At 45.4% G+C, this 44,819-nt stretch carries 46 protein-coding genes (1 of these 46 cut by a window edge); 40 read left to right on the top strand and 6 right to left on the bottom strand.

The features are described from left to right. The first annotated feature begins 374 nt into the window (after nucleotides 1–374). The 3 genes from AM231_RS14075 (at nucleotide 375) to AM231_RS14065 (ending at nucleotide 4,073) form a co-directional block, all read left to right on the top strand. Nucleotides 375–929 carry a MarR family winged helix-turn-helix transcriptional regulator gene (locus AM231_RS14075; protein ID WP_054403100.1) on the top strand — a complete coding sequence of 185 codons (555 nt, stop codon included), beginning with the start codon at nucleotides 375–377 and terminating at the stop codon, nucleotides 927–929. A gap of 108 nt (nucleotides 930–1,037) precedes the next feature. Continuing rightward, nucleotides 1,038–2,846, top strand: a complete 1,809-nt coding sequence (locus tag AM231_RS14070; protein WP_054403099.1) for an ABC transporter ATP-binding protein — start codon at nucleotides 1,038–1,040, stop codon at nucleotides 2,844–2,846. Between the two features lie 12 nt (nucleotides 2,847–2,858). Then, nucleotides 2,859–4,073 (top strand): MFS transporter, encoded by a 1,215-nt coding sequence (locus AM231_RS14065; RefSeq protein ID WP_242615150.1) that lies wholly within the window; start codon nucleotides 2,859–2,861, stop codon nucleotides 4,071–4,073. Between the two features lie 199 nt (nucleotides 4,074–4,272). On the opposite strand, the gene AM231_RS14060 is transcribed toward AM231_RS14065, so the two are convergent. Continuing rightward, nucleotides 4,273–5,022, bottom strand: coding sequence for an MBL fold metallo-hydrolase (locus tag AM231_RS14060; RefSeq protein WP_054403098.1), 750 nt, complete (start codon nucleotides 5,020–5,022; stop codon nucleotides 4,273–4,275). A gap of 322 nt (nucleotides 5,023–5,344) precedes the next feature. Between AM231_RS14060 and AM231_RS14055 the strand changes: the two genes are divergently transcribed. The 10 genes from AM231_RS14055 to AM231_RS14010 all read left to right on the top strand — a co-directional run bounded on the left by AM231_RS14055 (nucleotide 5,345) and on the right by AM231_RS14010 (nucleotide 12,279). Then, a complete protein-coding gene (locus AM231_RS14055) occupies nucleotides 5,345–6,133 on the top strand; it encodes an ABC transporter ATP-binding protein (protein WP_054403097.1) in 789 nt (262 codons plus the stop codon). 48 nt (nucleotides 6,134–6,181) lie between these two features. Continuing rightward, nucleotides 6,182–7,258, top strand: coding sequence for a winged helix DNA-binding domain-containing protein (locus AM231_RS14050; RefSeq protein WP_054403096.1), 1,077 nt, complete (start codon nucleotides 6,182–6,184; stop codon nucleotides 7,256–7,258). 22 nt (nucleotides 7,259–7,280) lie between these two features. After that, entirely contained in the window at nucleotides 7,281–7,724 is a 444-nt protein-coding gene (locus tag AM231_RS14045; RefSeq protein ID WP_054403095.1) for a DinB family protein, read from the top strand. A 195-nt stretch (nucleotides 7,725–7,919) separates the two neighbouring features. Then, on the top strand, nucleotides 7,920–8,828 hold the full coding sequence (locus AM231_RS14040; RefSeq protein ID WP_054403094.1) for a Gfo/Idh/MocA family protein: 909 nt from the start codon (nucleotides 7,920–7,922) through the stop codon (nucleotides 8,826–8,828). Between the two features lie 72 nt (nucleotides 8,829–8,900). Continuing rightward, the gene (locus AM231_RS14035) at nucleotides 8,901–9,533 is read left to right on the top strand and encodes an SMI1/KNR4 family protein (protein ID WP_054403093.1); all 633 of its coding nucleotides are present in this window, start codon (nucleotides 8,901–8,903) and stop codon (nucleotides 9,531–9,533) included. Nucleotides 9,534–9,544: 11 nt separating this feature from the next. Then, nucleotides 9,545–9,967, top strand: coding sequence for a VanZ family protein (locus AM231_RS14030; protein WP_054403092.1), 423 nt, complete (start codon nucleotides 9,545–9,547; stop codon nucleotides 9,965–9,967). A gap of 298 nt (nucleotides 9,968–10,265) precedes the next feature. Next, the gene (locus tag AM231_RS14025; RefSeq protein WP_242615149.1) at nucleotides 10,266–10,565 is read left to right on the top strand and encodes a hypothetical protein; all 300 of its coding nucleotides are present in this window, start codon (nucleotides 10,266–10,268) and stop codon (nucleotides 10,563–10,565) included. 57 nt (nucleotides 10,566–10,622) lie between these two features. Next, nucleotides 10,623–11,027, top strand: coding sequence for an RDD family protein (locus tag AM231_RS14020; RefSeq protein ID WP_053492494.1), 405 nt, complete (start codon nucleotides 10,623–10,625; stop codon nucleotides 11,025–11,027). 59 nt (nucleotides 11,028–11,086) lie between these two features. After that, nucleotides 11,087–11,611: a hypothetical protein gene (locus AM231_RS14015; RefSeq protein ID WP_242615148.1), complete on the top strand. Its 525-nt coding sequence runs from the start codon at nucleotides 11,087–11,089 to the stop codon at nucleotides 11,609–11,611. A 2-nt stretch (nucleotides 11,612–11,613) separates the two neighbouring features. After that, nucleotides 11,614–12,279, top strand: a complete 666-nt coding sequence (locus tag AM231_RS14010; RefSeq protein ID WP_341271620.1) for an HAD family hydrolase — start codon at nucleotides 11,614–11,616, stop codon at nucleotides 12,277–12,279. 227 nt (nucleotides 12,280–12,506) lie between these two features. Here the strand turns inward: AM231_RS14010 and AM231_RS14005 are convergent, their stop codons facing one another. Continuing rightward, nucleotides 12,507–13,814: a GNAT family N-acetyltransferase gene (locus tag AM231_RS14005; RefSeq protein ID WP_054403089.1), complete on the bottom strand. Its 1,308-nt coding sequence runs from the start codon at nucleotides 13,812–13,814 to the stop codon at nucleotides 12,507–12,509. 116 nt (nucleotides 13,815–13,930) lie between these two features. On the opposite strand from AM231_RS14005, the gene AM231_RS14000 reads away from it, so the two are divergent. The 13 genes from AM231_RS14000 (at nucleotide 13,931) to AM231_RS13940 (ending at nucleotide 26,608) form a co-directional block, all read left to right on the top strand. After that, nucleotides 13,931–14,944: a LacI family DNA-binding transcriptional regulator gene (locus AM231_RS14000; protein WP_054403088.1), complete on the top strand. Its 1,014-nt coding sequence runs from the start codon at nucleotides 13,931–13,933 to the stop codon at nucleotides 14,942–14,944. Between the two features lie 231 nt (nucleotides 14,945–15,175). Then, nucleotides 15,176–16,519 (top strand): FAD-dependent oxidoreductase, encoded by a 1,344-nt coding sequence (locus AM231_RS13995; RefSeq protein ID WP_054403653.1) that lies wholly within the window; start codon nucleotides 15,176–15,178, stop codon nucleotides 16,517–16,519. 19 nt (nucleotides 16,520–16,538) lie between these two features. Beyond that, complete coding sequence (locus AM231_RS13990; protein WP_054403087.1) at nucleotides 16,539–18,197, top strand: beta-N-acetylhexosaminidase family protein; 1,659 nt, start codon at nucleotides 16,539–16,541, stop codon at nucleotides 18,195–18,197. A 135-nt stretch (nucleotides 18,198–18,332) separates the two neighbouring features. Then, nucleotides 18,333–19,208: an HAD-IIB family hydrolase gene (locus AM231_RS13985; protein ID WP_054403652.1), complete on the top strand. Its 876-nt coding sequence runs from the start codon at nucleotides 18,333–18,335 to the stop codon at nucleotides 19,206–19,208. 106 nt (nucleotides 19,209–19,314) lie between these two features. Beyond that, complete coding sequence (locus AM231_RS13980; protein WP_054403086.1) at nucleotides 19,315–21,009, top strand: M3 family oligoendopeptidase; 1,695 nt, start codon at nucleotides 19,315–19,317, stop codon at nucleotides 21,007–21,009. Between the two features lie 135 nt (nucleotides 21,010–21,144). Beyond that, on the top strand, nucleotides 21,145–22,026 hold the full coding sequence (locus AM231_RS13975) for a GNAT family N-acetyltransferase (protein WP_054403085.1): 882 nt from the start codon (nucleotides 21,145–21,147) through the stop codon (nucleotides 22,024–22,026). Nucleotides 22,027–22,065: 39 nt separating this feature from the next. Continuing rightward, nucleotides 22,066–22,617, top strand: coding sequence for an NUDIX hydrolase (locus AM231_RS13970; protein ID WP_054403084.1), 552 nt, complete (start codon nucleotides 22,066–22,068; stop codon nucleotides 22,615–22,617). A gap of 44 nt (nucleotides 22,618–22,661) precedes the next feature. Continuing rightward, on the top strand, nucleotides 22,662–23,294 hold the full coding sequence (locus tag AM231_RS13965) for a histidine phosphatase family protein (RefSeq protein ID WP_054403083.1): 633 nt from the start codon (nucleotides 22,662–22,664) through the stop codon (nucleotides 23,292–23,294). Nucleotides 23,295–23,474: 180 nt separating this feature from the next. Further along, a complete protein-coding gene (locus AM231_RS13960) occupies nucleotides 23,475–24,434 on the top strand; it encodes a phosphotransferase enzyme family protein (protein ID WP_242615147.1) in 960 nt (319 codons plus the stop codon). Nucleotides 24,435–24,584: 150 nt separating this feature from the next. Beyond that, nucleotides 24,585–24,797 (top strand): hypothetical protein, encoded by a 213-nt coding sequence (locus tag AM231_RS13955; protein WP_054403081.1) that lies wholly within the window; start codon nucleotides 24,585–24,587, stop codon nucleotides 24,795–24,797. 17 nt (nucleotides 24,798–24,814) lie between these two features. After that, nucleotides 24,815–25,507 carry a Type 1 glutamine amidotransferase-like domain-containing protein gene (locus AM231_RS13950; protein ID WP_054403080.1) on the top strand — a complete coding sequence of 231 codons (693 nt, stop codon included), beginning with the start codon at nucleotides 24,815–24,817 and terminating at the stop codon, nucleotides 25,505–25,507. A 161-nt stretch (nucleotides 25,508–25,668) separates the two neighbouring features. Further along, nucleotides 25,669–25,956: an antibiotic biosynthesis monooxygenase family protein gene (locus AM231_RS13945; protein ID WP_054403079.1), complete on the top strand. Its 288-nt coding sequence runs from the start codon at nucleotides 25,669–25,671 to the stop codon at nucleotides 25,954–25,956. A 118-nt stretch (nucleotides 25,957–26,074) separates the two neighbouring features. Then, on the top strand, nucleotides 26,075–26,608 hold the full coding sequence (locus AM231_RS13940) for a DinB family protein (protein ID WP_054403078.1): 534 nt from the start codon (nucleotides 26,075–26,077) through the stop codon (nucleotides 26,606–26,608). 80 nt (nucleotides 26,609–26,688) lie between these two features. Here the strand turns inward: AM231_RS13940 and AM231_RS13935 are convergent, their stop codons facing one another. Together AM231_RS13935 and clpP are read right to left on the bottom strand one after the other, a co-directional pair. After that, nucleotides 26,689–26,901: a hypothetical protein gene (locus AM231_RS13935; protein WP_053492507.1), complete on the bottom strand. Its 213-nt coding sequence runs from the start codon at nucleotides 26,899–26,901 to the stop codon at nucleotides 26,689–26,691. Nucleotides 26,902–26,966: 65 nt separating this feature from the next. Next, a complete protein-coding gene (gene clpP, locus AM231_RS13930) occupies nucleotides 26,967–27,566 on the bottom strand; it encodes an ATP-dependent Clp endopeptidase proteolytic subunit ClpP (RefSeq protein ID WP_082341635.1) in 600 nt (199 codons plus the stop codon). Nucleotides 27,567–27,731: 165 nt separating this feature from the next. Between clpP and AM231_RS13925 the strand changes: the two genes are divergently transcribed. The 6 genes from AM231_RS13925 (at nucleotide 27,732) to AM231_RS13900 (ending at nucleotide 33,275) form a co-directional block, all read left to right on the top strand. Continuing rightward, on the top strand, nucleotides 27,732–28,466 hold the full coding sequence (locus AM231_RS13925) for a sigma-70 family RNA polymerase sigma factor (protein ID WP_054403076.1): 735 nt from the start codon (nucleotides 27,732–27,734) through the stop codon (nucleotides 28,464–28,466). A gap of 190 nt (nucleotides 28,467–28,656) precedes the next feature. Next, entirely contained in the window at nucleotides 28,657–29,136 is a 480-nt protein-coding gene (locus tag AM231_RS13920) for an 8-oxo-dGTP diphosphatase (RefSeq protein ID WP_054403651.1), read from the top strand. 17 nt (nucleotides 29,137–29,153) lie between these two features. After that, the gene (locus AM231_RS13915) at nucleotides 29,154–29,864 is read left to right on the top strand and encodes an HAD family hydrolase (protein ID WP_054403075.1); all 711 of its coding nucleotides are present in this window, start codon (nucleotides 29,154–29,156) and stop codon (nucleotides 29,862–29,864) included. Further along, on the top strand, nucleotides 29,845–30,270 hold the full coding sequence (gene fosB, locus AM231_RS13910; RefSeq protein WP_054403074.1) for a metallothiol transferase FosB: 426 nt from the start codon (nucleotides 29,845–29,847) through the stop codon (nucleotides 30,268–30,270). The genes AM231_RS13915 and fosB overlap by 20 nt, the downstream gene beginning before the upstream one ends. Before the next feature lie 51 nt (nucleotides 30,271–30,321). Continuing rightward, entirely contained in the window at nucleotides 30,322–30,906 is a 585-nt protein-coding gene (gene pgsA / locus AM231_RS13905; protein WP_054403073.1) for a CDP-diacylglycerol--glycerol-3-phosphate 3-phosphatidyltransferase, read from the top strand. 212 nt (nucleotides 30,907–31,118) lie between these two features. Beyond that, nucleotides 31,119–33,275 (top strand): Ig-like domain-containing protein, encoded by a 2,157-nt coding sequence (locus AM231_RS13900; RefSeq protein WP_054403072.1) that lies wholly within the window; start codon nucleotides 31,119–31,121, stop codon nucleotides 33,273–33,275. Between the two features lie 145 nt (nucleotides 33,276–33,420). On the opposite strand, the gene AM231_RS13895 is transcribed toward AM231_RS13900, so the two are convergent. Both AM231_RS13895 and AM231_RS13890 read right to left on the bottom strand, forming a co-directional pair. Further along, entirely contained in the window at nucleotides 33,421–35,028 is a 1,608-nt protein-coding gene (locus AM231_RS13895) for a glycosyltransferase family 2 protein (protein ID WP_054403071.1), read from the bottom strand. Then, nucleotides 35,028–36,122, bottom strand: coding sequence for a glycosyltransferase (locus AM231_RS13890; protein WP_054403070.1), 1,095 nt, complete (start codon nucleotides 36,120–36,122; stop codon nucleotides 35,028–35,030). Before AM231_RS13890 ends, AM231_RS13895 begins: the two co-directional genes overlap by 1 nt. A gap of 221 nt (nucleotides 36,123–36,343) precedes the next feature. Here AM231_RS13890 and AM231_RS13885 point away from each other — a divergent pair, with 221 nt between their 5' ends. The 8 genes from AM231_RS13885 to AM231_RS13855 all read left to right on the top strand — a co-directional run. After that, nucleotides 36,344–37,237, top strand: coding sequence for a PhzF family phenazine biosynthesis isomerase (locus AM231_RS13885; protein WP_054403069.1), 894 nt, complete (start codon nucleotides 36,344–36,346; stop codon nucleotides 37,235–37,237). Between the two features lie 80 nt (nucleotides 37,238–37,317). Next, a complete protein-coding gene (locus tag AM231_RS13880) occupies nucleotides 37,318–37,863 on the top strand; it encodes an STM3941 family protein (RefSeq protein WP_054403068.1) in 546 nt (181 codons plus the stop codon). Between the two features lie 301 nt (nucleotides 37,864–38,164). After that, nucleotides 38,165–38,323 (top strand): hypothetical protein, encoded by a 159-nt coding sequence (locus AM231_RS29085; protein WP_165593401.1) that lies wholly within the window; start codon nucleotides 38,165–38,167, stop codon nucleotides 38,321–38,323. A gap of 272 nt (nucleotides 38,324–38,595) precedes the next feature. Further along, nucleotides 38,596–39,165 (top strand): methyltransferase domain-containing protein, encoded by a 570-nt coding sequence (locus AM231_RS13875; RefSeq protein ID WP_054403067.1) that lies wholly within the window; start codon nucleotides 38,596–38,598, stop codon nucleotides 39,163–39,165. A 23-nt stretch (nucleotides 39,166–39,188) separates the two neighbouring features. Further along, nucleotides 39,189–40,307: a class I SAM-dependent methyltransferase gene (locus AM231_RS13870; protein ID WP_054403066.1), complete on the top strand. Its 1,119-nt coding sequence runs from the start codon at nucleotides 39,189–39,191 to the stop codon at nucleotides 40,305–40,307. Between the two features lie 143 nt (nucleotides 40,308–40,450). Continuing rightward, nucleotides 40,451–41,338, top strand: coding sequence for a TIGR01777 family oxidoreductase (locus AM231_RS13865; RefSeq protein ID WP_054403065.1), 888 nt, complete (start codon nucleotides 40,451–40,453; stop codon nucleotides 41,336–41,338). A gap of 77 nt (nucleotides 41,339–41,415) precedes the next feature. After that, entirely contained in the window at nucleotides 41,416–41,721 is a 306-nt protein-coding gene (locus AM231_RS13860) for a hypothetical protein (protein ID WP_054403064.1), read from the top strand. Between the two features lie 118 nt (nucleotides 41,722–41,839). Further along, nucleotides 41,840–44,819 carry the 5' portion of a DEAD/DEAH box helicase gene (locus AM231_RS13855; protein WP_054403063.1) on the top strand. Its footprint extends 344 nt past the window's final position, so the window shows 2,980 of its 3,324 coding nt (coding positions 1–2,980); it begins with the start codon at nucleotides 41,840–41,842; its stop codon lies off the right edge, out of view.

The raw sequence follows: 44,819 nt of genomic DNA, 5'->3' as shown, positions 1-44,819 counted from the left end.
TACAGTACCGAACTCATTTTGAGAAAGCTGCCTAATGAAATAACCGTGTCTAACTTTTGGGGGTCACTTCAGGATTGGTCATGTGCTCCGGCTTGTTTTTTTTGTTAAGTTTTCTGCTTGTCTTGCGTAGAATGATGCACTTGGGGAGAGGTGTGTCTATCTCGGCCTAGTCTTGGACAGATTGGCTCAATATCTCGACCACATGCTCATGAAATTGCCGCAACGTTGGGAGAATTGGGCAGTATGATCTGATGTTAGGTAACTCTGCCTCTAGAGTTACCTTTGTTTCTTAATCGGGTTTGCAAAAATAAAAGAAATCAGTTATATTCAATGTAATTAGATAATCTAACTATAGGAGTAAGGAGGTATACAAATTGAAAAGAAAGCCTGCCAAGGAATATACGACCGAGCAACAATTACCGAGACTTGGAACATCACCCTATTTGAAGTTGATGGAGCGTACAGCCTCATCCGATACCAATCTAAATTCAGCGCATCTGGGACTAATTATGCTTTGGCTGGGAGATAACATTTTAGACATGGTGGATATTGATTTAGCTGCTTTTGACATCACGGAGAGCAAGCTGGATCTATTACTGCTATTATCCCTTCACGCAGATCAGGAGTTGGTTACACCTTCATCCATAGCAGACCGATTGGGGATTCGTCGATCGTCCGTAACGTCCTTGTTAATATGGCTGGAGAAAAGAAATTTGATTGTTCGTGAACCGTATGCCAAGGATGGTCGCATGACTCACGTTCGTATTAGCGCTGAAGGCAGTACGCTTGTGAATCAAATATTGCCTACGTTCTGGTCTACTTGCGCATCCCTTGTTGATGAATTAGATAAAGAGGAGCAAGCGGTGTTCCAAAAAGTGTTGGTTAAACTAAATGCAAGCTTAGAAAAACGACTTGGATCGGGTAGATAATTTTTTTGGTCATATAGTTAGATAATCTAATTACATGAGATCAGAGATGGATATGATCTGATTTGATAACCGTGATGAATATTACAACATGAAGGTATGTGATTCAAAATGAAACAAACTCGGCATTCCGGGGACCAGCAGTTGAGTCGTGAACAGCATTTTATATCGCTGCGCATCATGTTTAAGGAGATGTTCTTGCACACAAGGACGCAATGGGTCTTGCTTATGCTTGGTGTCGTCACAGTGATAGCCATTTCCATTCTTGAATTTATGATCCCTCAGTTAACTAAAGAGATCATAGACCAGATCATCCCTGAAAAAAGGTATTACGCGCTACTAGAAACGGGAGGTCTTATCCTGCTAGCTGCATTGCTGCTGGGGATATTTAACTTCAGTAGCAGTTATGTAATGACAATTGTTAGTCAGAAGGCAATTCTCCAGTTGCGAAACAAATTGCACAAACACACATTAAGTTTGGATTTGAAATTTTTTGATCGTAATCGGACCGGGGATCTTATGGCAAGGTTAACGAGTGATGTAAATCAACTACAGGAACTGGTTTCTGCCGATAGCCTGTCCATTATAGCGGATGTCATAACCTTCGCTGCGATCGTGGGGTACTTATTATATACGGATTGGCAACTAGCATTAATTACACTTATTACCTTGCCTTTCTTATTTGTAACATCACGATATTTCAGTCTACGCATGAAGAATGCCTATCGAGCGGTTCGTCACATATCAGCTCAGTTAAACAACTCACTTCAAGATACGTTGTCAGGCATACGGATGATCAAGTCTTTTGCAAGTGAAGATGCGGAAGCTAAGCAGTTCGAGGCATTGAGTGAACAGCATCGGATCGCCACAGTCTCTGCTTCACGGTTGTCGGCGACTTTCTCGCCAATTATCGATTGGCTGAATTATGTAGGTATGACGTCGGTGCTCTTGTTCGGAGCATGGCAGGTTATGCATGGAAACATGACCGTTGGTGATATCGTAGCTTACTTAGCTTACTTGCGCTTGTTGCAAGCGCCCATCCGCTCCTTTAGCAGAATGATTACCAAAGTGCAGCAATCGGCAGCAGCATTCGAGCGCATTCAAGAAATCTTAGCAACCGTTCCAGAGGTTTACGATAAGGAAGGAGCGATTGTTCTACCGCCAGTAAAAGGACAAATTGTGTTTGATGATGTTGAGTTTGCATATGAAGAAGGACATCCCATTCTACAAAACTTTCAATTGCGGCTTCCATGTAACCAAACTACGGCTTTGGTTGGTTCGTCAGGATCAGGAAAGTCAACGATTGCTTATTTGATTGCCCGTTTGTACGACGTTCAGCGAGGGGACATCTATATTGACAGTTATCCATTAACGGAAGTGACGGTGAAGTCGCTTCGTCAGCAGATGGGGATCGTATCTCAGGACGTAATCCTCCTCAATGGCACGATACGTGAAAATATTGCGTACGGTAAACCTCAGGCCACAGATGATGAGATTAAAGCGGCCACCCATGGCGTAAACGCTCATGAGTTTATTTCAGCTTTTCCAATGGGCTATGATACGCCCATCGGTGAAAGAGGGGTCAAGCTTTCCGGAGGACAAAAGCAAAGATTGTCTATCGCCAGAGCTTTCTTAACCAATCCTCGTATTCTTATTTTGGATGAAGCTACGGCTGCCCTGGATACGGAATCTGAACAACATATTCAGCATGCGTTATCTGTGCTTCTTCCAGGCCGTACTTGTCTGGTTATCGCCCATCGTCTTTCCACGATTCAGAATGCCGATCAAATTGTTGTGTTGGAGCATGGGCAGATTGTGGAGCTGGGAAATCATGAAAATCTACTCCGCCGGAATGGGCGATACAAGGAACTATACGAAATGCAATTTCCAACGAAATCTAACTTCGAACAAATTTTATAATTGAGGTGTAATATGAACAATTCAATCAATACTATGGGTGCAACTAGAAATTATCCACTTATGACAATCATTCTTTGCTGGACCGGCCTTGTTGTCATGTCCAGTTTATACGTAACGATTCCGCTAACAACATTGTTTGCACAGCTTTTTGAAATTTCCACGACGAATGCTGCCGCTGCGGGAAGTACTTTTTCGATAGGTTTTGCCATTGGTTGCTTAATCTATGGCGCGCTGTCCGATAAATACGGACGTAAGACTGTTATATTTGTAGGGCTCCTTTTCCTGACATTGATCTCATTAACTCTGGGAACCGTTCACAGCTTTGCATGGATCTTGGTTTTAAGAGGACTACAGGGAGCAGCAGCAGCAACCTTCTCTCCAGTAGCGCTTGCCTATGCGGTGGAGATGTATCCAGCGGAAAAACGGGTAACTACCATTGGTTTTATCAGTACAGGATTTCTGATTGCAGGTATTGTTGGTCAAGTGATTAGTAGTATGCTCAGTGAGCATTATGGCTGGAACGCTGTTTTTTATATTCTTGCCGTTGTTTATGCGGTGACCGCCACATTAGTGTTCTTCTTCCTTCCCAAAGGAGGTATCCAGCAGGCACACGCCAATATCTGGGAGCCTATTAAGCAAATTGGCAAAGTGTTTGTTCAAAAACAATTGGTGTTATGTTATCTAGTGGCATTCGTTCTGCTTATGTCTTTTGTAAGCATGTATACAGTGCTGGGTAACTATCTAAGTACAGCTCCATATGAGCTAAGCAAGCAAGAAATTCTTTCTGTCCGTTTTATCGGCATATTAGGCATGCTCGTTTCTCCATTCGCGGGAAGAATATCCAAGCATGTCGGCGTAGGTATAACGCTTCGCGGTGGATTGTTGCTAGCGATCATTGGGTTGGCGTCTATGGGGATGATTTCCAATCTGCCACTTCTTATTGTGATGAGCATCCTTTTTGTGGGGGGGATCGCACTAGCCGTTCCTTCACTTGTTTCACTTGTTTCGCTTGTTGGGCAAGTGGGCGGCAAGATGCGCGGGATAGCTGTATCCGTATATACTTTTATATTGTTTACAGGCACAAGCTTCGGTCCGATTATCTCGCTTCAATTGATGAATAATGCAAGTTATTTAATTACGTTTCTTCTATTGGCATGTATTCTGAGCATTGGGTTACTAGCAGCATGTCTTATTCGTCATGAGGCAGGGGAGTTAAACAACCAGTAAAATTGTGAACAATAGACAAACGATGAAATGACATCATAACGATTGTTTACATTTACTTCTCCTTCTTCTTTGTGTTCAAGTTTTTTCGTAGATAGTAACCAAACCCGCATTTCACTTTTGGGTGAAACGGCATAAAAGAATGAGAAAAGAAAAGTGTAGTATTGATGACAGACCCTATACTACACTTGCAAGTTAAAGCTTATCCATAAGCCAATTCCCGAATTCGCTGATTAGGGTTATCCGTAAATAAACCACCATGATAACAGATCACGTTCTGGATGTCATATTGAGTGAGCTTTTGCAGGGAGCTCTGGGCTAATGCTAAATCATAAGTGGTTGCCGGATTCGGACCAACCAATCGTCCCTCTTCAACGTTCAGTGCATCTCCGGCAATCAAGGTTTTGCTTGGAATATGATATAAGCTAGTATGACCGGGGGTGTGGCCTGGTGTGTGAATGACAATGATGCCGCCGCCAAATGGCAGTTCTTCGCCATCACTTAATATGCTGTTCACCCGGGCTGTAGGAAGGTGCTCAAGAATATGCTTAAAAGCACTCTTCCACTGTGGTGGAACGGAATCTGGCAGCGAGGCCAGCGCCAGCGTTATAGATTCGGGCGAAAGTTTGACATTTCTTTGCTCTCCCTCTATGCAAGGCTTCTCCTTTTCGCTAGCGAACACTTCGGGCGTATGCCTGCTGTTCTGAATCACATCCGGTAAACTGCCGATATGATCCAAATCGTGGTGTGTTATAATGATTTTGGTTATATCTGAGGCGGAAAAACCACAGCTCAAGAGATGTTCCTCAATAAGCTTCAATTGGCCAGGATAGCCAGCATCCAGAAGCACCCTCTCCTGATGATCCCATATGCTTGTCAGGTGGATCGTTTCCATTTTGCCCATCATGGCAGCGGAAATTTCGAGCATTGCAATACCTTTACCGATTATCATGTTACATACCTCCACTCTTAAGAATTTCCCTCAATCGCATTCGAAATAGCTTTTAGGTAGAAGTAGATTATCAAATCAATAAATAATTGTAAATAGTCAAATATTTTATCATAACATAAAAATAATTATTTGTCAATAAAAATATCGCAGTCTGAGTTCCTCGTTAAGACCATATCTATTTTTTAAATATACAGATTGGGCTGCAAACTATAGCTTTGATTCGTAGTTAGTATTTTTCTGCTTTTGATGAATATGTAATTGCTGGTATAATCTTTAACAAGGTAAATGGCAACGAAGTTGATAAAGAAGGAGAAGAACGGTAATGAACACGACCATTGAACTGCATGACGTAACCTGGAGACGAGATCAGAAGACCGTTCTTACAGGGGTAGATTGGACTGTACAGCAAGGAGAGCATTGGGCGGTTCTTGGGCTGAATGGTTCCGGGAAAACGACCATATTGAACATGATTAACGGTTATATCTGGCCGACCAGCGGCACGGTTTCGGTGCTCGGACACCAATTTGGAAGCGTAGATCTAAGAGAATTGCGCAAATCGATAGGCTGGGTCAGCTCCTCATTACAGGAAAGAATTCGGCCGAGTGAGTCTACGCTGGATGTCGTAATTAGTGGTAAACACGCTTCGATTGGTCTGTATCAGAAGGTGGAGGAAGCGGACCGGGAACAGGCCGAGCAACTGATGAAGGATTTTAATTGTATACATCTGCTGGGTCGTTCCTATGAAACCTGTTCGCAGGGAGAGAAGCAGAAGCTTTTGATTGCCCGGGCACTTATGGCTGCTCCCAAATTATTGATTCTGGATGAGGCATGCAACGGCCTTGATTTTCTGTCGAGGGAAGCGCTCCTATCCAGTATAACGGCACTGGCATCTAAACCTAATGCACCGACCTTGGTGTTCGTAACGCACCATATTGAAGAAATACTGCCGATCTTCTCACATTCCTTGCTCGTCCGCCGCGGGACTGTATTTGGGAAAGGGAGATCAAAGGAAATGCTGACTAGCAGCAACTTAACGTCGTTCTTCGAGACCCCGGTCGAGGTAAGCTGGCAGAACGAACGGGCCTGGATGTCCATTCCAGATATAAAATAACCGCATTTGCGATCGCGATGACATTCATGGCTAGGAGGACGGATAGTCGTGCTAAGTCAAACCATAGCAAATCAAAGGCTCTTAAATCAGCGAATCACAGGCATGAAAAGCGAGAGTCCGGAGCAAGCAATTAAAGAGATGGGGGCTATCCAGGCCCAGGATTATCATCAAGCGGTATGGGGAATTGGTCTCCGCACGCAATCTGCTAAGCTTGGAGATGTAGAGCAAGCCGTGATTGATCGTAAAATCGTGCTAACTTGGCCGATGCGGGGAACGATTTTCTTCGTACCTGCCGCAGATGCCAAGTGGATGCTGAAGCTGACAGAATCGCGTCTTCAAACGAATGACAAGAAGAAGCAGATGGAGTTTGAGCTGGACGAAGATCTTCTCAATCGATGCAGGTGGATAATAGGCGCTGCGCTGCGTGACTGTACACCCGTCTCTCGTCCTAGATTGATGGAACTGCTGGAGGAGGCGGGGATCAGCACCAAGCATGGCCGTGGTTATTATATTTTGGGGTATTTGGGACGGACAGGCATGATTTGTTTTGGCCCGCATGAAGGCAAACAGCAGACCTTTGTGCTCCTCGATGAGTGGGTCCCGAATTCAACAAAGCTCACATTTGAAGAATCGCTAGCGGAGCTTGCATGTCGCTACTTTACAGGTCATGGACCTGCAACAATTCAAGATTTTGCTTGGTGGACGGGATTAAAGGTGACAGACGCAAAACGTGGCTTCGAGGCTGTTAAATCTGATCTTCGTTCCGATCTCGTCCATGGTACGGAATATTGGAGTTCTGTTTCTGTATCGTCTGCGCCCGGTGAATCGGGTTCGGCGGTTCTGCTTCCGGGTTTTGACGAATATTACTTGGGTTACAAAGATCGCAGCACAATCATACAGGCAGAGCACGATGCCCATATCGCTCCTTATCGTAACGGGGTTTATCAACCCATCATGGTTGCAGATGGAGAAGTGGTCGGTGTCTGGAAACGGGAAATCAAACGCAGCGGTCTTGAAATTACGTTAAATCCTTTTTCACCGATGAACGATTGGAAAGAGAGATTTATGGTTGCTGCTAGGCAGTACAGTGATTTTCTGGGGATGCCTTTAGAACGAATAAATTAGGATTTTAAGGAGGAGATGGGATATGGAGTCGATCATGAAGCTGGAATCATTGATATCCGAAATGACGGAGATCGTAAATGCAACAGATGAGGTAGAGTTCAATCTGAAGCTCGCGCCTAATAAGTGGTCAAAGAAGGAAATTCTCGGACATCTATGTGATTCAGCTTTGAATAACCATGCGCGTTTTGTGAAAATTATCATATCCAGTTATCCCATTGCTATTCAAGGTTATACTCAGGATGACTGGGTACGAGTGAATGATTACCAGAATCAATATGATAAGTCTGACGTTTTATCTTTGTGGCAGAATATAAACCGAACGATTTTGCGTGTTTTGCGAAAAGCTGAGACCTCAGATTTTCAAAAGAAATGCGTCCTTCCCGATCAAACGGAAGTTACGCTGGAGTGGTTGTTAAATGACTATGTGGCTCATCTGATTCATCATTTGGAACAAATCGAGGCATAATCTGAATAACCTTGCTTTATGCAACGTTAGCCATGTATTCCAGATATACTAACTCAAAAAGCTGCCACCCTCTGTTGATCAGAGAGGGGCAGCTTTTTTATTGTATAAACCTCTTTAAAAGACGATTTAAAGTCACGTCCTTAAGTCTTCTGGAATGATATGATGTGAAAAATGGCTGTAAAGGAGAATCATCTTATGACGATGAAGATCGGTATGATTGGTTTGGATACATCGCATGTCTCTATTTTCGCAAAAATGCTGCATGACAAAACTCATCCCTATCACGTTCCGGGGGGACGGGTGACAGCTGCATTTCCTGGGGGATCACCGGACTTTGAGCTTAGTAGTGGCCGGGTTGAGGGATATACGAAGGAAATCGCTGAATGGGGAACTGCCATATTAGAGACGCCGGAAGAGGTTGCAAAGCAGGTCGATGCTGTGATGCTGGAAGCGGTCGATGGAAGGTCTCATCTGTCCTTGTTCCGCGCAATTGCTCCCTATAGTAAGCTTGTATTTATTGATAAGCCGTTTGCGGTCACGAGCAGGGATGCAAGGGAGATCGTCGAGCTGGCTGAGCAGTATCAGGTTACCGTTATGAGCAGCTCATCTCTTCGATATGCACAAGGGCTTCAGGATGAGTTGGCAAGCGGCGGAGAGGAAGATATCATTGGCGTAGATTGTGCGGGACCGCTTCCTTTACAACCCACACAGCCGGGATTTTTCTGGTATGGTATACATACGGCAGAGATGCTTTACCGCGTCTTTGGACCAGGATGTGTAAGCGTACATGTCGCCGCTACGGAGGAGCATGAGGTATTGACAGCGGTTTGGAATGATGGGAGAATCGGGACGATTCGGGGGAATCGTTCAGGAAACGAGCGTTTCGGGGTCACAATTCATCGCAAGGAATCCAGCCGTTTTGTGGACATTATGGAGCATCCCAAACCCTATTACGCCAGTTTGCTGGATCAGATCATGCAAATGTTTACGACAGGTGTATCAGACGTTCCTTTAGAAGAAACGCTGGAGCTTATTCGTTTCCTGGAAGCAGCGAATGTCTCCAGAGAAACTGGAGAAACGCTGAGACTAAATGAAATAAAATAAGCGATGAGTATTTAAAGTACTTATAAAAAGCCTGACGTTCAAAGACATTGGGGAAAGGAATAGGAGAAGCCAATGGAGATTTTCAATATTGTTGAACTTTCCCTTACCGGATTACGTAAGCGTTTGGATAAGAATGATTCCCTGTTAATACAGGGTCAGCATGGATATTGTGAACCTGCTCGCTTCACGTTTGCCGCAGGTGCTGAGTCTGGTGATATTGACGATTTTTTTCACAGCTTGAAGCTTGCTGTACCGTGGGATTACAAACAATTTCTATTGCGGCACGATGGCGCCAGATTATTCGAACATCCATTTTACGGGGGCGGTATGGAATTGTTCGGATTGGATGAAATTCGCCGCCATTACATTGATTATGATTATATCCACATGATTCCCGACGGATGGTATCCAATTGGTTCGGATAACGGAGATATGTTGTTTATCGACTCCAACCAGTGTCATGGCAGAGCCTCGAATTATCTCTATTGGACCGAAATGCTTTTTGTTGATAGTGCTATTGAAATTGAAATGAACTTTGAGCGATGGTTAGAAAGACTGATCATATGCAACGGGGCTCATTTCTGGGAATGGAAACGAGAAACATCCGAAAGTTATTATCAATATACACAAGGCAGTATCGATAATTTAAACACATACGAAGGAAAAAACGTCACACTTGAAATTCCAACAAAGCTTGGAGATTAACAGGAGAGCTTATGAAATCACGTGTTGCAATTTTTGCCTTAATCCTCCTCATAGGGTATTCCTTGCTGTTAGGTTACTGGATGCTCTGGGGATTCGGGAGGACAACTCAGCCGGATTATAGTTATAATCTGGTTCCATTCTTAACGATCACAAGTTATTTTCCCATTCGCACTATGAGTTCATGGATCAATATTGTAGGCAATATTGCGGTTTTTATGCCATTTGGAATGCTGCTCCCGCTTGCATTTCGAATTCGTTTTCTAAAGTCGCTGGGTTTCTTCTTAGCCGGGTTATGCTTGCTCGAAGTGACACAGTTATTATCGCGGCAGGGCAGTCTGGATGTAGATGACTTAATCTTGAACTCGGTCGGCTTTACGTTGGGCTATGGGTTGCTTTGCTTCATTAAGAAATGGAAGAGCGCTAGGACTTATTGATTCGCTGTAAATTTGCAGTGATAACTTCAGCAGGTTGGCTTACTACAATGTAGAGAAGTCATCCTGTTTTTTGTATTTGTAACAAAAATTGTTGGGGATGGTGCGTCGTTTACTCCAGCTTAGCAAGCGAGTGGGGAAATGTGGAAAATGCGTTGTATGATCAGGAAGCGAAGCTTACAATAATAACAGGTACTGGGAATTGATGTGAGAGAGGTTCGATCATGGGTTATATGGGGTAAGCAGCTTTGAAATGAGCTGGCCGTAGAGGTAAGCGGAGTAGCCGGATGGTGGATTTTCGATGAAAGGAATGATCATACTCCCGATGAACAATAAAATGATGGGCATGATTTTTATCTGCATTGCAGCTTTTTTGTACGGTATTCGTTATCTGACAGCCGCCATTATAGGAATATACAATCCAAGGTCGTTTGAGGATCTGTTATCCGAGTGGGGGAAAGGGCCGTGGATATTCAGTATCATCAGCCTCATTCTCGGTATTTTATGCTTCATCATACCCTTCCTTCGTAAGTGGCATCAAAATGATCTAAACAAGATCAAGAAGAACTGGCAGGAATTCGACGCGTCGGATAACAAATGAAGAGTGCAACCCAACATTTTGAGACGTCGCGTGTTTATTAAGTAAGGGGGTAATATTATGAATGATAACGAAGCGGCCGGCTTTTGGATCAGGCTTGGTGCTAATCTTCTGGATGGAATTATCGTGGGGTTACCTCTTTCGTTCATAGCGGGAATTCTTACGGGAGATTATGAAAATGAGCCTATTAATAATACGGTTTTTGCTCTGTATTCGCTTCTGGTGCCTGTATACTGGAATGGTTATACCATCGGTAAGCGCATATGCGGTATTCGAATCCGAAAATTCGATTTTCTTGAGCCGCCGGGCATTGGGACGATGCTGCTCCGCAACGTCGTAGCAGCGATCGTCTATGCGTTAACATTAGGAATCGGTATCATAGTGAGTGCCTTTATGGTTGCGCTGCGTGAGGATAAGCGTTCTTTACATGATTTTATCGCGGGTACAGAAGTTGTGCATGATTAGCGAATGAAGGTGTATATGAGTAGATGTGTATAGGTTCCGGCAGCAGAAGGTTGATGTTTATGATGATCGTAATGATGATATTGATTTCTGGCTGCTATGGTCAAGGATCAGACGAATCGGATTACGCTGGAAGTGTGACGGAAGAAGTGCGAGAAGTTCAGAAAATAGACTATGTTCAAGTCCCGTATACGCAGCTTCTTTACACCAAAACATCTCCGGAATTTACCTGGGAATTCCGTTCGATCGAGCGACTGGATCCGGACATTCAACAGCTATATGATGACAGTGTAAATATGGCACCCGGCGGTTGGGTACTTAAGGAAACAGATCAGGAAATTTATATATTGGTTAGCGGTGGGCAGCTTCCATCTGCCCAAGGTTTCCGGATCGCGTCCGTGAAGATGGCTAGAGAGCAGACCGGGAATGAAAAGGATCATCTATATATCACTTTGGCTTCACAAGAGGATGACGGGACGGAGGGTTACCCTGGCCAGGCAAGTGTCACATCACTGGTCAATATACCTAAATCAGGATTGCCTGACGGGGCTGTCATTCATGGGGTATCCATGACGGGAGTTGATTAGATATCGGGTATGAGGTTAAGGGAATCATCTTTGATATGGATAATACGCTGCTGCAATCCAGGATTGACTTTGGCGCTATGAAGAGGGAGATCTACTCCTATCTGTGCAGTTATAGAATACTGCCAGAGGGTATGTCCATGAACGATCATACCACTTCTACTATCATCGCAGAGGCAATGAAGACAGGTTTGTTAACAGATGAGTTGGGTTTCAAAATGTGGGATATTGCCAAGAAACATGAGGTGCAGGGGATGATCGGTGCCAAACTGGAGGAAGGGGCTTTGGAGCTCATCCAGCAATTGCATGGACAGCTGCATCTGGCTATAGTGACCAATAATGCCGAGGAAGCAGCAATGACTGCTCTGCAGGAGAACCGGATTGCACATTATTTTGATCTCATTGTTGGCAGAGAAGCCATGGGTTTCTTAAAGCCGGCACCAGATGGATACCTGGAGGTGTTGAAGTATTTTCATGCTACATCACCGCAAGAATGGCTGTCTGTCGGAGATGCCTGGGTGGACGGCAAGGCCTCCCAAGACGCGGGAGTTCCCTTTATCGCTTACCGGGGAGACATCGCCAGAATGCACAGTATGGGTGTGTTTCCATTAGCGGAGATTCAGAATATACATGGAGTTCTTGATTATCTTCAGCCGCCAATCATGAAGTAATTGAATGTTTGGAATATAAAGGATGATGAAGACAGGCATGATCAATGTTCGTATCTTGTTCTGCGGTTATTATGAAGCATCCCCTTATGGATTAGCTCTATCGCTATAAATGCACAGGAGCCACCAACCACTGCAAACGTGGATTGGGGGCTCTTTTTCATGAGATGACGTTTGAGGCGCTTACTTCACGCAGGGAGGCCCTCCCTCATAGGCCTGTTGGCAGTAAGTCAGAAACGGTCTAAATTATAATAAGTACTTGCTTGTTTCGGAAACAGAGCTTGCAGGATGGTGCGAGCCTCGTCTGTTAGCGGGGCGAAAAAATCGCCGACTTGCTGCATATTGCCGCTTTGTTCATCTATGATTCTACTGTGCTCTAGGGAAACGATCTGATCGAAGCCTTGCAGCAAAGAGCCGACAAATAAGGTTTGGCTTAACGCAATGTCGATATAATGCTGCCCTTGCTTTTCTATGTCTGTAATCTCAAGCTCACCGTTTGCGTATTGAAGATAAGCGTGCTGTCCGGCGCAAGACAGATGAATGCAAAGGGTTTGCTGTTTGTAAGTGCTGTTATTCAATCTGGTTTGCAAAATCTCGCGTATTTTCACGAGTAGCGGCACGAAACGCAGCACCTTCCACATGGCATCATGGTTAAGCGTATAACTGCCCCCGGCTGCCAGAATGATATCGGCTAAGGCATGATCATCCGGTAAGTATGCAACGAAGCGTTCCAGTCCTTGGCGTGTATTCACTAGCGCTTGCAGAAGTGGAAGCACCGCAGCCTCATGTCCGGGTAAGTAGCAGAGCTCATCGATATGGGAAGATTGCTCATTGTTCACGGGGGAGATCAGTCCATAGGCAACCACGTTGCCGTCATGGCGGACTAGCAGTTTTTCAGCGTCTTTCCATCGAGGCCAGTGAATCCGGTCTGTCCAAGAGTTGCCCGATCTCTTAGACGTAAATGTGCGATTGGCATTAAACTGCTCGTAAATATTTGCTAGATCAGCGAGATAATGATCTTCATATGGGATAAATGTGTATTGCGGCTGAAGGTCAAATGCCTGGGCTGCTGAATGCTTTATTTTCTCCTGTGCAGCAGTCAATTGCGCAGTAGTTAATTCATATAAAGGCTGAGGGACGACATTCCATCCGAATTTTTCGTAAAATGGCGTTATCACCGCATACAGCAGCGAAAGATCATAATGCTCATCTACCATCCACGAGGAGGCCTGCTTTAGTATTTGCTGGCAGTGGCCTTGCCCGCGATAGGCTTCATCTGTAGCAACGCTTCCTATCCCGCCAATTTTTATTAGTGCATTCTCTAACCTGCAGTAGACAGGGAACATCTGAATCGTTGACGTCACGGCGTCTTCTTGCTTTGCTATCCAAGTTGTGGAGGTGTCATAAGTCGAGTCATTGGACAACCTGTCCATAAAAAACGATTTGCCGACAGGAAAGGCTCTGTCCAGGATTCTCATCACCTGGTCAAATTCTTGGTCATTATGTATACTTCGAACTTCAAATGGCTGAGTTTTCATGTAAACTTCCTCCTGCCTAGTGTGATCAATGTGAATTGACAGTACATGGAACATCCTTCATAATACGAATATAGCATGGATTGGAGCGCTCCCACAACCACAATAGGTGATATAAGATGAAGCATACTTTGGAAACGATAGCCCGACTTGCAGGCGTTTCACGCGGCACTGTATCGCGTGTAGTGAATGATATGCCGGGTGTAAAGCCGCATGTACGGCAAAAGGTTCAAGATATCATTGAACAGACAGGTTATGTTCCCCACCCTCAGGCACGCAGCTTGGCAGGCGGGACGACAGGCAATATCGGAGTAGTTGCTTTCAGCGACAATCCGGATTATTTGACGCACCATATTTTTTATGAAGTGCTGCAAGCTATTCAAGCAGATTCAGCGGCTAATGATTACGATCTGCTGCTGTTTGCCAATCGCAGCTCTGCGGATCAGCAATATTGGAAGCGGATCGGGACAAGACGCAAAGTGGATGGCCTTGTTATTATGGGGGAGCATATTCGCGAAGAGCACTTGCTATTTTACAGGCAACTAGAGATTCCTTTTGTGCTCATTGGTAAACGCGATTTTCAGAAGCTGCCGATTGCCTGCGTAACTTCCGATTACCACAGCGGTGCCTTCATGGCGACCAAGCATTTAATTGAGCAGGGCAAACGCCGCATCGTCTACATTCACGGACTCCGAAATATGCACCATGAGAATGCCAGATTTTCTGGCTATTGCGAAGCGCTGGAGGAAGCAGGAATTGATGTGCATCCAGAGCTGGTTCTCGCGGGCAATGCCAGTCGTGAAGATGCCAGCGCGGAGCTACGAAGATTGATCCAGGAAGGTCATTCGTTTGATGCAGTGTTCGCGGCTAATGATCTAATGGCATTTGGCGCGCTGGAAGTTCTATCGCAGCTGCAGATCGATGTTCCGCAAGAGGTTGCGGTCGTCGGTTATGACGATGTGCAGGCAGCGGCTTATTATTCCCCTCCTTTGACTACGGTCAGACAGGATAAGCGGCGGCTAGGCGAGGAAGCCATGCGTATGCTGCTTGATATGTTAAAGGGAAGAATGGCTGCGGATGAAGCAAGAACTGTTGTTATTGAAAGTGATTTGATTGTGCGAGACAGCGGCTGATGCCGTGAAAATGTAAAGCTTGGCACTGACACAGACGCTGCGGGAGCCTTTGCGCAGCGTCTGAAACAAATGCGAGTTCATGGGTAGGTGGCAACTTGGGATGGTGTGCGGCATGCAATCAAAGTAACAACTGATCTGCTGCCGATACCGCATCATGGCTTTATTTTTGTGTTGATTTGGGAGCGCTCCAAAAATCGGAGAGGTGGATATGAATTGACAAATAAACAGCGTATGGAAGAGAAGGTTTATGACGTAGCGGTGCTTGGCGGGGGACCGGCAGGCATTGCTGCGGCACTCAGCAGTGCCCGAAGCGGGGCGAGAACGATCCTGGTGGAACGTTACGGATTTCTTGGCGGTATGTCTACGGCAGCCATGGTGTATCCCTGGATGACATTTCACTCCGCTGTTGGCGAGCATGTCATAAAAGGCATCGCGCAAGAAATTGTCGATCGGCTGATGGCGCTTGGCGCGTCGCCTGGCCATTTGCGGGATACGATCGGTTTTACGCATACGCTTACGCCATACCACCCAGAGGTCTATAAGGTGCTCGCTTTCGAAATGCTTGAGGAAGCCGGTGTTGAGTTGCTACTGCACACTTCGATCATTGATGTTCAAACAGATCAAGCGGGCGAGCGAATTGATCGCGTGCAAGTCTATAACAAGAGCGGAACTTCCTATTTACAGGCTAAAGCTTATGTGGATGCCACGGGTGATGGAGACGTCGCTTATATGGCAGGCGCACCTTGGGAGCAAGGCAATGACACTCATAACGTGCAGCCGATGACGATGAAGTTCCGCATGAAAGGCGTCGATTTACAAAAGGTTAAGCAATATATGCAGGAGAATCCATCGCAATTTTATCATAAATCTTTGATTGCCAAGCTGGATCATTTGCCGCTTACCGGAGTAATGGGTTTTTACGATAAATGGAATGCAGCCGATCTGCCGATTCAGCGTGAAGGCGTGTTATTTTTCAGCGGCCCCCATGAAGATGAGGTGCTTATCAATGTATCACGCGTTTCCGGACTAGACCCAACCCATATTGAAGATTTGACGAAGGCGGAAATTGAAGGACGTAAGCAGGTGCTGCAGCTTGAAAGCTTCTTCCAACAGCATATTCCAGGTTTTGAAAAAGCGGTGGTCGCTGCTGTCGGATCGCAAATCGGCGTCAGGGAGACGAGACGAATCATAGGTCATTATGTGTTAAATGGACTTGATGTCCTGGATGCCCGCCGGTTTGAAGATGTCATTGCGCGCAGCGGTTACCCGATTGATATTCATAATCCGGAAGGAAAAGGCGTGACGGCGAACTTTATACGCGAAGGCGGCGCTTACGATATTCCTTACCGCAGCATTGTGCCGCTTAAGATAAGTAACTTGCTGCTGGCAGGCAGATGCATATCAACCACTCATGAAGCCCAGGCAACTACAAGACTGACACCAAGCTGTATGGCGATTGGGCAAGCTGCCGGGATCGCAGCGGCACTGACTGTAAAACACCACTGCAACGCAATTGATGTGCCTATAACTGAATTGCAGCAGCGGTTGATTGAAGGCAAAGCCGTTCTTTACTGATTACGAGGGGGAATCTTCAATGGAGTTAAATGGACAAGAATATTCGCATCCTGTTCAAGAATTTGCTTATGCGGAGTGGAACCGACTGCAGCAGCTCGCCGCAAGCCAACATATAAATTCAGATTGCAAGCCGATTTGGCTGGGGACATGGGAACAGCTGCAAAATGTTGATACAACGCTTCTTGAGCGGATGAGAAATAAGCGAGCTTCCATTTACAGCGATTCATTCTTCATAACAGAGTACGACAATCATATTGTCATCGCAGGAAAAGGCCAACGGGCAGTTCTGTTCGGAGTATATCAGTACGCGCAGGAGGTATGGGGTCTTCATGCCGTGTATCCGCAGTTGGATGAAGCATCCTGCGAATTTACAATTCAGGACTCAGACAAACTTTCTCCATTCAGACCAGGTGAAATACGCTATTACAGCCCCCGTATGGAAAGGCGCGGATTCGTGTTTGAGACGATCCATGATATTCCTTATTTGACTGCCATGCTTCACTGGTTTGGACAAAATAAAATCAATGAAATCTTCTTCACCTTCTCATTATGGGACAAAGTGAAAGAAGAACTCTCTCCTGAAATAATAAAAAGAGGAATTGACGTTACGCTAGGCGGGCATAGCATGAAGTTTATTCAAGGCCTTCATTCCTCCAATGTTTCGATGAACCAGCAGGAGAAGGTTACGGCAGATCATCCTTATACGGCTAAGGAGCAATTTGATTTTGAACAGCTGGATTGGCAGGAGTCAATGTTTGAACAGATTGCACATTATTGCCGCTCCGTACCGGGGCTAACAAGGTTATCGCTTTGGCCTGAAGATATTGCAGCAGGCAATACCTCCGAGTTCTTGCAGCAATATATTGCTTTTACGGAACGCTTGCAGACCTATTTGTTTCATGCAGGCATATCAATCGAGGTTGAGCATATTGCTTATAACGCTGGTCTTGCCTGGAACATGCTCGAATTGGAGGGTGAAAGCTCGCAGCATATTGATACCTTGTTTGCATATTGGGGAAGAGATTACCGTTATAGCTATGAAAAAAGTGACCATGAGACGGATCATAGAGCGGAGCGCGCATTGCGTCAATGGAGCGAACAGACCACTAAACACGGCCGCAAGCTGACCGTGTTTGAATACTATAGCGATCATTTTATGCTGACGAATTTATTCTCTGTTTTGACAAGGCGAATCACAGAAGATGTTGCTTTTTATGAACAGCTTGGTCTTGAGGGTATGCTGAATCTGGTCGTGCCTTATCGGGGCGATGAGGACTACCCGTGGAAATGGGCAGGCGGGCTCAACAGCTATATATTCGCCAGAGCCATGTGGTCTGATCATCTTGAGCAGATAATAGAGGAGTATTATTTGCATTATCCGCAGCATGAGCGGAAGGCGGTAAAAGAAATCATCGACCTGCTTGAAAATAAGCTGTCTGAAGTCACATCCTGGAATGTGCCTCTATTTCCCGCGCGTGCAGTAGATCCCGGTAAAGTGGCCCATGCGGCACCGTACAATCAAGAAATTGCTGCCATGCTGGATGACATTGCCGAGCAAGTAGGGCAGGCCGTTTTGCACTCCTGTCTGGAAGAGCATCATCAGGTAAGCAAACTGGCGATATACGTTAGTGGTTATGCGAAGCGACTGTCCGAGCAATGGCTATCGGCAGCTAAATAAAATACGCTTACCATTTCTGATCCGACTTATGTATAATTATGGTATGTGACCCAATAATATTGATGGCCCAGCCTTAGACCTTAGATCTTAGGCTGGGTTTTATACATGATGGGCGACGAAGGAGGCATGGTTACTCTGAAGAAAAAAGCGTATATTACTGACCTTGACGGAACACTCCTGCGACCAGATCAGACACTTTCAGTCTTTTCTTCGAATGTCATTAGGGATGCGCTGGAACAAGACATGATTGTCACGTTTGCAACGGCTCGCGGCTTTATTAGTGCTCATAGCGTGGTCTCGGACATTCCGTGGAAATACCCCGTCATTCTATATAATGGTGCTTTGATATATGACGTGCTGAATCAAACCGTTATGGATGGATATTGGCTGGAGCGAGATATTTCGAATGAGATTATTAACATTGGAAGAAAAAATGGGATCACTCCCTTTTATTTTTCATTAGATGTGGATCATCAGGAGCGCGTTCTGCATGAGACACTGCGCAGAGAGGGAGAAATATCCTTCTATCATAGTCGTTCCGGCGACCCGAGATTCCTGGAAGTTAAGGACCTGAATTGTCCACCGGATTACCGGACGTTAACCCTTACATACATCGGACTGTTTGAGGAATTGGAGCCTATTCGCCTTGAAGTCACGGAACGGTTCGGCGATGTAATTCACGCACATATCATGCCGGATTATTATATCCCCAATCATTATTTTCTGGAATTCAGTCATGCCAAAGGGAACAAAAGAGAGGGACTCCGATTGTGGGCTTCTCATATGGGTGTGGATTTGGAGCATACCGTAGTGTTTGGCGATCATATTAATGACGTGGGGCTGTTCGAAGCTGGAGGTACACGAGTCGCGGTGCGCAATGCTCATGAGAGTATACAGAAGCTGGCTGACCATATTATCGATTCGAATGAGCTTGACGGCGTGGCCCAATATATCCAGCAACAGATGGGTCTGCAAAAAGAGAGTGCGATCGCGAATCTTCACAGACTGTGAAGGATATTCCGCCGGGAATATAGAATTTACTTATAGTTTGGTGTGCAATGAGTCCACGCGATCAAGATACCAAAATGTTTTTATATTGAAAGGATAGGTGCATCTTATGAATTTCAGCGATTATCACTATGAACGACCCGATGTAAAAGAGTTTGAACAAAAATTTAAAGAGCAGCTTGAAGTCTTCACCTCAGCCAGCACATATGAGGAGCAGGACCAGGCGATGACCCGCATTAATAAACTCCGCAGTGAGATGGATACACTCAGTCAACTGGTGTATATTCGTCACTCGGTTGATACGAATGATGAGTTCTATAAGGCGGAACAGGACTTTTTTGATGAGAATGGACCCATCATTCAGGAATATGTCACGGACTATTACCGTGCTCTCGTGGATTCCAAATTTAGAGATCAGCTGGAGGCCAAATGGGGGCGGCAGCTGTTTCAGTTAGCTGAGCTTTCACTCAAAACCTTCAGCCCTGAGATTATTGAGGATTTGCAGCAGGAGAATAAGCTGACAACGGAATATTCGAAGCTGATTGCATCTGCCAAAATTCTATTTGAAGGTGAAGAGCGCACCCTGCCTCAATTGGCTCCATTCCAGCAATCGACGGACCGCAATATGCGTAAACGCGCGACGGAGGCATCGAGCGGTTTCATGGCTGAGAACGAGGCAAACTTCGACAGAATTTATGACGATCTGGTTAAAGTGAGAACCAAGATGGCCAAGAAGCTCGGCTTTAACAATTATGTAGAGATGGGTTATGCTCGTATGGCCCGTACGGATTACAACGCCGAGATGGTGGCTAATTTCCGCAACCAGGTGCTAGAGCATATCGTACCGGTTGCAACCAAGCTGAGAGAACGCCAGCAGAAACGTATTGATGTGGATCAACTGCTGTACTACGACGAGAACTTTGCATTTAAATCGGGGAACGCCACACCAAAGGGTGACCCGGATTGGATCGTAAACAACGGTGCAGCCATGTATGAAGAATTGTCGCCGGAAACACATGAGTTCTTTACCTTCATGCAGGAGAATGGCCTGATGGATCTGGTTGCCAAAAAAGGCAAGCAGGGCGGTGGCTACTGTACTTATATTAGCGAGTACGGTGCTCCCTTTATTTTCTCCAACTTTAACGGTACATCGGGTGATATCGATGTGCTTACTCACGAAGCGGGCCATGCGTTCCAAGTGTATGAGAGCAGAAGCTTCGAGGTACCAGAGTATGCATTTCCAACGTATGAGGCATGCGAAATTCATTCCATGAGTATGGAATTTTTCACTTGGCCGTGGATGGATCGCTTCTTCGAAGATGAGGCGGATAAATACCGTTTCGAACATCTTGCAAGCTCGTTGATCTTCATTCCTTACGGAGTAACGGTTGATGAATTCCAGCATTTTGTGTATGAGAATCCTGATGCAACGCCTGCTGAACGGAAACAGGCTTGGCGTGAGATTGAGCGGAAATATCTGCCGCACCGGAATTACGATGACAACACGTACCTGGAGCATGGCGGATTCTGGCATAAACAAGGTCATATCTTTAGTTCGCCTTTCTATTATATCGATTACACATTGGCACAAATTTGTGCATTCCAGTTCTGGAAGAAGATGCACGAAGACCGCACGGCTGCTTGGAATGACTATTTGCATCTATGCCGTCAAGGCGGAAGCAAGTCCTTCACCGAATTAGTGAAGGTAGCTGGCTTGTTGTCTCCCTTTGAGGATGGTTGCGTAACCTCCGTCATTGGCAGTATTGAAGCATGGCTTGATAGTGTGAACGATGCAGCTCTATAAAGCTAAATAAGCAGCGATGAGACATGCAGGAGAACACGAATGAGTCTTTAACTCAGGTGTTTTCCTGCATGTTTTACAAATGAGAGATACCTCTCGATAAGGCGTATATTAAATAATAAATAGGAGAATTAGTTTATGGTGACTTACCAACCGTTATCTGAGCTTCCGATTCGGCAAGTGTCGGAGCTCTGGAATCATGCTTTTGAAGGATATATCGTTAACGCCTCGATGCCGCTGGACCGCTTCATAGCCCGGATCGTAAACGATGGGTTATGCCTGGAGCGATCACTTGCATGTTACGTGGATGGCGTACCTGCTGGCATTGTGGTGAACAGCTATCGCGAAGAAGATGGCATGCTGATTGCACGGAATGGCGGGACAGCGATAGCCCCCGAATTCCGGGGACAAGGAATTGGCAAAAAGATGATGGAGAAGAACGCCGAGCTCTACATAGAACAAGGCGTCCGTCGAGCTTATTTGGAGGCTATTAGTACGAATGAACCAGCGATCTCTCTCTACGAGAGTGTTGGTTATGAAATCATCGACCGGCTTCTCATCATGACGAATGAGCAGGCCATAGATTTACAGCCTACACAAGAGACTCTTTCAAGGTATACGCGAGTCAGAGGCATGGCTGCCGAGGCTGCCTCCGTAGCTTTCTATCGTTCCGGTGAAGTCTGGCAGACAGACGTGACCGGTATCAAGGACGGCGAATGCGTTATTGTATTGGAAGGGGAAGAGCAGGTGGGCTATGGTTTGTTTAAGCGGGTGTTCGATGCCAAAGGCCGGTTGACAGCCATCACGCTGTTACGCTGTGAGGCTGCTCCCGGACATCCGGATGCAGTGGCTGTGCTAAAGGCTGCGATACAGGAAATCATACAATCTGGTTATACCTGCAAACGATCCGCCTTCAATATTCGGGCTTCGCATAAGGAACTGGTGGACGTGCTGAAAGAGTATGGTTTCACGAGCTCGATGGAGCAGGTGCTTATGGTCCACGAGTATAGTGCTACATAGTTTAAAATGAAATTGTAAACATCGAAAGGATTTACACGCATGAGACAAAACACGGATTTGAGTCTGTGTCCGACACTCTCGAATGATATCCATTGGGGCGTCGTGCGAGCCAGATTTGCCTTTGGCGAAAAAATCGAGGAAGAATCGAAGGTCAGCAATGTTACCATTCTTCCATTTGAAGGGGACCGGTGCATTATCTTTCAGGTAGTCGATGGGAGCTGGGAGCTTCCGGGAGGAACCCTTGAACCTGGGGAGTCCTACATGGAAGGACTTAGACGGGAAGTTAGAGAGGAGTTAGGCGCAGAACTTGAGACGTATCGAATCTTTGGCCAGTTTCGCTGCGAATCCAGCAGTGAGACTCCCTATCGTCCGCATATTCCCCACCCTCATTTTGTTCGGTTGGTGGGTTACGGGGATGTGCGCATCGTTGGTGAGCCGCTAAATCCAGTAGATGGCGAGCATGTCATCGCGGTAGAGGCCGTTGATTTGCAGGAAGCCGTTCAGCGCTTCGAACAGACGGGAAGGCCAGATATCGCAGAACTGTATAAGCTGGCTTATGCCATACGTCAAGAAGACCGTTCGATAAGTTAAACGTTGCCGGTTGAGTAGCATTAAGGTTAGGGAGGGAACGATCGATGACACAAACAACCACCATCTACCTGGTGAGACACGGACAGACCGAGTGGAATGTGCAGCACCGTTTTCAAGGACATAAGGATTCACCGCTCACCGAGCTTGGTATTCAGCAAGCGGAATGGCTCGGGGACGCTTTGAAGGAAGACAATTTCGACCTTATTTACTCGAGTACAAGCAACAGAGCATATCATACTGCCGACATAATTAGAGGGGGACGGAATGTTCCGATTACGGCTTGCGAGGAATTTAGAGAGATTAATTTAGGGGTATGGGAAGGACAAACACAGGAACGAATCGCTGAATTATATCCTCAGCAGCTGGATCACTTCTGGAATCATCCGGAGCTGTTCAGTGTCCAGGACAGTGAAACTTTCAATGAAGTCAGAGAGCGCACGGTTAATAAGCTTGTCGATATTGTCGGTTCTAATCCAGGCGCCAGTATTTTGCTGGTTACGCACACCGTGGTGGTCAAGCTATTGATGGCGTATTTTGAAGGAAGAAGCATGGATCGCCTGTGGGACCTGCCATATATTCACCCGACCTGCCTTAGCAAAATCGAACTGACCGATGAGGTGCCCTCCATCATCCTCCATGGAGATGTTAGTCATTACAGGGAGGAGCAGGGAGTCTAAAGATCGTTTGAGAGATGTGCATGAAGGGCTCTTTCAAATGGGATAGGTTCTTAATGAGTAAGACCATGAATCAGTATTGCGTTTATATAATTGATCATAGGGGCCGCTTTTATCAGAAAAGAGGTGTATACATTGGATCACTTATTCCAGGAGTTGTTACATCATTATTTTCATAGCCCTATGCATTCGATTGAAGCCGTACCTTTCGGTATGACGAATGATTCGCGTATTGTCATAATGAACCAAGAGAAATACATCGCGAGAATATACAATCGTCATACGAAGAACGAAGAGAGACTTCGGTTTGAGATTGAACTAACAGCCTACCTGGAGCGTTGTTCCTTACCTTTTGATGTCCCAGCTTTCGTCTCTAGCATGGATGATACGAAGTACGTGGTTCTGTCGAACGGTTCCTCGGGCTCCCTGACACGATTTATCGAAGGAGATGTACCTGATCTATCCAGCATTTCTGATGTGCGTAGTTATGGACGGACAGTTGGGGAAATATCATATGCTCTTCAGCAATTCGAATTCGATTCCGTTGACGTGGTTTGTCCTACAATTGAGTTCCATAATTTTTACAATCTCCATTCTCTGGCAGATCGGACGAGTATTCATAATTTTCTGACATGTCCTCCTTTTAAGATGGATGCCGAACAGATAGCTGTATTGCAAGGATACTATGAATTAGGGCTAAACTATGCCCCCGAACTGAATGCACTGCCAAAACAAATAGTCCATCATGATATTTTGGTGTTTAATCTCTTGATCGATCCCAAGTCCAGGCAGATGAGCGGTGTATTGGACTTTGACTTTGCAGCCAAGGACATACGGATATGGGAACTATCCATCTGTCTGAATCATCTTCTTCAGTGTGAGGACCAGACCTTGACAAAGGTAGAGTTGTTTTTAGATGAATATCGACAATCTATGAGGTTAACACGTGCAGAGATCGAGTGGATTCCCTGTATTATGCAGTTATATTATGTTTCATTATTAAGCATTTATATCGGACAGCATTTGGCCGAAAGGAACATCGCTTCCTATTTTCATCTGATGTTGAAGCAACTTTTGATTAGAAGAGAATGGATGGAACGGAACCAAGATAAGCTTATTGAATTGTTATATTCAAAATGTTAATGATGAGACTTATGGTAAGCCCCTAATTAAAAATCATAATTGTTGCTTGAAAAATAGTACTGTAATGACGCAGCGCGATTAAAAATGTCTGAACCACCGTAGTCAATCAACTTAATCCATTTAATCTCTAGGATGTGGGTGGGTATTACTATGAAACTACCTTATAAAATAGGATACGCCGTTACATTGGTCTGGTTGATTTGGATAGTGTACGGTTATATGAATTTCGATGACATTACGGATCGAGGCAAGCTGTCCATTGTCCTGCTGAGTGCCGTGATTGGCATCATTCTGCTTCCAATTTATTTTATTAGTCTGCTGCTATATTATGTTGCCAAATGGAATCCGAAACAGAAGAAGTAAGGGAGGGGTCTCGGCTCGTGAAGGATCGATATTTATATTTGCTTGGAGGACATTCTTTTCAAAAAGAGTCAAACAGACAATTTATAGAGCATGCGGGTGGTTCAAACGCTAGAATTGCATTATGCATCATGAACAGACCAGGCTGGGAAGAATATGTTCCATTGTTTCAGCAATTATGGGAGGATGCGGGTGCTAGAAATGTGCAGGTGATCGTTCCGGATCAGGACGGAAACCTGGACATGGTACAAGCCGAACGGGTGTTGTCTCAGGCGACAGGTATATTTATTGGCGGAGGTGATACGGAGCTCTACCATCAATATTACGCAACCGGTCGTTTTAAAGAGCTCCTGATCGACTGTTACATGAAGGGTGTTCCCATTGCTGGGAATTCGGCTGGCGCTTTAATTCTTCCGGAGGTCTGCCTCATTTCGCCGCAGGATAATGTACAGGGGAAGTTGCTGTTTAAACAAGGAGTAGGGTTATTAACGAAAATATTGATAAGCGTCCATTATACAGAGTGGGGTGACCAGCCCAATTTGCTGGAAGGTATGAGAACGAAAGAGATTAAGCACGGAATTGGTATAGATGAACAGGCATGTGCTGTTTTTAGGAATGAACAACTGGCATTTTCATTGGGAGAGGCCGTCCATTCTATCACTTTCAAGGATTTTGTTCTGGATGAGTATATGATTGAGAGGGTGACATCCTGAAGAATATTCTTTACATAATCAATCATGCGAAGCATCAGGTTATTTTAACGCCATCGTAATAGGGATCAGAATGAACAGAGGACTTCACATTTAAAGCTTTTACTGACCTAGAGAGGAATTTACTCAATATAATCTATCTTGATACCATAGGAGGAAATTCAATGATACTCGAAGTGGCCATGCTACAGGTAAAACCCGGGTTATCGGGAGAGTTTGAACGCAATTTTCAAGTGGCATCCGGAATCATTTCCAAAATGAAAGGGTATATTCATCATGAGTTGAAGCGGTGCATGGAGGATGACCACAAATACGTTCTTATGGTGAAATGGGAAACGCTGGAGGATCATACAGTAGGGTTCAGAGGATCGGCGGAATATCAGGAATGGAAAAGCCTGCTGCATCACTTTTATGATCCGTTCCCCATCGTTGAGCATTTTGAAGCCATATAACACCTCGCTTGCCCAGGCAGAATGAACAGCTTTTTGGATACGCTGCGCAGGTCGTGGTACAATACTCATGCACTATGTTTATATAGACATATAGTAGAGAGACTTGGAGGAGATAGACATGGTGAAGTTTCAGGATATCGTGCCTTATATGGATGAGGTCCGTGAGAAGCTTATGAAGGCATTGGATGCTTTTGGTGAAAATGAGAAGGGGCTGTGCGAGTATCCAAGCGGCTGGAGTGTGACTGAGGTTGTAGAACATCTAGGCAAGTTGGAGAAGATGATTCAGTATCAATTAAAGCAAATGCTTGAGCGTGAGCCTGTTCTGCCTTCTGAGGCAGTGGAGCAAAAAGAGACCGATGTCAGCGAGATACTGTCCACAAGCGGAATCATCGGTAAAAAGATCAATGCTCCGGAACAAGCGATGCCAAGCGGCATATTATCCTATGATGAGGCGATCGAGAAGCTGAATCAGGTAAGGGATACAACGAAACAGCTCATCACGAAGCTCGCAGAGCGTAACACGAATGAATTGCGCTTTCCTCACCCTTATGGATTCGAGCTGAACGCCGCACAGTGGGCTCACTTCATCGCCATTCACGAAGCTTCTCATATCAAACAGCTGGGACGTATTCGCGAAGCGAACAACAAATGATTCCATTCATACTTGGCAAAATACAGTGATACGACAAGAACCGCATGAGCATAAGATGCCATGCGGTTCTTGGTATTGGATCAGGACTCAGGCGCAAATCCAACCCGAGGTTTATCCCGTTCCTTTGTGTTAACAGAAACATAGCGGATCGCGGTTAATGGGACATACAGCATCTCGTATTCATCCTTGTATCGGATGAACTGCTCGCCAACTTCCTCCAGTATGCCGTTCTGTACATAACTCCCATCCGTAAAATAAATGGCTACTTTTTGATTCAGGAGACTTTTTAACATATACGATTCACTCCTTGTGAATAAATGATTGTATCGGGACGGTGAGTCCCTTCAAACTTTAAGCATTACAGTTTAGTGACTATATCATCAATAATCCCATATTCCTTCGCTTCTTCTGCTGTCATGAAGTAATCCCGCTCCATATCTTTTTCAACACGTTCGACAGATTGTCCTGTCCTTTCGGATATAATGTGAGCAAGCTTCTCACGTGTCTTCAAGATGCGATTAGCCGTAATGGCAATATCGGTAGCTTGGCCCTGCACGCCACCTAGCGGCTGATGGATCATAATCTCGCTGTTCGGAAGCGCAAGGCGTTTACCTTTAGCACCTGCCAGCAGCAGGATCGCCCCGTAAGAAGCGGCGAAGCCTGTGCAGATGGTATTGACTTGAGGCTTAATAATCTGCATGGTATCGTAAATGCCAAATCCCGCAGATACGGAGCCGCCAGGACTGTTAATATACATATGGATATCCTTCTCAGGATCTTCGGCAGCCAGAAACAGCAACTGGGCAATAATACTGTTAGCGATGGCATCATCGATGGCTGCACCCACAAACACGATGCGATCTTTCAGTAGTCTGGAATAAATATCGTAAGATCGTTCGCCCCGGTTAGTTTGTTCAACAACATAAGGAACAATATTCATCGTTTCATCATCCTCCATAATCGTTAGGTTTTCTGGTTTCAGCAAGTAAACGAAGAGAAAGCCGCAAAAGGTACGGAGAAACCATAAAAAAACATATATGCAAAACGAGAGTAACCAATCGATGGCTTCGTTCGTTTACATATAAGATATCTTACCGAGCTTAGAAAAGGAGTTGGCTATTTGATGACGATATACCGACCGAGCGGCCCACCTTCGGCTGATCTGAGCCTGGAGGAATTGAATGCGACCCTGCACAGATATTGTTTGTCCCTTACAAACTCCTTATGGGACTCCGATGATTTGGTACAAGACACCTGGATTAAGGCACTGGAGCATATGAAGCAGCAGAACCATGTCAATCCTGAAGCCCTGCTGCTTCGGATTGCCAAGAATACATGGATTGACCGGGTCCGCCGTGATCAGACTTATAGACGAATCCTGGATGAGAAGCTGGAACAGGTTTTGCCCAAGGAAGAAACATTGAACGAGGACACCAATCTGAACATCGAGTTTGCTTTTCAATGGCTGCTAGAACGCTTGTCGCCCCTGCAGCGAACGGTATTGCTGCTTCGTGACGTGTATGGATACTCTGTTTCGGAAACCGCAAGTATATTGAAAACAACGGAGGGAGCGGTAAAAGCTGCCCTTCATCGTGCTCACAAAGAGCTGCAATCGCTGGATCCGGTGGAAGAGGAACTTGTCTTGGCTGTGCCGGAAGAGGAGGAGCTGATCTTGAATATTCAGGCATTGGCCGAAGCATATCAATCCGGTGATGTTGAAGCAGTGGTAAGACTTATTCAATGGAATCACTCGGAAGCAGCAGCCATCGGCTGCATGGTTCCGCTGCAGGTTCAAACTCCGAGCGCTGGTTACATGATGCATGGCGGGTATTCATCTGACATGAGAATGGCCGCTTAAAGCGAAGATTAGAGCAGACTGATCATACACATATCAGAAAGGTCCGAGCAGAAGCTGCTCGGACCTTTTTTTGATGAGACGAATCTCCATTCATTCTATCGTCATCCAGCGTATGGAGCTGTATACTATAACCAACAAGATGTAATAGGAATGAGGGATTGGATTGCAGGCCGACGTGAAATTGTACACCATGTGCATGATCCAACAAGGAAACAAAATTTTGCTGATGAACAGACCGGACGCTAAGGGGTTTCCCGGATATATTGCCCCTGGCGGAAAGGTGGATTTTCCGGAGAGTATTGTAAACGGAGCCATTCGAGAGGTACGGGAAGAAACCGGCTTGATAGTGAAGGATATCATCTATAAGGGTCTTGAGGAATCATGTGAGCCGAATACAGGTCTACGGTATATGGTATTTAATTATTTGGCTACTTCCTTTGAAGGTGAATTGCTGGAGCACCCTCCCGAAGGAGAACTGTTATGGGTGGATAGGGAAGAGGCCCTTAAACTGCCAATGCAAGATTGGTTTAAACGGCGATTTCCGCTGTTCTTTGAAGAGGGAACATTTGAACTAAGTGAAGTATGGGATGAAGAAACAGGTCGCATTCTGGATGAGACCATTAAGCATTATCCCGCAGGGTTATCGCAAGGTGCTAGCTGGGCAGATTAACGAGGGGAGCTGTGCGTATGGCGATCAGAGCTGTATTCTTCGACCTCTATGAGACCTTAATCACCGAATTCGCAGATGGCAAACGGATATCCAAGAGAACTTATGACTACAGGGACAGACTTGGGTTATCGGAAGACAAATTCAAGCAAGAATGGAGCAGCAGGTTCGAGCAAAGAATGAATGGTCAGTTTCCCAGCTATCAAGCTGTGATCCGGGACATTTTGCATGTTCGGAGTTTGCCCTATCATGAGGAACATGTGGAGTTTCTCTATCAAGCGAGAATAAGAGAGAAGACACTCCCTTTTCGGGCCGTTTCACAGCAAATTCTCATGATGCTGGATCAATTACGTAAACATGGTCTGAAGCTGGGTCTTATCAGCAATTGCTCTGAAGAGGAAGTGACTGCATATCACCAAAGCCCACTAGCTCCCTATTTTGACGATGTTACCTTCTCCTACGAAGCAGGAGTGGCCAAGCCGAACCCCGAGATTTACCGGTTGGCTTGCGAGCATGTATCGGTTTCACCGCAGGAATCTCTGTTTATCGGCGATGGGGGATCAGATGAATTGAGAGGCGCACATAATGCCGGTCTGACACCGTATCAAGCCTATTGGTACAATACGTTTGCTCGAAGCGAGTATGAAAAGTTACTCAAGCCGACTCAGGTTCTGGACGTTGTCGAGTCTATTGAAAAGGAGGCAGCTAACCATGAATCTGCAACCTATTAATCATCTGTGCTTTTCGGTTTCGGAATTGGAGCGTTCCATCTCTTTTTACAAAGACGTATTCGGAGCCAAGCTTTTGGTTAAGGGGAGAAAGTTGGCTTATTTTGATCTCAATGGTCTATGGGTGGCATTAAATGAGGAACAAGTCGACAGAAGCATGGCGAATCGAACGTATACGCATATTGCCTTCAGCATGGAAGAGCATGAGTATGAACCGACGCTGCTTCGTCTGCAAGCCCTCAAGGTCGAGATTCTCCAGGGAAGGTCAAGAGATGAGAAGGACAAGAGATCGATTTACTTTCTGGATCCGGATGGGCATATGTTTGAGTTTCATACGGGTAGCTTGAAGGATAGGTTGGATTATTACCGGGCGGATAAAGAGCATATGACCTTCTATGATGCCGAATAGTTAGGGTACAAGGCCATGAACAAATTCTATTGCAGACAAGGAGATACGCCGATGAATCTTGCCAACAGGATAACGATAGCCAGAATATTATTGATTCCTTTGTTTATTCTTTTTCTAGCCGAATACCCATTATGGCTGACTGAGCAAAACTCCTTCTTCGGGTTCATTCATGATAAGGGCACATACATAGCGCTGGGCATCTTCATTCTTGCATCGGCTACGGATAAGCTGGATGGTTACATTGCGAGAAAATACAACCAAATCACGAATTTGGGGAAATTGTTGGACCCGCTTGCGGATAAGCTGTTGATATCCGTTGCCCTAATTATGATGGTTCAATCAGGCATGGTTGCCACATGGATTGCCGTTGTCATCATAGCGCGGGAATTCGTCATTACAGGACTGAGAATGGTAGCTTCCGAACAAGGGATAGCCTTAGCGGCTGACAAATGGGGTAAAATCAAAATGGTTCTTCAGGTTGCTGCCATCGCAGCCGTCCTGCTGGATAATGTCCCCGTTCAGTCCATCACCCTTATGCGGGTCGATGAATTATTAATGTTTGGGGCAGCTGCGATTACGATCCTATCAGGAGCTCATTATTTCATAAATAACTTTAAGCTCATTCAATTGAGATGATTCTTTAGAGACAGCCGATACACCCGATTGGGGTGTGAAGGGGCCGTTCACCAGTGATCATAAGATTTTCCTATATAGGAGCCACGGATAAATTTATCCTACTTTGTGCCCATTTTAAGTTCAGATCATAACGAAATAAATCAGGACTGTCGATATAATGTTAGACTGGAAAAAAGGGCCTGTGAGACAGAAGGTACAAAGGAGAGAAATAAATGAGCTTAAACAGAAAGACAACGAAGATCATTTTTGTCGTTGTAATGATGTTGGCGATGGTTTTTCCAACCAGTGTATTCGCCGCCTCAGGGGACGTAACCTCAATTGAATTTGATACGAACGAGAGCAAGATTTACTTAACGGTTAATGAAACAAGCGAGCAGCTTCGTGTATTAGCTAATCTGGAAGGATCCACGACGAAGAAGGATGTTACCAATGAATCGACATGGACTTCATCCAATACACGAATCGCCAAAGTGGATGGCGGGCTCATTATCCCACAGGAAAAAGGTACAGCACGAATTACGGCAAAGTATAAAGGCGCGATCAAGACGATTGATGTGGAAGTCCAATTTGCCATCGATGAATTCAAGCTGGATCAGCCTGATAAAGTCGAACATACGCTTGGAACAGAAGGTTTAACTGTTAAAGCGTTGGCTGATGGAACGAATGATGTAACAACGGAAGCGAAGTGGACGTCATCCGATAATGACGTGGTTAAAGTAAGTAAAGGCGAACTGACCCTCGTAGGCGTGGGAAGCGCAACTGTAACAGCGGAGTACAAAGGACTTAAGGCCTCCTATACGGTCAAAGTTGTCGCCCCATATCAGAAGCTTGCGATCATTCCAGACGATCAAGGACTGCTGTTTGGAGATGATATGGAGCTGTTGGTTGGCGATGTTGTGGGACTTTCAGTCGTTGCCAAACAGTCGGATGTTGATGCTGGTGTAGATGTAACGGACAAGGTAGAACTGAAATCATCCAATACTTCTGTGGCTACGATTGAAGACGGTAAGCTTAAGCCGGTTGCCCTGGGTAAAACCACGATCAGCGTAAGATATTTGGGTTCTTCAGCCAAAATGGATGTATATGTGCGTAATCCGTATGAAGCTTTGATTCTGGATCAAACGGAGTTCGTCAAGAATCCGGTTCTGTTCATGAACGATTCGATTACGGTAAAAGCCAAGGTGCGGAACAGCGTTTCGCAATCCATTGACGTGACGGGAGAATGGACTTCTTCTAATCCGCTAGCTGTTTCTGTAAACGATGGTGTGATTACAGCGAGATCTACAGGAACCTCGACAATCAAGGTCAGCTATTTGGGAATCAGTAAAGACTTTACAGTTAAGGTTTATCCGACTGTGATCAGATTTGATGCAGCCGATACGGAGATTGAGGTGCTGAAGGGCGATTCCCAATCTTTTCCTAAGATTACCGGGACGCTGCTCGACGAAGAGAAAGAGGACTTCAGTAAATCAGTTACCTGGACATCCAATGATGAGAAAGTGGTAACAACCGAGGATGGCAAGATTAAAGCCATTGACGCGGGGACAACAACCATTACAGGAAAGATTGGTTCGAGAGAAGTAGCGACGCTTCCGGTAACCGTTAATCAGAAAGTACTGGTACTGCTGTCTGATACAGAAGAGTATCAGCTGGTTATGGGCAGAAGCATCCCTTTGCCGAAAGTAAATGCTGTATATGAGGATGGCGAAGAGAGCGATGTGACCTCTTCCGTTGAATGGTCTTTGACGGGTTCAACAGCAGCTGTCATTAAAGACGATACACTTAAGGGATTGACCAAAGGTTCTACTACGCTTAAAGGAACCTACCTGAATAAAGAAATCAAGATTCCGGTAAGTGTGGAACAGGAAGTCGTTAAGATGGTTGTTGAGCCTCAGAATATCGAACTCAACATTAAGAAATCCAAAGCGATTAAAGTTACAGGTTACTACAGCAATGGAAGCACAGTTTCATTATCATCCAAGATGAATTGGAGTTCATCGGACAGTTCAATCGTGACGGTATCCAGAACTTCCGTAAAGGCTGTTGCTGAAGGTTCGGCTACGATAACCGGTTCCTATCAAGGTACAGAGGTTAAAGTTAACGTAAATGTCGTTCCTAAATTGAAGAAATTGACAGCAAGCGAGAAGAAATTGAATCTGAAGCCTGGTGACGTCAAAACCGTCGCAGTTACGGCTGAATTTGATACCGGTGCAAAAGCGAATGTTGCTGACGTAGCGGTTTGGACAACCAGCAACTCCAGTGTTGCCAAGGTAACAAACGGTCGTATTGAAGCGGTTGCGAAGGGAACCGCGCGAATTAAAGCACAGTATAATTCCAAGACGGTAACCATCTCGGTTTCTGTGAAATAGATCAGATTATCGGCAGCCGATATTTTAAGCAAAGCCGATCATTGACCCGCAAGAGAGACACTTTGTATAAAAGTGCTCCGCTTGCGGGTCATTTTTATTTGAATAACACTAAATACAATTCTCAACCAAGAGAGGGATCGTCCCTTTATTCCACCCATTCAACTAACACGGGGGTTTCATCCAAGATGGATTCGTATTGTTCTTTCCAACCGAATTTGGCTTCAGGGTCAAGCTGTTTATAGCGCATATATTTCTCAAGTCTGTATTCCGGTTTGGCCCATCCATAGTGCTTCAAACGGAGGGGAGATAGTTGATGCGGGAGGTCGAATATATTTGACGGAAATCTTCCGCAGTGCAAAGCAGTCTCCTTCCAAACCACTTTCATGTCGTGCCGGTATCGCACAAGAAAAGGGCGATAATGCCGATGGGAACTCCAGTAATCATCTTCCCGATAATGGGTTTCGTTCCAGAAGTCATAGAGCCGGAAGCAGTACAAATCAATTTCTTGTTGGTCCAGCATCGCTGGAAGCATGTCTGCAAATGAAGATTCGAACCATTCATCTGCATCGAGGTTCAGAATCCATTCCGGTTGAACGTTCAGTGTTTCACGCCATTGTTGTTTACGAAGCTCAATCTCATTAGTAAATAAAGAATCCTTGTTATTGATCAACCTTATAGGGATGCCTTTTAGAATATCCATACATACATCCATGGTATCGTCGGTACTTCCATCATCGATAATGACGGCTTGATCAATATATGGAAGATGACTTAACAGCGCTTGTCTTAAATAACGATTTCCTTCGTTCTTGAGCACCATAGAGAGAGTGAGTGATGGCCGTCTCGAGCTTTCTCTGAGCTTTACTGGAGCAAGGCGCGCTTCTAAATGTGATTCAGATGGGCTGAGCGAAATGTCAGGAATGGATGGATTCGGGTTAGGGTCCGTTGCCTCCAAGAACAGCTTGGCATCCTTAAGATCACTGTCACGGTATATATGATAAGCAGGATAATGCGTGTCTACGTATAGAGAGAAGCCAAGCGCAGCGGCCCGAATGCTAAAATGTCGGTCTTCTCCCCAAAAGGATAAATTATAAATAGGCTCATAGTTAACCCCGCGCTCGAGAGCTCGGCGGCTAATCAGAGTGCATGCACCGAGTCCACCGACTTCATATACACCAGGTTTATTTAAGCGGCTTTCAAACTGCAGATACCGGGCTTCCTTTTGTGCTTCATCTAAGACTTCGCCTGCATATTGTTCATACTGAGTGTACTCATCTTTGAGCCATACTTGAGGCTGGGGTCTGGACTCCGGCTGCCAACGGGTCCAGAATATTTCCGAGATGATATCTTTATTGGCAGCTATAAGATGCCGCAGTGTTTGGGGGGCAAGCAGCAGATCTGAATCGATAAGGAATAGGTAATCGAATTGCAGATCGAGCGCATATTGAATAATTGTGTTCTTAAATTCAGCTACTTTCCAGATTAACTTCTCATTCCAATAATGTGTGGTTTCGTTGCGAAAATAAATATCCTGCTGATGGGCGTTACGAATGACAATAGAAATTCCTTCTTTCATCAATAGGTTCAATTGGGTGCTGGACGCTTCATCGTTGTTGTCGTCAATGAAGAAGTAGCTAACATCCAGGCCATCCTTCTCCAGCCGTAACAATGAAGTCAGAAAATGATCCAATATTTCTGGTTTCTGCCGTATCGGACTCCCGATCAGTACACGACTGCGTATCTTGTTTCTCATCAGCTCTGACTCTCAAGTTCTTGCAGCTTGTTTCGAAAATACGCTTGATTAGCCAGCATTGTCTTATCCTCAGGACGATAGGCAAGCGCGGTTTCATTATGTTCGTTGGCTAGCATATATGATCCGATGCGGTCGTAACAAACGGCTAACTGCAGATGCGGAAGCCACGTAGAGTAGGAGGGATTGTGGAATCCCATGTAATCTGGAGGCAAATCCAGCTGGATGGCCAGTTTATACCAGAAGATGGCTGTATCGTAATGATGATTCTCGAGAAAATGATAGCCGATGCGACAGCAGAATTCCGCGCGAGGAGAAGCATAATGCAGGGATCTGATTGAGGATTCTAATGCGAGTTGCTTGTTCCCGAGTTCGTGATGGCAATCGGACAGCTTGCCGCAGGTCGTGATTATGTCTTCAATCCAACCTTTTTCGGTATGTAAGAATCGTTCGTAATAATCGATGGCTTTCTCGAATTGACGATGATCTTTTAATTCATTTGCATAATAGAACAGATCTCTTGGCGTGAATGATTCACCGGCTATCTCCCGATTCTGGTAGATCCTAAGATTTCGGCCGATATCGGAATCTTGATCCGAACTGAGATGCGTTATCGCGATATCACTGTTAATAACATGTCCATAAACTTCCAAATATTCATGAACGGGACCAATCCACCGAAATGCACGTTCTCTTTTGACAAGGCGGTTGCGGCGAAGGCTGAAGGTGACATTGCCGTATTCATCTGAACTTAAATGATAGAGCATGGTAACCGAATCGACGGTAGGAGAAAGAGCTTCCTTAAGAGACTTTAATTTATTCCGATCCTCCTCCAGCAGCACATCATCCGCATCAAGCCAAAGGATATAGTTTTGGGTAGCTTTGCTGAAAGCAAAGTTCCGTGCTGCAGAAAAGTCATCAATCCACTCAAAATCAAAGATGGATTTGGTGAAGGATTGAACGATTTCTTTGGTTCGGTCTGTTGAGCCTGTGTCAACCACAATGATCTCGTCCACAATGTCGGCAATGCTGGTCAGGCAGCGCTCAATGACAAGCTCCTCATTTTTTACGATCATGCAAAGGCTGATGCTATTCAATGAAATTACCCCCACGTATGGTTAATTCAAAAAGAATATGCCAGATATATATTCAGCTCTCCACATGAAATGAACCGGATACGCATAAATTGAAGTGTTCTTTTCAAACATGACGGTCATATATGCAAATACGATCTGGATTTAAAAACGGTTCAGTGATAAAATCATCTCTAATTTTAGGTAGCTCAAAACATAATGTTGCAGAAAAGAGGGTTATGAAGATGGGATCGGTTAATGTCCTTCATTATGATGCGTTCTCTGTACAGCCTAACAAGGGAAACCCTGCTGGTGTGGTCCTGGATGCAGATGAACTGACGGAGAAAGAAATGCAAATCATCGCTCGTCAAGTGGGGTTCAATGAGACAACCTTTATTCTAAAATCAGATCAAGCGGACGTCAGGCTGAGGTATTTTACCCCCGGGCATGAGATGAATTTATGCGGACATGCTACCATGGCATCCATGTATGCCTTGAAGAGCAGAGGATTACTCCCGGATAAAGAAACCGTATGGGTGGAGACCAATGTGGGGAATTTGCCCATTCACTTCCAGGAAGATGCGGGACAGTTAAAAATGAAAATGAAGCAGGATCATCCTCAGTTCATTCCTTTTCGAGGAGATGTGGAACGCTTGGCGCACTCCATAGGCTTAAAGCGGGAAGACTTGGACTTAAGCTTGCCTATCGTATATGGAAGTACCGGAATATGGACGTTGTTGGTACCGATAAAAGAGCTGCGGTCATTTCATCGTATGGTGCCTGATCAAGCGCGCTTTCCGGAGATTTTGACGGAACTTCCCAGAGCTTCACTGCATCCTTTTTGTTTGGAAACCATCGACGATGACTGCTTCATGCATGCTAGACATTTCTCTTCACCATTCTCAGGTACCGTCGAGGATCCCGTGACAGGAACAGCCTCCGGTGTGCTCGGAGCGTACGATTTAACTTACCTGAATTCCGAAAGACCTTCCACACAATTTATGGTTGAACAAGGGCAGGAGATGGGGAAAGACGGCAGAGTTCATGTACATGTGCTCCGTAATCAGGATAATATGGATGTTTATATTACCGGTACAGCGATATTTGTGGATGAGTTCCAAGTTAATTATGATGAATAACAGTCAGTTGATAGGATCCTCCTCATTAGGACTCTTAAGGAAGGCTCTCATCAGTTATTAGGAACAAGGAGTGTAATGAAATGAGGCAGAAACAAGAAGAGATCAAAGTTCATTCCAAGGTAGCCAAATTACTATTTGGCTCTCTGGCATTCGTGCTGCTAGGTATCGGTTTAATATATGCAGGAGCTGAATCGAGCAATTATTTTGTTCTTATTATAGGGTTTATTAGTATGGCGTTATTTTCATTGGGGCTGGTGTTTTCTGTTTCCAAGCTTATTAAATCGGAGCCGGCCCTCTTAATTAATCAGGAGGGAATCGTCGATAAATCCTCTTATGCAGGAGCTGGAGCCGTTTCGTGGAATGAAATTAAGAATATTTCATTTTACCAAGTGAAGAAAGAGAAGATTATTGCAATCGAATTGTATGATGCCGAACGCTTGATATCCAGGCAGCCTTTATGGAAGCAGAAATTGATGCGTATCAATAAAGGCATGGCGGGTGCCCCTATTCATCTATCATCATTGAACCTATCCTGTAATCTCTATGAATTGTTTCCCTTGCTATACCGAAGATGGAATATGTCTAAGTCGGGCGGTGATCTGGATATCCAGAAGGAGAACATTTAACTGCGAAGTAGGCCGATTACAACGCTATCGATTTAGTGAGTTATGCGTAACATCTCACCATTGCATATATAGATCCCCGAGAGGGATCTTTTTTTATGTAATCAGAAATTATGAAGATCGAAGCAAGGGAAATTGTTATTGCCCCATCATGAGGTGCCTGGCCTAGGTGTCTTCATAGAATCCGTCGCTAGGCGTTCTTCTTAGTATAACGAAATGGGTGAAACGGTATAGTTGACTGACGAGTCCAGATTATATTCCCAAGAATATACTGGACTAGGCTGAGATGAAGGGCGGGGTGGTTATGGATCTTGCCGATAGGCTTAGAAGCCGCGTGCCGGATGGCGCTCTGATTCGGGGATTGCACTCTGCTGCCTACTTGGTTGAGTATGGCAGGAAACGGCCCATTTTCCTCCGAAAGGATAAGATTCTTAAGGATATTGCTGCTGGATGGCACGGTTAAGCGAGTGATCGAAGTGTATCGCAAAGAGATGGGTCATATATGAATCACCAAGATCCACGTTTGAATGGGAGAGGGCCATAATTCGATAGAAGTCTCAGGAGATCAGTACCGTGATCTGTCTCTCACCCATCATTCCAATCCTTCGTTGAAGGTCAATTAAAAGGTATGGGAGCAGACGGTAAGATGGCTCCCTGAGATTATTTCATACCGGATTACCGGATCATTAACATGATGATGAACATGGAGTAAAGCATTCGAATGGAGGTACGCGCATGGGGACATCAAACTGGCAGAATCTATCGTACTGTGTGGATTTAATCCGATATGTATCTCCTAAATCCGTGCTGGACATCGGCGTAGGCTTCGGCCGCTGGGGGATGATCTGCCGCGAATATTTGGACGTATGGGAAGGACGCGTATTTCGTGCATATTGGAACACACGTATCGAAGGAATCGAAATTTTCCCGGTTAACATCGATTCATATCATTCCTGTTTCTATAATAAAATTCACGTTGCGGATGCATTTGACTATATGCAATTGGAAGTGTCTTCAGGTCAATTTGATCTCATCATTTTGGGAGACGTTCTGGAGCACTTCACGAAAGAGCGTGCGCTTGTTCTGCTGCAAACCTGTATCCAGAAGTCCCGTTTTGTTCTGCTTAATATTCCGATCGGGAACGATTGGCCGCAAGGGGCTGCTTATGGAAATGAGTATGAGAGACATCTAAGCACGTGGACAACGGAGGAACTGGATCAGTTTCCAGTAGCCGACAAGAGACATTTCAAGGATTATATTAACCGTGATTTTTCTACGTATTTGTTTTCGAAGCCGGGCGATTAGGTGCAGTAGGGAGGTATGTTCAAATGGGATCTGAAGCACGTGAACAAACGGTTGTGGCTAAGGTACCCTTGGAATTGTTATTTACGGATTACATCGCAGAAGAACGCAAAACCGATATTCCACATTTCACGGAAGCCTGGTATGAAGATCATAAAAGATATGCAGACCTGCCGATTATGCGATTGTCGCCCCATTTGCAATTATTCCGTTACTTTATGAACGGAAGAGAATCTCCTAAGCTGTATCTGGAATGGCATTCTCTTATCTTTACCACGCGCGGTTTGCATGTGCCTATATCAGAACATGAATTGCTGGAGCAGCGGAGGTTACAGTGCAGCAATTTGACAGCTTTATTCGCCAAGAATCCCGATTATTTCCTGAATGATCCGATCCTGGTCGTATATGACAAGGAGGCAGGATACTTTCGTATTAAAGATGGCCATCACCGAACCATATTTCAATATTGCAAAGGTATCAGGTACATTCCTGCTCAGATGACTGTCCAGGATTATGATTATTGGAAGAATACAGATGCTGTAACTGGGGTACGTGATACCTTTTCCCGCCACCATCGGACGTTGATTTATACGCCAATCCTGAATCCATACTTCGAACATTTAACAAGCGAACGTGACAGCACTTATCCTACCCGCCTGGATCTTATATTGGAGTACTTGGGTTCATCATCTATACGGGGAAAAAATGTGATCGACATCGGCTGTAATATTGGTTATTATTCCCGCCATTTTGCACGTCAGGGAGCAAGAGTTACCGGTTATGAACCTATGGCAGAGCACTATGAGTTGGCGAGGGAGTTAAACCATTTGGAAAGAGTTCAATTTGACATTAGAACAGAGCGTTTTGAACGTTCTACGCTTACAGAAGAATATGATATTGGACTTCTCTTGACCGTTTTCTATCATGTGATGGATAATCCATCCGTTCGTCAGGCATTTCTGCGGAATGTTGACAAGGCAGTGACCGGACTTTTGTTCTGGGAGTCAGGCGCTGAGCCCAATAGAGAGAAAGAGATATTGCTTCAAGGGACGAAGTTTGACAAATACGAGAAGCTGGGGGATACCGAAGGGACCGGAAAAAAGCGTGAGTTTGGCGTATTTATAAAATCCTCCTACACAAAGTAGCAGATATTGAATGACATCTTCGCTTAGAAGATGTTGTTCTTTTTTTTTATGTCGTCCTAAAAAATGGTATGCTGTATAGAAGAATCGTGTATGTGGGAGCTGACATGGGGGATAAAACTTAGAGAAATGGGCTGATTCATTCTATGAGAAAGATCGTATTAGCTGGTGGAACGGGTTTTATCGGAACATATTTCAAGGGAAAATTCACCAGTGAGCAAACAGAAGTATATATGATCTCTCGACGGCCAGGACATATTGCCTGGAATGACCATGAAGCCATCGTTGCTGCCCTGGAGGGGGCGGATATGCTGATAAACCTTGCTGGCAAGTCGGTAAATTGCCGTTACAATGCACGAAATCAGGAGCTTATCCTGAAAACTAGAGTCGAGACAACCGAAATTCTTGGGAGGGCTATGGAAGATTGCCAGCAACCCCCGCAATTATGGCTGAATTCTAGTACGGCTACGATATATCGGCATGCGGAGGACCATCCGATGACGGAAGAAACAGGGGAGATTGGTTCCGGTTTCTCGGTTAATGTCGCCAAGGAATGGGAGCGTGCTTTCTTCTCGTTCTCACTACCTCATACAAGACAAATCGCCTTGCGTATTGCCATCGTGCTGGGGCCAGGCGGAGGTGTCATGACTCCTTATATGAACTTGGTAAAATACGGACTTGGCGGTACGCAGGGGACAGGCAAGCAAATGTTCAGCTGGATCCATGTGGAGGACCTATACCGAATCATTCTGTTTTTGAATGAAAATACAGATCTGACCGGGGTTATCAACTGTGCCTCCCCATGTCCGGTTACGAACAAGGAACTGATGGAGCAGCTCCGGCACGCGATGAATCGCAACATAGGTCTGCCATCGCCTAAATGGCTGCTGGAGATGGGAGCCAGAATTATTCAGACCGAAACGGAGCTTGTGCTCAAGAGTCGATGGGTTATACCCGACAGGCTGCTGAAAGCTGGGTTTCAATTTGAATTTGAGAGACTGGATATAGCTTTGAAGGACATTTTAAAGGGATGAAGGCTTAAAGTTTGCGAAAGCAGCACGAAGCCATACTGTATTACAAACAAATCTCAGCCGCGAAACGGAGGGATTGCATGGATCGGGATGAGCGGTTTTATCGTAAATGGACGGCTATTCGGAAGAAGGGAAAAGCCAAGTTTGTGATTTCTCGGGGTCTTGTACATGGCCTCTTATTATATGTTGTCTGGGCTGCAGCCACTTGGTTTTTTGATAGGGATAAATTTGATCCTGAATTTTTTGTAACCCGATATTATTATTACTTTCTGATCTATTTGATTGTTGGCTTTATTATTTCCAGCGGAGCATGGAAGGGCCAAAACAAGCGTTATGATAATATAACCTGGTATGCGGAGAAACAGCGTAAGAAGAACTTGCCGTAGCGGCGGGTTCTTTTTTTGGTGGGATTGTTGGCATGGTTAGCGGACAAAGGCATTACTAGCCCATCTTCACAAAATGGTATACTGTCTTTTAGCAGTAAGTAGAGAAAGGAATGGGAGTATGGGTTACCAGCTGACCGAACGCGTGATTAAACTTTTATGCGGCAAAACCTCCTATGATCGCGGCGGCGTTTTATATAGAGATGGTCAAGTAAACATGCTGAAACAAGATCCAGATGCTCGGACATACGAAGCGGAGGTGAAGGATCAGGAATCCGGTATCGCCAGAGCGGAGATTGATTCAAACGGGGACGTATTCGCTGAGTGCAGCTGCCTGGGCTATGGATTAACGATAAAGCGGTGCAGACATATTGCAGCACTCCTTCTGACGATCCGGGATATCGAACAGACGAGTGAAGCTCCTGTTCGCCCCTATCCATCATTATTACATCCTTCTGTCCAGAGAGACGATGAAGATGGACAGTTGACCATCCGGAATACTGATGCTTTGGACGAGAAGGAACAGGATGCCCTGCTTAGCAGTCAGCTGCTCGGTTTGTTCTCTTATAACGGGACGAAGAGATCGACGGCTGCTACCCGTTTTGACAACCGCGAGATTCTGGATATGGAATGCATTTTCAAACTGCAATCATACGGAAATCAGAAGCACTTGTTCGGAGTGGAACTCCGAATCGGGAAAAAGCGATTATATATCGTACATCGGATTCGCGAGTTCCTGCAATGTGTAAAACGTAGGGAAACCTGCGTGTTCACGAGAAATTTTATCTATGACCCTGAGCTGCACAGCTTTAAGAAGGAGCATGATGAACTTCTTCAGCAGCTAAATCGCATCTATGAGCATGAAAGCATGTTAAAGCAGACTCTGGACATCTATTCTTCTACTAGCAAAAAAGGGACCAACGATCGAATGTTAATTATCCCCCCTTCATTCTGGCTTCAAATCAGAGAAAGACTCTCTGGTTCCGTGCATTCCCTCTTGTCGATGGATGGGATTATGACAGACAAGCTGGAATTTATGGAGAATCCGATTCCTCTTCAGTTCGAGTTCGATGAATCCGGGGATGATCACTATCTAATGAAGGTTGATGGATTGGAACGGATGACCGTTATGGAGGGATATGGGCTCGTTATTGTGGATGGTAAGCTGATTGAGCTTGAATCGGAGGCCTGCAGTAAGCTCTCCGAGATGAAGCAGCTGCTCAAGACCGCGTATAAGCCGCATATTCGGATTCAGCCGGACATGATGGAATCTATTATGGAAAGAGTGGTTCCTGGACTCATGAAGCTGGGCAGCGTCCATGTGGCCCAGTCCGTATCTGATCGTATTGTCAAAACTCCGCTGAAGGCGAAGCTGTATTTAGACCGGGTGCGTGGGCGGCTCTTAGCTGGACTTGACTTTCAATACGGTGAGATCACGATAAACCCCCTCGAGGGAAATCGCGCCAAACACAGCAGCAGTTCGATCCTCGTTCGTGATGGCGAGTTGGAGCAGAGAATACTTGAACTCATTGAGAACGCCTCCTTTGCCAAAACGGATGGCGGCTTCTTCATGAACGATGAGGATGCCGAATATGACTTTCTGTACCATACGCTCCCAGAGCTGGAGAAGCTGCTTGTTGTTTATGCAACGACGGCCGTGAAAGAACGGGTGCTCACTGAACCCATAGGAGCCAAAGTCCGGGTAGATATCGACGAACGCACGGATTGGCTTGAATTGAAGTTTGACATGGAGGGGATTCGGGAAGCAGAAATCCGGGAGATTATCAAATCGCTTGAAGATAAGCGTAAATATCACCGACTGCGAAATGGCGCCCTGCTTCCACTGGAGAGTGCTGATTTCCAGGCTATGGTTTCACTCATGAATCGGCTCGGACCTTGGTTGTACGAGGGGGAAGGAACTAAATTCAAATTGCCGGTGATTCAAGGGCTTCAGCTGCTGGATTGGGAAGATTCGGGATCAGCTGTTCAGCTTGGCCGATCCTTGCGGCGAATGCTGCAGCATGTGAAGAACCCGGATGATTTGGATTTTGCGGTGCCTCCTGGCTTGGAAAATGTTCTTCGCGATTATCAGAAGTTCGGCTTCCAGTGGATGAAGACGATGGCTCATTACCGCTTTGGCGGCATCTTGGCTGACGATATGGGATTGGGAAAAACCATACAAAGTATTGCCTTCATTCTGTCTGTGCTGCCAGAGATCAGAGAGCGCAAAGAACCGGCACTTATTGTTGCGCCAGCTTCCCTGCTCTATAACTGGTTGAGCGAACTCCATAAATTCGCACCTGGGATAAAAGCAGTCATTGCGGATGGTACACAGACCGAGCGGGCAAAGATTCTCCGTAATACGGAGGATGCGGATGTCATCATTACTTCTTATCCGCTATTACGAAGAGATGTGGGACAGTATGCAAAGTTGTCGTTCTTGGCATTGATTCTGGATGAAGCTCAAGCTTTCAAGAATTACACAACGCAAACGGCTCAGGTTGTCAAAACACTTCGGGCACGTTACCGTTTTGCCTTAACAGGCACACCGGTGGAGAATCGTCTTGAGGAATTATGGTCTATCTACGATGTCGTTTTTCCGGAACTTTTTGGCGATCGAACAGCATTTCATGAGTTACCTAAAGAAACGGTTGCGAAGAGGGTACGTCCTTTTCTGCTGCGCAGGTTGAAGTCAGACGTGCTCCAGGAGCTGCCTGAGAAGATCGAGACGATACAGGCATCGGGGCTTCTGATCGAACAGAAGAAGCTGTATACCGCCTATCTTGCTAAACTCAGACAGGAGACGCTCAAGCATTTGGCGCAGGATGGATTTCAGAAGAATCGTATTCGTATCCTGGCAGGGTTGACTCGATTACGCCAAATTTGCTGTCATCCAGCACTGTTTGTGGATGGTTATGAGGGCAGTTCCGCAAAGTTTGAACAGCTGCTGGAAACGATTGAGGAATGTCGCCAATCGGGGCGGCGAATGCTTGTATTCTCCCAATTCACAGGAATGTTGAAGGTGATTGCGAGAGAACTTGGCTATCGGGGAATTCCGTTTTTTTACTTGGATGGACAAACTCCGGCCTCGGATCGGGTGG

It is taken from the genome of Paenibacillus solani, from assembly GCF_001277345.1.
Classification (GTDB): domain Bacteria; phylum Bacillota; class Bacilli; order Paenibacillales; family Paenibacillaceae; genus Paenibacillus_AQ; species Paenibacillus_AQ solani.
This window is presented reverse-complemented; position numbering and strand designations above follow the sequence as displayed.

Excerpts from the sequence above, each read along its gene's own strand:
- AM231_RS13870 (WP_054403066.1), top strand. The coding sequence starts at position 39,189 with ATGGGATCTGAAGCACGTGAACAAACGGTTGTGGCTAAGGTACCCTTG.
- AM231_RS13885 (WP_054403069.1), top strand. The coding sequence starts at position 36,344 with ATGGGATCGGTTAATGTCCTTCATTATGATGCGTTCTCTGTACAGCCT.
- AM231_RS13970 (WP_054403084.1), top strand. The coding sequence starts at position 22,066 with ATGAGACAAAACACGGATTTGAGTCTGTGTCCGACACTCTCGAATGAT.
- AM231_RS13945 (WP_054403079.1), top strand. The coding sequence starts at position 25,669 with ATGATACTCGAAGTGGCCATGCTACAGGTAAAACCCGGGTTATCGGGA.
- AM231_RS13955 (WP_054403081.1), top strand. The coding sequence starts at position 24,585 with ATGAAACTACCTTATAAAATAGGATACGCCGTTACATTGGTCTGGTTG.
- AM231_RS14035 (WP_054403093.1), top strand. The coding sequence starts at position 8,901 with ATGGAGATTTTCAATATTGTTGAACTTTCCCTTACCGGATTACGTAAG.
- AM231_RS13880 (WP_054403068.1), top strand. The coding sequence starts at position 37,318 with ATGAGGCAGAAACAAGAAGAGATCAAAGTTCATTCCAAGGTAGCCAAA.
- AM231_RS13990 (WP_054403087.1), top strand. The coding sequence starts at position 16,539 with ATGGAGTTAAATGGACAAGAATATTCGCATCCTGTTCAAGAATTTGCT.
- AM231_RS14015 (WP_242615148.1), top strand. The coding sequence starts at position 11,087 with ATGATGATCGTAATGATGATATTGATTTCTGGCTGCTATGGTCAAGGA.
- AM231_RS13865 (WP_054403065.1), top strand. The coding sequence starts at position 40,451 with ATGAGAAAGATCGTATTAGCTGGTGGAACGGGTTTTATCGGAACATAT.
- AM231_RS14060 (WP_054403098.1), bottom strand. The coding sequence starts at position 5,022 with ATGATAATCGGTAAAGGTATTGCAATGCTCGAAATTTCCGCTGCCATG.
- AM231_RS14045 (WP_054403095.1), top strand. The coding sequence starts at position 7,281 with ATGGAGTCGATCATGAAGCTGGAATCATTGATATCCGAAATGACGGAG.
- AM231_RS13935 (WP_053492507.1), bottom strand. The coding sequence starts at position 26,901 with ATGTTAAAAAGTCTCCTGAATCAAAAAGTAGCCATTTATTTTACGGAT.
- AM231_RS13925 (WP_054403076.1), top strand. The coding sequence starts at position 27,732 with ATGACGATATACCGACCGAGCGGCCCACCTTCGGCTGATCTGAGCCTG.
- AM231_RS13920 (WP_054403651.1), top strand. The coding sequence starts at position 28,657 with ATGTGCATGATCCAACAAGGAAACAAAATTTTGCTGATGAACAGACCG.
- clpP (WP_082341635.1), bottom strand. The coding sequence starts at position 27,566 with ATGGAGGATGATGAAACGATGAATATTGTTCCTTATGTTGTTGAACAA.
- AM231_RS13875 (WP_054403067.1), top strand. The coding sequence starts at position 38,596 with ATGGGGACATCAAACTGGCAGAATCTATCGTACTGTGTGGATTTAATC.
- AM231_RS14005 (WP_054403089.1), bottom strand. The coding sequence starts at position 13,814 with ATGAAAACTCAGCCATTTGAAGTTCGAAGTATACATAATGACCAAGAA.
- AM231_RS29085 (WP_165593401.1), top strand. The coding sequence starts at position 38,165 with ATGGATCTTGCCGATAGGCTTAGAAGCCGCGTGCCGGATGGCGCTCTG.
- AM231_RS13900 (WP_054403072.1), top strand. The coding sequence starts at position 31,119 with ATGAGCTTAAACAGAAAGACAACGAAGATCATTTTTGTCGTTGTAATG.
- AM231_RS13940 (WP_054403078.1), top strand. The coding sequence starts at position 26,075 with ATGGTGAAGTTTCAGGATATCGTGCCTTATATGGATGAGGTCCGTGAG.
- AM231_RS14000 (WP_054403088.1), top strand. The coding sequence starts at position 13,931 with ATGAAGCATACTTTGGAAACGATAGCCCGACTTGCAGGCGTTTCACGC.
- AM231_RS14020 (WP_053492494.1), top strand. The coding sequence starts at position 10,623 with ATGAATGATAACGAAGCGGCCGGCTTTTGGATCAGGCTTGGTGCTAAT.
- AM231_RS13965 (WP_054403083.1), top strand. The coding sequence starts at position 22,662 with ATGACACAAACAACCACCATCTACCTGGTGAGACACGGACAGACCGAG.
- AM231_RS14070 (WP_054403099.1), top strand. The coding sequence starts at position 1,038 with ATGAAACAAACTCGGCATTCCGGGGACCAGCAGTTGAGTCGTGAACAG.
- AM231_RS13995 (WP_054403653.1), top strand. The coding sequence starts at position 15,176 with ATGGAAGAGAAGGTTTATGACGTAGCGGTGCTTGGCGGGGGACCGGCA.
- AM231_RS14030 (WP_054403092.1), top strand. The coding sequence starts at position 9,545 with ATGAAATCACGTGTTGCAATTTTTGCCTTAATCCTCCTCATAGGGTAT.
- AM231_RS13960 (WP_242615147.1), top strand. The coding sequence starts at position 23,475 with ATGCATTCGATTGAAGCCGTACCTTTCGGTATGACGAATGATTCGCGT.
- AM231_RS13860 (WP_054403064.1), top strand. The coding sequence starts at position 41,416 with ATGGATCGGGATGAGCGGTTTTATCGTAAATGGACGGCTATTCGGAAG.
- fosB (WP_054403074.1), top strand. The coding sequence starts at position 29,845 with ATGAATCTGCAACCTATTAATCATCTGTGCTTTTCGGTTTCGGAATTG.
- AM231_RS13975 (WP_054403085.1), top strand. The coding sequence starts at position 21,145 with ATGGTGACTTACCAACCGTTATCTGAGCTTCCGATTCGGCAAGTGTCG.
- pgsA (WP_054403073.1), top strand. The coding sequence starts at position 30,322 with ATGAATCTTGCCAACAGGATAACGATAGCCAGAATATTATTGATTCCT.
- AM231_RS14055 (WP_054403097.1), top strand. The coding sequence starts at position 5,345 with ATGAACACGACCATTGAACTGCATGACGTAACCTGGAGACGAGATCAG.
- AM231_RS14025 (WP_242615149.1), top strand. The coding sequence starts at position 10,266 with ATGAAAGGAATGATCATACTCCCGATGAACAATAAAATGATGGGCATG.
- AM231_RS14040 (WP_054403094.1), top strand. The coding sequence starts at position 7,920 with ATGACGATGAAGATCGGTATGATTGGTTTGGATACATCGCATGTCTCT.
- AM231_RS14065 (WP_242615150.1), top strand. The coding sequence starts at position 2,859 with ATGAACAATTCAATCAATACTATGGGTGCAACTAGAAATTATCCACTT.
- AM231_RS13980 (WP_054403086.1), top strand. The coding sequence starts at position 19,315 with ATGAATTTCAGCGATTATCACTATGAACGACCCGATGTAAAAGAGTTT.
- AM231_RS13915 (WP_054403075.1), top strand. The coding sequence starts at position 29,154 with ATGGCGATCAGAGCTGTATTCTTCGACCTCTATGAGACCTTAATCACC.
- AM231_RS13895 (WP_054403071.1), bottom strand. The coding sequence starts at position 35,028 with ATGAGAAACAAGATACGCAGTCGTGTACTGATCGGGAGTCCGATACGG.